At 43.8% G+C, this 57,671-nt stretch carries 48 protein-coding genes (2 of these 48 only partly in view); 39 read left to right on the top strand and 9 right to left on the bottom strand.

All coding sequences use genetic code 11. From position 1 onward, the window contains the following. Both G6R11_RS17230 and cydB read left to right on the top strand, forming a co-directional pair. On the top strand, positions 1-999 hold the 3' portion of the coding sequence (locus G6R11_RS17230) for a cytochrome ubiquinol oxidase subunit I (RefSeq protein ID WP_163134304.1). 393 nt of this gene lie to the left of the window's left edge; only the last 999 of its 1,392 coding nucleotides appear in the window; the start codon falls outside the window, past its left edge; the stop codon is at positions 997-999. Next, positions 996-2,000, top strand: coding sequence for a cytochrome d ubiquinol oxidase subunit II (gene cydB / locus G6R11_RS17225; RefSeq protein WP_163134303.1), 1,005 nt, complete (start codon positions 996-998; stop codon positions 1,998-2,000). The genes G6R11_RS17230 and cydB overlap by 4 nt, the downstream gene beginning before the upstream one ends. Positions 2,001-2,057: 57 nt before the next feature. Here the strand turns inward: cydB and G6R11_RS17220 are convergent, their stop codons facing one another. After that, a complete protein-coding gene (locus G6R11_RS17220; RefSeq protein WP_163134302.1) occupies positions 2,058-2,783 on the bottom strand; it encodes an oligogalacturonate-specific porin KdgM family protein in 726 nt (241 codons plus the stop codon). Positions 2,784-2,938: 155 nt separating this feature from the next. On the opposite strand from G6R11_RS17220, the gene G6R11_RS17215 reads away from it, so the two are divergent. From G6R11_RS17215 to trpB, 19 genes are all read left to right on the top strand, one after another. Beyond that, positions 2,939-3,817 (top strand): LysR family transcriptional regulator, encoded by an 879-nt coding sequence (locus G6R11_RS17215; RefSeq protein ID WP_163134301.1) that lies wholly within the window; start codon positions 2,939-2,941, stop codon positions 3,815-3,817. 196 nt (positions 3,818-4,013) lie between these two features. Beyond that, positions 4,014-4,457, top strand: a complete 444-nt coding sequence (gene mioC / locus G6R11_RS17210) for an FMN-binding protein MioC (protein WP_163134300.1) — start codon at positions 4,014-4,016, stop codon at positions 4,455-4,457. 367 nt (positions 4,458-4,824) lie between these two features. After that, positions 4,825-6,714 carry a tRNA uridine-5-carboxymethylaminomethyl(34) synthesis enzyme MnmG gene (gene mnmG / locus G6R11_RS17205; protein WP_163134299.1) on the top strand — a complete coding sequence of 630 codons (1,890 nt, stop codon included), beginning with the start codon at positions 4,825-4,827 and terminating at the stop codon, positions 6,712-6,714. A gap of 9 nt (positions 6,715-6,723) precedes the next feature. After that, complete coding sequence (gene rsmG / locus G6R11_RS17200; protein ID WP_163134298.1) at positions 6,724-7,350, top strand: 16S rRNA (guanine(527)-N(7))-methyltransferase RsmG; 627 nt, start codon at positions 6,724-6,726, stop codon at positions 7,348-7,350. Between the two features lie 11 nt (positions 7,351-7,361). Further along, complete coding sequence (locus tag G6R11_RS17195) at positions 7,362-8,153, top strand: ParA family protein (protein ID WP_163134297.1); 792 nt, start codon at positions 7,362-7,364, stop codon at positions 8,151-8,153. Between the two features lie 17 nt (positions 8,154-8,170). Further along, positions 8,171-9,091: a ParB/RepB/Spo0J family partition protein gene (locus tag G6R11_RS17190; protein ID WP_163134296.1), complete on the top strand. Its 921-nt coding sequence runs from the start codon at positions 8,171-8,173 to the stop codon at positions 9,089-9,091. 262 nt (positions 9,092-9,353) lie between these two features. Then, on the top strand, positions 9,354-9,758 hold the full coding sequence (locus G6R11_RS17185; protein WP_163134295.1) for an ATP synthase subunit I: 405 nt from the start codon (positions 9,354-9,356) through the stop codon (positions 9,756-9,758). After that, positions 9,748-10,560, top strand: coding sequence for a F0F1 ATP synthase subunit A (gene atpB, locus G6R11_RS17180; RefSeq protein ID WP_163134294.1), 813 nt, complete (start codon positions 9,748-9,750; stop codon positions 10,558-10,560). The genes G6R11_RS17185 and atpB overlap by 11 nt, the downstream gene beginning before the upstream one ends. 51 nt (positions 10,561-10,611) lie before the next feature. Further along, positions 10,612-10,866, top strand: a complete 255-nt coding sequence (gene atpE, locus G6R11_RS17175) for a F0F1 ATP synthase subunit C (protein WP_137673530.1) — start codon at positions 10,612-10,614, stop codon at positions 10,864-10,866. A gap of 34 nt (positions 10,867-10,900) precedes the next feature. Then, positions 10,901-11,374 carry a F0F1 ATP synthase subunit B gene (atpF, locus tag G6R11_RS17170; RefSeq protein WP_163134293.1) on the top strand — a complete coding sequence of 158 codons (474 nt, stop codon included), beginning with the start codon at positions 10,901-10,903 and terminating at the stop codon, positions 11,372-11,374. 19 nt (positions 11,375-11,393) lie between these two features. Then, positions 11,394-11,924: a F0F1 ATP synthase subunit delta gene (gene atpH / locus G6R11_RS17165; protein WP_163134292.1), complete on the top strand. Its 531-nt coding sequence runs from the start codon at positions 11,394-11,396 to the stop codon at positions 11,922-11,924. A 14-nt stretch (positions 11,925-11,938) separates the two neighbouring features. Then, positions 11,939-13,480 (top strand): F0F1 ATP synthase subunit alpha, encoded by a 1,542-nt coding sequence (atpA, locus tag G6R11_RS17160; RefSeq protein WP_163134291.1) that lies wholly within the window; start codon positions 11,939-11,941, stop codon positions 13,478-13,480. A 29-nt stretch (positions 13,481-13,509) separates the two neighbouring features. Then, on the top strand, positions 13,510-14,373 hold the full coding sequence (gene atpG / locus G6R11_RS17155) for a F0F1 ATP synthase subunit gamma (protein ID WP_163134290.1): 864 nt from the start codon (positions 13,510-13,512) through the stop codon (positions 14,371-14,373). Positions 14,374-14,410: 37 nt separating this feature from the next. After that, positions 14,411-15,787, top strand: coding sequence for a F0F1 ATP synthase subunit beta (gene atpD, locus G6R11_RS17150; RefSeq protein WP_163134289.1), 1,377 nt, complete (start codon positions 14,411-14,413; stop codon positions 15,785-15,787). Positions 15,788-15,818: 31 nt separating this feature from the next. After that, entirely contained in the window at positions 15,819-16,244 is a 426-nt protein-coding gene (locus G6R11_RS17145) for a F0F1 ATP synthase subunit epsilon (RefSeq protein ID WP_163134288.1), read from the top strand. A gap of 159 nt (positions 16,245-16,403) precedes the next feature. Beyond that, the gene (locus G6R11_RS17140; protein WP_163134287.1) at positions 16,404-18,053 is read left to right on the top strand and encodes an ATPase RavA domain-containing protein; all 1,650 of its coding nucleotides are present in this window, start codon (positions 16,404-16,406) and stop codon (positions 18,051-18,053) included. Positions 18,054-18,062: 9 nt separating this feature from the next. Further along, positions 18,063-19,502 carry an ATPase RavA stimulator ViaA gene (gene viaA / locus G6R11_RS17135; RefSeq protein ID WP_163134286.1) on the top strand — a complete coding sequence of 480 codons (1,440 nt, stop codon included), beginning with the start codon at positions 18,063-18,065 and terminating at the stop codon, positions 19,500-19,502. 92 nt (positions 19,503-19,594) lie between these two features. Continuing rightward, complete coding sequence (glmU, locus tag G6R11_RS17130; RefSeq protein WP_163134285.1) at positions 19,595-20,956, top strand: bifunctional UDP-N-acetylglucosamine diphosphorylase/glucosamine-1-phosphate N-acetyltransferase GlmU; 1,362 nt, start codon at positions 19,595-19,597, stop codon at positions 20,954-20,956. Between the two features lie 155 nt (positions 20,957-21,111). Continuing rightward, entirely contained in the window at positions 21,112-22,335 is a 1,224-nt protein-coding gene (gene trpB / locus G6R11_RS17125; RefSeq protein WP_163134284.1) for a tryptophan synthase subunit beta, read from the top strand. Between the two features lie 78 nt (positions 22,336-22,413). Here the strand turns inward: trpB and G6R11_RS17120 are convergent, their stop codons facing one another. Then, positions 22,414-23,241 (bottom strand): hypothetical protein, encoded by an 828-nt coding sequence (locus G6R11_RS17120; protein WP_163134283.1) that lies wholly within the window; start codon positions 23,239-23,241, stop codon positions 22,414-22,416. Between the two features lie 216 nt (positions 23,242-23,457). On the opposite strand from G6R11_RS17120, the gene G6R11_RS17115 reads away from it, so the two are divergent. Together G6R11_RS17115 and G6R11_RS17110 are read left to right on the top strand one after the other, a co-directional pair. Next, a complete protein-coding gene (locus G6R11_RS17115; protein WP_163134282.1) occupies positions 23,458-25,149 on the top strand; it encodes a mechanosensitive ion channel family protein in 1,692 nt (563 codons plus the stop codon). Between the two features lie 150 nt (positions 25,150-25,299). Next, positions 25,300-25,980 (top strand): DUF2786 domain-containing protein, encoded by a 681-nt coding sequence (locus G6R11_RS17110; protein ID WP_163134281.1) that lies wholly within the window; start codon positions 25,300-25,302, stop codon positions 25,978-25,980. 39 nt (positions 25,981-26,019) lie between these two features. On the opposite strand, the gene pyk is transcribed toward G6R11_RS17110, so the two are convergent. Beyond that, entirely contained in the window at positions 26,020-27,456 is a 1,437-nt protein-coding gene (gene pyk / locus G6R11_RS17105; RefSeq protein WP_240352498.1) for a pyruvate kinase, read from the bottom strand. A gap of 147 nt (positions 27,457-27,603) precedes the next feature. On the opposite strand from pyk, the gene nadE reads away from it, so the two are divergent. Together nadE and G6R11_RS17095 are read left to right on the top strand one after the other, a co-directional pair. Then, positions 27,604-28,434 carry an ammonia-dependent NAD(+) synthetase gene (nadE, locus tag G6R11_RS17100; protein WP_163134280.1) on the top strand — a complete coding sequence of 277 codons (831 nt, stop codon included), beginning with the start codon at positions 27,604-27,606 and terminating at the stop codon, positions 28,432-28,434. A gap of 119 nt (positions 28,435-28,553) precedes the next feature. Further along, entirely contained in the window at positions 28,554-29,174 is a 621-nt protein-coding gene (locus G6R11_RS17095) for a trimeric intracellular cation channel family protein (protein ID WP_163134279.1), read from the top strand. A gap of 1,881 nt (positions 29,175-31,055) precedes the next feature. Here the strand turns inward: G6R11_RS17095 and G6R11_RS17090 are convergent. Then, positions 31,056-32,417 (bottom strand): MATE family efflux transporter, encoded by a 1,362-nt coding sequence (locus tag G6R11_RS17090; protein ID WP_163134278.1) that lies wholly within the window; start codon positions 32,415-32,417, stop codon positions 31,056-31,058. A gap of 170 nt (positions 32,418-32,587) precedes the next feature. On the opposite strand from G6R11_RS17090, the gene G6R11_RS17085 reads away from it, so the two are divergent. From G6R11_RS17085 to G6R11_RS21945, 4 genes are all read left to right on the top strand, one after another. Continuing rightward, positions 32,588-33,709 (top strand): 1-acyl-sn-glycerol-3-phosphate acyltransferase, encoded by a 1,122-nt coding sequence (locus tag G6R11_RS17085; RefSeq protein WP_163134277.1) that lies wholly within the window; start codon positions 32,588-32,590, stop codon positions 33,707-33,709. 80 nt (positions 33,710-33,789) lie between these two features. Then, positions 33,790-33,972 carry a hypothetical protein gene (locus tag G6R11_RS17080; protein WP_163134276.1) on the top strand — a complete coding sequence of 61 codons (183 nt, stop codon included), beginning with the start codon at positions 33,790-33,792 and terminating at the stop codon, positions 33,970-33,972. A 114-nt stretch (positions 33,973-34,086) separates the two neighbouring features. Next, the gene (glgX, locus tag G6R11_RS17075; RefSeq protein WP_163134275.1) at positions 34,087-36,171 is read left to right on the top strand and encodes a glycogen debranching protein GlgX; all 2,085 of its coding nucleotides are present in this window, start codon (positions 34,087-34,089) and stop codon (positions 36,169-36,171) included. 398 nt (positions 36,172-36,569) lie between these two features. Continuing rightward, positions 36,570-37,049, top strand: coding sequence for a prepilin-type N-terminal cleavage/methylation domain-containing protein (locus G6R11_RS21945; RefSeq protein ID WP_163134274.1), 480 nt, complete (start codon positions 36,570-36,572; stop codon positions 37,047-37,049). A 170-nt stretch (positions 37,050-37,219) separates the two neighbouring features. Here G6R11_RS21945 and G6R11_RS17065 read toward each other — a convergent pair whose 3' ends face one another. Continuing rightward, complete coding sequence (locus G6R11_RS17065; protein WP_163134344.1) at positions 37,220-39,568, bottom strand: DNA polymerase II; 2,349 nt, start codon at positions 39,566-39,568, stop codon at positions 37,220-37,222. Between the two features lie 186 nt (positions 39,569-39,754). On the opposite strand from G6R11_RS17065, the gene G6R11_RS21940 reads away from it, so the two are divergent. Then, positions 39,755-40,375 (top strand): sugar O-acetyltransferase, encoded by a 621-nt coding sequence (locus G6R11_RS21940; protein ID WP_304503130.1) that lies wholly within the window; start codon positions 39,755-39,757, stop codon positions 40,373-40,375. 104 nt (positions 40,376-40,479) lie between these two features. On the opposite strand, the gene G6R11_RS17055 is transcribed toward G6R11_RS21940, so the two are convergent. Continuing rightward, the gene (locus tag G6R11_RS17055) at positions 40,480-45,741 is read right to left on the bottom strand and encodes a response regulator (protein ID WP_163134273.1); all 5,262 of its coding nucleotides are present in this window, start codon (positions 45,739-45,741) and stop codon (positions 40,480-40,482) included. A 618-nt stretch (positions 45,742-46,359) separates the two neighbouring features. On the opposite strand from G6R11_RS17055, the gene alr reads away from it, so the two are divergent. Further along, positions 46,360-47,472 (top strand): alanine racemase, encoded by a 1,113-nt coding sequence (alr, locus tag G6R11_RS17050; RefSeq protein WP_163134272.1) that lies wholly within the window; start codon positions 46,360-46,362, stop codon positions 47,470-47,472. 81 nt (positions 47,473-47,553) lie between these two features. Here alr and pgi read toward each other — a convergent pair whose 3' ends face one another. Then, positions 47,554-49,206: a glucose-6-phosphate isomerase gene (gene pgi, locus G6R11_RS17045; RefSeq protein WP_163134271.1), complete on the bottom strand. Its 1,653-nt coding sequence runs from the start codon at positions 49,204-49,206 to the stop codon at positions 47,554-47,556. A gap of 297 nt (positions 49,207-49,503) precedes the next feature. Here pgi and G6R11_RS17040 point away from each other — a divergent pair, with 297 nt between their 5' ends. The 8 genes from G6R11_RS17040 to G6R11_RS17005 all read left to right on the top strand — a co-directional run bounded on the left by G6R11_RS17040 (position 49,504) and on the right by G6R11_RS17005 (position 56,810). Next, on the top strand, positions 49,504-50,640 hold the full coding sequence (locus G6R11_RS17040; RefSeq protein WP_240352500.1) for a diguanylate cyclase: 1,137 nt from the start codon (positions 49,504-49,506) through the stop codon (positions 50,638-50,640). 5 nt (positions 50,641-50,645) lie between these two features. Continuing rightward, positions 50,646-50,912: a YihD family protein gene (locus G6R11_RS17035; RefSeq protein WP_163134342.1), complete on the top strand. Its 267-nt coding sequence runs from the start codon at positions 50,646-50,648 to the stop codon at positions 50,910-50,912. Positions 50,913-51,002: 90 nt separating this feature from the next. Beyond that, positions 51,003-52,412, top strand: coding sequence for a cytochrome c oxidase accessory protein CcoG (ccoG, locus tag G6R11_RS17030; protein ID WP_205472898.1), 1,410 nt, complete (start codon positions 51,003-51,005; stop codon positions 52,410-52,412). Between the two features lie 6 nt (positions 52,413-52,418). Then, positions 52,419-52,820: an MAPEG family protein gene (locus G6R11_RS17025; RefSeq protein WP_163134268.1), complete on the top strand. Its 402-nt coding sequence runs from the start codon at positions 52,419-52,421 to the stop codon at positions 52,818-52,820. A gap of 59 nt (positions 52,821-52,879) precedes the next feature. Beyond that, positions 52,880-53,851 (top strand): serine/threonine protein kinase, encoded by a 972-nt coding sequence (locus G6R11_RS17020; RefSeq protein WP_163134267.1) that lies wholly within the window; start codon positions 52,880-52,882, stop codon positions 53,849-53,851. 13 nt (positions 53,852-53,864) lie between these two features. Then, entirely contained in the window at positions 53,865-54,335 is a 471-nt protein-coding gene (locus tag G6R11_RS17015) for a CYTH domain-containing protein (RefSeq protein ID WP_163134266.1), read from the top strand. A gap of 113 nt (positions 54,336-54,448) precedes the next feature. Continuing rightward, on the top strand, positions 54,449-56,104 hold the full coding sequence (locus tag G6R11_RS17010) for an AMP-binding protein (protein ID WP_163134265.1): 1,656 nt from the start codon (positions 54,449-54,451) through the stop codon (positions 56,102-56,104). Positions 56,105-56,204: 100 nt separating this feature from the next. Further along, positions 56,205-56,810, top strand: coding sequence for a thiol:disulfide interchange protein DsbA/DsbL (locus G6R11_RS17005; protein ID WP_163134341.1), 606 nt, complete (start codon positions 56,205-56,207; stop codon positions 56,808-56,810). Between the two features lie 61 nt (positions 56,811-56,871). Here G6R11_RS17005 and G6R11_RS17000 read toward each other — a convergent pair whose 3' ends face one another. Then, positions 56,872-57,612 (bottom strand): ABC transporter substrate-binding protein, encoded by a 741-nt coding sequence (locus tag G6R11_RS17000; RefSeq protein ID WP_163134264.1) that lies wholly within the window; start codon positions 57,610-57,612, stop codon positions 56,872-56,874. Beyond that, positions 57,600-57,671: the 3' portion of an ABC transporter substrate-binding protein gene (locus G6R11_RS16995; RefSeq protein WP_163134340.1), read on the bottom strand. Its footprint extends 1,590 nt past the window's final position; only the last 72 of its 1,662 coding nucleotides appear in the window; its start codon lies beyond the right edge, outside the window — the gene reads right to left on this strand; its stop codon occupies positions 57,600-57,602. Before G6R11_RS16995 ends, G6R11_RS17000 begins: the two co-directional genes overlap by 13 nt.

Here is a 57,671-nt window from a genome sequence, read left to right as displayed (position 1 = left end):
TTGGTAGCGATTGGTACGAGCTTGTCGGCGTTTTGGATTTTGGCCTTAGACTCTTGGATGCAAACTCCAACTGGCTTCGAAATGCGAGATGGTGTTGCCTTCCCAACCGATTGGTTTGCCATTGTATTTAATCCTTCATTTCCCTATCGCTTAACTCATATGCTTATCGCATCTGGCTTAACGGCTTCTTTCTTTATTGCAGGTATTTCTGCTTATAGAATTTTGAAAGGCGATAGCAAAAAGGCTCCTCGCCTTACCTTAAAAGTGAGTTTAATTGTGGCGGCAATATTGGCGCCTACTCAAGCTTTAGTCGGTGATTTTCACGGCTTAAATACTTTAGAACACCAGCCAGCTAAAATTGCGGCGATTGAAGGTATTTGGGAAACCGAAAAAGGCGCTCCGCTGCTATTGTTTGCATTGCCTGATGAAGAAACCAAAACCAACAAATTTGCGATTGGTATTCCTAACTTGGCCAGCCTCATTCTTACTCACGATGTGAACGGTGAAATTAAAGGCTTAAACGAATTTGAAAACGAGCATCCGCCTGTAGCCCCAGTATTTTGGAGCTTTAGAGTAATGGTGGGCCTAGGTTTATTAATGCTCGCTTTAAGCTGGTTTGGCAGCTACCACATGGTACGCAAAGGCAAAATGCCAAACTGGATGCTAAAAGTATTAGTAGCCACCACTTTCTCTGGTTGGGTAGCCACACTTGCCGGCTGGTATGTAACCGAAATTGGACGCCAACCTTGGCTAGTTACCGGCGTCCTTAGAACTGAAGATGCGGTAACCAGCTTACCTGCTTCCAACGTGGCGTTTTCTCTAGCCATGTATCTGATTGTGTATGGCTTCTTATTAGTAGCCTACATTCACACGGTATTTTTAATGGCGCGAAAAGCGGTGAAAGAAGAAGAATTTGAAACTAACGAGCCAAAGCCCGACGGCAATTTAACCAATGTAAATCAGCCAAAAGACAACATTGAAGGGAGTGCTAAAGCATGATGGACGCCTACTGGTTACCGGTAATATTCATCGGTTTAATGGGACTTTCTGTTCTTATCTACGCGATATTAGATGGCTACGATTTAGGAGTAGGCATATTACTGCCAATGGGCGAAGCCGACGAAGCCCAGCGCGATACTATGATTGCGTCCATTGGCCCCTTTTGGGATGCCAACGAAACTTGGTTAGTACTGGCCGTTGGCATTATGCTTATTGCCTTTCCAGCTGCGCATAGCATTGTGCTTTACCACCTTTATATTCCGGTAGCTATTATGCTGATCGGACTTATTATGCGTGGCGTGGCCTTTGACTTTAGAGCCAAAGCGGCGGTTGACCATAAACTCGCTTGGGATAGAACCTTTAAAGCCGGTTCAATACTCACCACTTTAGCCCAAGGCTACATGCTTGGCTTGTATGTAATGGGTTTTGAAGGCGGTATAAGCACCCACTTATTTGGTTTACTTAGCGGTTTAGGGGTAACAGCAGCCTATAGTTACATTGGCGCAGCTTGGTTGGTAATGAAAACCGAAGACAGCTTACAGCAGCGAGCGGTTGCCTGGACCAAAACCACCGGACGCTTTTGTTTCATGGGGGTAATAGCGGTGTCTATTGTTAACCCTTTAGTGAACCCAGGAGTATTTGATCGCTGGTTTGATTTCCCATTGGTTATGTTTGTATTGCTTATGCCAGCACTATGCTTTGCGGCATTTTTGTTTAACGACTTTTTGTTGGGCCGTTTACCTAAGGAAAACGATCGCCACTGCTGGGTACCGTTTAGCTTAGTAATGTTGATATTTTTACTGTGCTTTAGCGCTTTGGGCTTTAGCTTCTTCCCGGATGTTGTGCCCGGGCAAATGGATATTTGGGAAGCGGCATCTGCACCAGAATCATTAGTAGTGATTTTAGTCGGTGCGCTGGTGGTAGTGCCGGTTATCTTGGCCTACACAGCCTTCTCTTACTGGGTATTTAGAGGTAAGGCAACTTCGCTTAATTACCACTAAGCATTGTTTACAACTCTCCTCTTTAAAAGAGCGCCATAGGCGCTCTTTTTTGTTCTCTTAAAACTTCATGCTTACGCCAAGTTTAATCTGGCTGTCATCCCTTAGCGGAACGCTGTTGTAACCGGTGCTATCAAAGTTCTTCTGAGTATATTGAACGTAAGGCTGATAGTTTCCTAAGTTAGTTAGGAATATTCTGGTCTCTAGTTCATTAATTTTCAGGTTATTGTTTTTGTTCTCTGCATTGGCGTCTTTATTAATGTAGTTAAAAGACACACCTACAACGTCTCCCGCCCAACCCGCGGTTAAGTCGGTACGGTTAGTTTTAACATCACCTAAGTTGTGATTGTTTAAACTGTTATTGTTTTGGGTGTCTTCATAACGGTAGCGCGCAGCAACAAAAATACCATTATCAAAGTTATATCCGCCTTTTAAGGCAAACTTTCCAGTATTAGCATCGTTAGCCACGTTACGTGTATATTCAACGCGAGGTTGAACATAAGCATTGCCAAACTTGTAAGTATAATCAGCAGCAAAAGTAGCTTCGTGTAAACCAGACTCATGCTGATTTTCCCCGTAAGCTTTTCCACCTAAACGGCTTTTTGCTTCAACATCAAAACCAAATTGGCCGTAGTCAGTATCAAACTCATAGCCACCTTTTAAAATACCTAGGTGAGGACCATTGCGATTACTTTCTGCAGCTACTTCACCACGAATTGCGTTAGCCGATGCAAATTGGCTAAACAAGGCGAGTGAAACGGTTGAAGCGACGATAATTTTTTTCATTTTGGAACCTTTCAGTAGGTGATTACTAAAACATCCGTGCATCATTGAGTACCAGTTACATACTCTTAAAACTGTCCATCGCCGCTATGATGAAGAGATAGCACAAGGCTAACAAATCAGAGTCTGTTAGCTTTAACTAACACAGAGAAACAATTATGAACCTTCAAGCGATTCAAGCATTTGTATTAAGTCACCAGCTGGGCAGCATTTCTGCAGCAGCAAAAAAGATGCAAAAGAACCGCGCCCAGCTGAGTCAATGGATAACCAACCTTGAGATTGATTGGAATGTAGAGCTGTTTACCCGCAACGGTCACAAACCAGTATTAAGCGCCCAAGGCTTAAAAATGCTGCCCTTGTGTGAACAACTGCTAAATGCTGGAAAACACTTAAATGAGCAAGTTGAGCAAATAGCCAACCTAGACTGCTTAAGGTTGAACTTAGGTGTGAGTGCCTATTTGCAAGACAGCGCCATAGCCAAAGTGCTTAGCCAATTTAACCAAGCCTATCCGCAAGTTGATTTACATATTTACCAACGCCGCGACGAACAGTTGCTCAATTGGCAGCAACAACCAAAATTAGATTTAGCTATTTGCTTTTACCGAGATGCCTTTCCCAGTCAATTTACCGTAGAGCCTTTATGTGAAATGCCAGTAGTAGCGGTATGTTCACGAAGTCATCAGCTGGCATCGGCAAGCTCAACAACACTTCAGCAAGTACTTAGCCATACTTGGATAACCGTGCTCTCTTCAACTAATACCCAATTGTGGGATCCAGATACTGTGCAACGGCAAATTGCGGTGGAGCATCACTCACTAGCGATAGAGCTTTGCCTACGCGGGGTTGGGGTATTTGTAGGCCAGCAGCAGCAACTCAGCCCCTATATCCAATCAGGTGATCTGGTGGTAGTGGCTCATAACGATGCAATTGCGAATGAACAGCTAGGACTCATTTATAGTAAGCAGGACAGTATGTCGCCAGCTCAACAAGCCTTAATAAACCTATGTAAAGCAGAGTTTAGAAACAAACCACATTAGCGATAAACACGATTTGTGCACAAGTGTTATTCACAAGCAACAATTGGGATCATTACTATAGCTGGTGGTTTGTTGAAATTTTACTGAGGTTTCACGTGAAACTATCAACAACTAGATCACAGTAAACTCGCAGCTAGTTAAAGCACTCAAGATCACGTTACAATGGCTAAAACAGTCAACATTAAAAGGATCGTAAGTGGATATAGAAATTATTGTTGGATCAACCCTCGGTTCGGCTGAATACGTCGCAGATGAGCTAGAAGCCCTGTTAAAAGAACAGCACCAAGTGAAAATTCACCTAGATGCTAAGTTTAGTGAACTTAAACAACCGGCTTTTTGGCTTATTTGTAGCTCTACCCATGGTGCAGGAGATGTGCCTGATAACTTACAACCGTTTTTCCAATACTTACTTGAGCAACAACCGGATCTTTCGGCGGTTTCTTATAGCGTAGTGGCCATTGGTAGTAGCAGTTACGATACTTTTTGTGGTGCAGGTAAGGATCTCGACCAAACCCTAAATAAATTGGGTGCTAAAAAGCTAAAAGAACGCTTAGAAATTGATGTGGATCTAGAACCAGTGCCTGAAGAACCAGCAGCTAGTTGGTTAGAAAGCTGGAAAAATGAACTAAATGTGAGCTAAACACTGTGGATAACCCTAGGGAATAGCTATTAATTTAACATAGTTATTCCTATGGATAAGCTTATACCTAATTTCACCTGTGGATAAACAGCAAATTAGATCCCAGTTTTTCCCCTGCTTAGATCGCCCTTCATTAACAAGATCTGATCTTAATTAAGTTAATGATCATAAAGCTAAAAATTCACTTATCTACAGATCAGCAGTTTACTAATAGTAGATCTAATAAAAGATCTTAAAAAAAAGATCTTATATATATTTATAAGAGATCTAGTGCTGATCTAATTCTGATCTAAGCATTCCCTTATTGCCGCTTAACCAGTAAAATGTCGCACCCTTTTGGGATTAGGCTGGTTCGAGGTAATAACAAATGTTCTATAAACAACAATATGACGTAATAGTGATCGGTGGTGGTCATGCCGGTACTGAAGCAGCAGCGGCCGCTGCACGCATGGGTCAAAATACCTTGTTGCTTACTCATAACATTGAGACCTTAGGTCAAATGTCTTGTAACCCAGCCATTGGTGGGATTGGTAAAGGTCACTTAGTAAAAGAAATTGATGCCTTAGGTGGCTTAATGGCGCAAGCTGCTGACCTATCGGGGATCCAATTTAGAACCCTAAATTCATCTAAAGGACCAGCCGTTCGCGCAACACGCGCTCAAGCCGATCGAGTACTTTATCGTGCTGCGATCCGTGAACGTTTAGAAAACCAAGCCAACCTAACCATCTTTCAGCAAGCCTGTGACGACTTGATCGTAGAAAACGATCAAGTGGTAGGGGTGGTAACTCAAATGGGCTTACAGTTACGCGCACGTAGCGTAGTGCTTACTGTTGGTACTTTCCTTGGTGGCATGATTCACATTGGCTTAAACAATCATGCTGGTGGTCGTGCAGGCGATCCACCATCAATCGCGCTTGCACAACGCTTACGTGAATTGCCATTACGTGTTGATCGCTTAAAAACCGGTACTCCGCCACGAATTGATGCGCGCAGTATCGATTTTAGCCAAATGCAGCCACAACCAGGTGATACACCAACACCGGTATTTTCGTTTATTGGTAAACAAAGCGATCATCCGCAACAGATCCCTTGCTTTATCACTCATACCAATGAATCTACCCACGACATCATTCGTAATGGTCTAGATCGCAGCCCAATGTTTACCGGTGTAATCGAAGGTATTGGGCCGCGCTATTGCCCATCTATCGAAGACAAAGTGACTCGCTTTGCAGATAAAAATTCACACCAAATCTTTATTGAGCCAGAAGGCCTAACCACCCACGAAGTGTATCCAAATGGTATTTCTACCAGCCTACCGTTTGATGTTCAGGTTGAGCTTGTTCATTCGATGAAAGGTTTAGAGAATGCCCATATCACTCGCCCTGGTTATGCCATTGAATATGATTTCTTTGATCCTCGCGATCTAAAACAAAGTCTTGAAAACAAATACTTAAAAGGTTTGTTCTTTGCTGGGCAAATAAACGGCACAACCGGTTACGAAGAAGCCGGTGCACAAGGTTTAATTGCGGGTTCTAACGCTGCTTTGTATGCGCAAGGCAAAGAAGCCTGGGCGCCACGCCGTGATCAAGCTTACATGGGTGTATTGATTGATGATTTGGCAACCTTAGGCACTAAAGAACCTTACCGCATGTTCACCAGCCGCGCCGAATATCGCTTATTGCTGCGTGAAGATAACGCCGATATGCGTTTAACCGAGCAAGGTCATAAGCTTGGTTTAGTTGATGAGCATCGCTGGCAATTGTTTAACAAAAAAGTTGAAGCGGTTGAGCTAGAGCGCCAGCGTTTGAAAGACACTTGGGTCCACACTAATTCGAGTCAATTAGATCAACTTAACCCATTGTTGAAAAATCCAATTACTCGCGAGCATTCTCTAGAAGAATTGATCCGCAGACCAGAGCTTAATTACCAACAATTAATGGAAATTGAAGGCTTTGGGCCAGGGCTAGATTTGCCAGCCGCCGCTGAGCAAGTTGAAATTCAGATCAAATACGACGGCTATATTAAACGTCAATTAGAAGAAATTAAGAAAACCCAAAAGCATGAAAATACTTTGCTACCTTTAGACTTAGATTTCTCTAAAATTAGCGGCCTATCCAATGAGGTTGTTGCAAAGTTAAGCAATGCTAGGCCAGAAACTATAGGTAAAGCAGCACGTATTTCAGGGGTTACCCCAGCTGCGGTATCATTGCTATTGGTATATTTGAAAAAACACGACTTGGCACGCAAGTCAGCTTAGGATGATCGGGTGTTAAAATCTCGCTTACAGGGCTTATTGGCTCAAACTTCTTTGCAGCTCAGCGAGCTGCAAATCTCTCAACTGGTTAGTTTGGTTGAGCAACTGGATAAATGGAATAAAGCTTATAATCTTACTTCGGTAAGAGATCCTATGGAGATGATGGTAAAACACATTCTCGATAGCTTAGTAGTTAGTCCTCACTTACAGGGCGAGCGTTTTATTGATGTTGGCACTGGCCCTGGTTTACCAGGCTTACCTTTGGCCATTATTAACCCCGATAAACAGTTTGTTTTACTTGATAGCTTAGGCAAGCGAATTACTTTTATTCGCCAAGTTTGTCATTTGCTAAAGCTCGATAATGTTACTGCGGTGCAAAGTCGGGTAGAAAACTACCAACAAAACCTCGATTTTGATGGAGTAATAAGCAGAGCCTTCGCTTCTTTAGAGGATATGCTTAACTGGTGTTCTCACCTACCCGCAAATAATGGTAAATTCTATGCTTTAAAAGGCTTAGTGCCTGAACAAGAGCTAGAAAACCTACCTGATGGCTTAAAACTGCACAGTATCGAGAGTTTAAGTGTTCCCGAACTTGAAGGTCAGCGACATCTAGTTATTATTGATAAAAATAACCCTTAGGCGAAAATATTGTGGGTAGAGTAATTGCGGTTGCCAACCAGAAAGGTGGCGTAGGAAAAACTACAACCAGCGTAAATTTAGCGGCGTCTATGGCGGCCACTAAACGCAAAGTTTTGTTGATTGACCTAGACCCACAAGGTAATGCCACTATGGGCAGTGGTGTTGATAAATACGACGTTCCAAAAACTGCCTATGAATTGCTGATCGATGAAGAACCTATCGATCAAGTGACCGTAAAAGATACCAGCGGATTTTTTGATTTAATTGCAGCGAACTCAGACGTCACTGCCGCTGAGATCAAGTTGATGGAATTTTTTGCCCGCGAAGTGCGTTTACGTAACGCCCTAGCGCCAGTGCGTGACTACTACGATTATATTTTTATCGACTGCCCGCCTTCACTTAACATGCTTACAGTGAATGCAATGGCGGCAGCTGATAGCGTATTAGTGCCAATGCAATGTGAGTATTATGCCCTAGAAGGTTTAACCGCCTTGGTTGATACCATCAGTAAATTGGCTTCGGTAGTCAATCCTGAGCTTCAGGTTGAAGGGATCTTACGCACCATGTTCGATCCGAGAAATCGACTGTCTTCTGATGTGAGTGACCAACTTAAGCAGCACTTTGGCAAAAAAGTCTACCGAACTGTGATCCCAAGAAATGTGCGTTTAGCCGAAGCCCCTAGCTTTGGTAAACCAGCCATGTATTATGATAAAACGTCAAATGGTTCTAAGGCTTACCTCGCTTTAGCGGGTGAAATTATTCGCCGCCATGAAGAAGAAGCGCAAGCAGTGGTCGTAGATTAATGAATACGGATAAAGACATGTCAGCGAGAAAACGTGGATTAGGTAAAGGATTAGATTTATTACTCAGTACCAGTAATAACGCTCGTCAACGTCAAGTTGAAGAGGACACTAAAGCCGATACTAATCAGCAAACCGTTGATGAAAACCGCGGTGATTTACGCAAGTTGCCAATTGAATGGCTACGCCCTGGTAAATACCAACCGCGTAAAGACATGTCAGCAGAAGCGCTGGAAGAACTGGCCCACTCAATTGAAGCACAAGGGGTTATCCAACCTATCGTGGTGCGTGAAGTGGGTGAAAACCAATTCGAAATTATTGCCGGTGAACGTCGCTGGCGCGCCTCTCAACAAATTCATCTGCACGATGTGCCGTGTTTAATTAAGAATGTGAGCGACGAAAACGCCGTTGCCATCGCCTTGATTGAAAACATCCAGCGTGAAGATCTTAACGCCATGGAAGAAGCGGTTGCTCTAGACCGTTTAATGAATGAGTTTGAGCTTACCCATCAACAAGTGGCTGAAGCAGTGGGTAAATCTCGTACTACAGTAACCAACCTACTGCGCCTAAATAGCCTTGATAACGATGTGAAAATCTTATTAGAGCATGGTGATATTGAAATGGGTCATGCCCGTGCGCTGTTAGCACTTAGTGGTGAAACCCAAGCCGAAACTGCACGCAATGTCGCAGCCAAAGGTTTAACGGTTCGTGATACCGAAAAACTAGTTAAGGCAGTTTTAAACCCAAAAGCGCCAAAACAAGCGGCTAAAGTTGATCCAGATATTAACAGACTAGAGCAAAGAATAAGCGAACGATTAGGTGCCGGTGTAAAAATCCAGCAAAACAAAAAAGGTCAGGGTAAATTGGTGATCGACTACGCAAATCTTGATGAATTAGATGCTATTTTGGCACTCTTCATCGATTCTGACGAAACACTGTAGTTTTTGTAAACTAATCTCACCTATATTTCTTTGATCTTGATTACCTAAAATTCACCAAAAGATGACCAAAATCGCTGGTTTGTAACATAAAAATTAACAATAACCGCTATTTGTTTATGTAAGCTGTTACAAATTAGTGACTTCAGCTTTGCTTCTGATTGCAAAAGTGCACTTTCGACGTATAATCATTAGGCTTTTTCGCAAGCCCTTTTTACCTAGTTTTAGGTAATGGGTTAAATGTAAAAACTAGTAGAGGTCGAGAATGTCTGGGTCTTTAACAACAGAAGTACGCCTAAAGGCGTTATATTTTGTTATCTTTCAGACAGGGTTTGTCGCACTGCTAACGCTAAAGAGTGGTTTCTTTTTCGATAAAGATATTGCTCTTTCGGTGTTAATCGGAGGTTTGATCTTCTTACTACCCAATGCCTTGTTTACACTAATGGCATTTATGTTTGTCGGTGCTAGACATCAAAAATACGTAGTATTAAGTTTTTATCTCGGAGAGGTCGTAAAACTATCTCTTACAGCCATCATGTTTATACTGGTATTTGCCTTGTTTAATGTAGAGCCGTTGGCCCTATTACTTGGTTTTATACTTAGTACATTAACGCAATGGACTGCCTCTATTTTTCTTAGTAACAAAAATAGGATGATAAATGGCTGCTGAAGGTAACGTTTCAGGCTATATCCAGCACCACCTGACAAACGCTCAAATGTGTATGGCCGATGGCGGTCTGGCATTTAATTACGCTTGTAAGGATGCAGGGTTCTGGACTTGGCACATTGATTCACTCCTGTTTTCAGTTGGCTTGGGTGCTTTGTTCTTATTTCTTTTTTATAAGGCAGGGCAAAAAGCAACAACTGGCGTACCTGGCAAGTTTCAATGTTTTGTTGAAATGATGGTTGAGTTTGTTGATGGAGCCGTTCGTGACGCTTTCCATCGCACTGACCGTGTTATTGCGCCAATCGGCTTAACCATCTTCGTGTGGATTTTCCTCATGAACTTGATGGATCTAGTCCCTGTTGACTTTATACCCCACGTCGCCGGACTTATGGGCGCTGAGTACTTTAAAATTGTACCGACAACTGATTTAAACATCACATTAGGCATGTCTATTGCCGTGTTTGCTTTAATCATTTTCTACAGTATTAAAGTAAAAGGACTGAAAGGGTTTACAAAAGAGCTTACGCTTAATCCTTTTAATCACTGGTCAATGATACCTTTCAACTTCTTGTTGGAATCGGTCACATTATTGGCTAAGCCTTTCTCACTCGCTTTGCGTCTGTTCGGTAACCTGTATGCAGGTGAATTGATCTTTATTCTTATTGCCGCACTTGTTCCTTTATGGGCTCAATGGACACTTTCTGTTCCATGGGCAATTTTCCATATTTTGGTCATTGTGCTTCAGGCGTTTATTTTCATGATGCTAACGATAGTTTATCTAGCCTTAGCCCATGAAGATCACTAATTAAGTTTAATAAAAACTGTTTTAACCTAATAAATACTTTTGGAGAAATTCATGGAAACTGTTGTTGGTTTTACTATTATCGCTGTTGCAATCATGCTGAGCATGGCCGCTTTGGGTACTGCTATCGGTTTTGCACTTTTAGGTGGTAAATTATTAGAAGCATCAGCCCGTCAACCTGAGCTAGCCCCTGCACTACAAACTAAAATGTTTATTATTGCTGGTCTACTAGATGCGATCTCAATGATTGCTGTGGGTATCGCGTTATTCTTCGTATTCGCTAACCCGTTTGTTGCCTTGTTAGGTTAATCCTTCGATTCCTAACAAATAGGGAGGTGTCGTTGTGAATATCAATGCAACCATGTTTGGACAAGCGATATCGTTCGCGATTTTTTGTTGGTTCTGCGTTAAGTACGTATGGCCACCATTAATTGATGCGATTGAAGCTCGTCAAAAGAAAATTGCGGATGGTTTAGCTGACGCTGAACGTGCCGGTAAAGATCTTCAGTTAGCTCAAGCTAAAGCTTCAGAGCAAATGAAAGATGCTAAATCGGAAGCTGCTGTGATTGTTGAGCAAGCTAATAAGCGCAAAATTCAAATCATCGACGAAGCAAAAGAGCTGGCTAACCAAGAGCGTGAAAAAATTCTTGCTCAAGGTAATGCTGAAGTTGAAGCAGAACGTAATCGTGCTCGTGAAGAGTTACGTGCACAAGTAGCTGCTTTAGCCATCGCTGGCGCTGAGAAAATTCTTGAGCGTTCAATCGACAAAGAAGCCAACAAGCATATTGTTGATAAGCTAGTCGCTGAGCTGAAATAAGGGATAAAAGGTAGAGCTTATGGCTGATTTAACCACCATTGCTCGTCCCTACGCTAAAGCTGCGTTTGATTTTGCCGTTGAGCACAAAGCCTTAGATGAGTGGACTGAAATGTTAGCGTTTGTTGCCGAAGTGGCAGCTAACGAGCACGTTTCTGTGCAACTGAAAAAGGAATCAGCAACTACCTTGGTAAACTTATTTACCACCGTATGTGCTGAGCAGCTTAACGAGCACGGCCTTAACTTAATAAAGTTAATGGCTGAAAATGCACGTTTAGACGCGTTGCCTGCTGTGTTAGCTCTGTTCTTAGAGTACAAAGCCGAATTGGCTAAAGAGATAACAGCTGATGTTGTTTCTGCTTCTGAACTAGATGCCGCGCAGCAAGCGCAAATTAGTGCTTCCTTGGAACAGCGTTTATCACGCAAAGTGAAGCTTAACTGTAGTGTTGATGCCTCATTAATGGCCGGAGTGATTATTCACGCTGGTGATTTAGTGATTGATAGCTCTGTAAAAGGGCAATTGGCAAAACTATCCGACGCACTGCAAGCGTAATTGGGGAATAGAGTATGCAACTGAATTCCACTGAAATAAGTGAACTGATCAAGCAAAGAATTGAACAGTTCGAAGTTGTCAGTGAAGCTCGTAACGAAGGTACAATCGTTTCTGTAAGCGATGGTATTATTCGAATTAATGGTCTTGCCGATGTAATGCAAGGCGAGATGATTGAGCTTCCTGGTAGCCGTTATGCTATCGCACTTAACCTAGAGCGTGACTCTGTTGGTGCTGTAGTAATGGGCCCTTATGCTGATTTAGCAGAGGGCGATAAAGTTAAAAGTTCTGGTCGTATTTTGGAAGTTCCAGTAGGTCGTGGCCTACTAGGACGTGTACTTAATACACTGGGTGAGCCAATTGATGGTAAAGGCGCAGTAGACAACGAAGGCTTCTCGCCGATCGAAGTAATTGCTCCTGGCGTAATGGAACGTAAATCGGTAGACAAACCTGTGCAAACAGGTATTAAAGCGATTGATTCTATGATTCCAATCGGCCGTGGTCAGCGTGAGTTGATTATTGGTGACCGTCAGATTGGTAAAACAGCTATTGCTGTAGATACTATCATTAACCAGAAAAGCTCTGGCATTAAGTGTGTGTATGTTGCTATTGGTCAAAAAGCTTCAACTATCGCGAACGTTGTTCGTAAGTTAGAAGAATATGGCGCAATGGAATACACCACTATTGTTGCAGCATCTGCTTCTGATTCAGCCGCATTACAATACCTAGCGCCTTACGCGGGTTGTACTATGGGTGAATACTTCCGTGACCGCGGTGAAGACGCGTTAATCATCTATGATGATTTATCTAAGCAAGCTGTTGCTTATCGTCAAATTTCATTGCTATTACGTCGACCTCCTGGTCGTGAAGCATACCCTGGTGACGTTTTCTACCTTCACTCTCGCCTACTAGAACGTGCGTCTCAGGTTAATGAGAAATACGTAGAAGAGTTCACTAAAGGTGAAGTTAAAGGCAAATCAGGTTCATTAACGGCATTGCCGATTATTGAAACTCAAGCCGGTGACGTATCTGCATTCGTACCTACCAACGTAATTTCGATTACCGATGGTCAAATCTTCCTAACAGGCCAGTTGTTTAACTCTGGTACTCGTCCGGCGGTTGATCCAGGTATTTCGGTATCTCGTGTTGGTGGTGCTGCGCAAACTAAGATTATTAAGAAACTGTCTGGTGGTATTCGTACCGCACTGGCGCAATACCGCGAACTAGCGGCATTTGCTCAGTTTGCATCTGACTTAGATGATGCAACCCGTAAGCAGTTAGACCACGGTCAAAAAGTAACAGAGTTAATGAAGCAGAAGCAATTCAGCCCATTATCTGTAGCTGAACAAGCGTTAGGTCTATACGCAGCGGAAAAAGGTTTCTTAATGGATATCGAAATTAACAAAATTGTTGATTTTGAAACCGCATTGTTAGCTTACGCTAACAATGAGTATGCCGATCTATTGGCGTCTATTAACGAGAAAGGCGATTACAACGACGAGATTGACGCATCGATTAAAGGCTTATTAGAAAGCTTTAAATCAACGCAATCTTGGTAATCAACCCTGACGAATAGGAGCGAATAGATATGGCCGGCGCTAAAGAAATTAAAGGTAAGATTGGTAGTGTTAAAAACACTCAAAAAATTACCAAAGCGATGGAGATGGTTGCAGCGAGTAAAATGCGTCGTTCTCAGGACAGCATGGAAAGCAGCCGCCCCTACGCAGTAGCTATGCGCAAAGTAATTGGTCATATCGCGCTTGGTAAACTCGAATATAAGCATCCGTATGCTGTAGAACGAGAAGCTAAGCGTGTTGGTTACATCGTGGTATCTACTGACCGCGGTCTATGTGGTGGCTTGAACATTAACTTGTTCAAAAAAGTTGTTACAGACATGCAGCAGTGGAAAGAAAAAGGTGTAGAAGCCGATCTCGCCGTTATTGGCGGAAAAGCGACAGCCTTTTTCAATAATCATGGTGGTAATGTGGTTGCTCAGAATTCTGGTTTGGGTGATAACCCAACCGTTGAAGAGCTAATCGGTACCGTAAAAGTGATGCTTGAAGCCTACGATGAAGGCAAATTGGATCGCATTTATGTGGTGTATAACCAATTTGTTAACACCATGGTACAAGAACCAACTATGGACCAATTATTGCCGCTGCCTAAAGCAGACGACCCAGAAATTGCGTCTCGCAGCTGGGACTATTTATACGAGCCAAGTGCCGAAGAAATACTCGACGGTTTATTGGTGCGTTATATCGAGTCTCAAGTGTATCAAGGTGTGGTGGAAAACCTCGCTTGTGAGCAAGCTGCACGAATGGTTGCAATGAAAGCGGCAACCGACAATGCGGGTAATTTGATTGACGATCTTCAGTTGATTTACAACAAAGAACGTCAAGCAGCAATTACTCAAGAATTGAGCGAAATTTCTGCGGGAGCTGCAGCCGTTTAAGGCGAGGCATTAAGCAAAAATATTTAGAGGAATCAACATGAGTAACGGTAACATCGTCCAAGTAATTGGCGCTGTTGTGGACGTTGAATTTCCACATGACAGTGTACCGAAGGTATACAATGCTCTAGAAGTTCAAGGCGAAGAACTCGTACTTGAAGTTCAACAGCAGATTGGTGGTGGCGTAGTTCGTTGTATCTGTATGGGTGCATCGGAAGGTATTCGTCGTGGCCTAGAAGTGGTTGATACTGGTGACGCGATTAAAGTACCTGTGGGTGAAGCAACCCTAGGTCGCATTATGAACGTACTAGGTCATACCATTGACCACAAAGGTGAAATTGCGACTGAAGAGCGCTACAAAATTCACCGTGCTGCTCCTTCTTACGAAGAGCAAGCCACGTCTAACGAATTGTTAGAAACTGGCGTTAAAGTTATCGACTTGATTTGTCCATTCGCTAAGGGTGGTAAAATTGGTCTGTTTGGTGGTGCCGGTGTAGGTAAAACCGTAAACATGATGGAGTTGATCAACAACATTGCTAAAGCGCACTCAGGTTTATCTGTGTTTGCTGGTGTTGGTGAGCGTACTCGTGAAGGTAACGATTTCTACTACGAGATGGAAGAAGCCGGGGTACTTGATAAAGTAGCCATGGTTTACGGCCAGATGAACGAGCCACCAGGAAACCGTCTACGCGTAGCGTTAACCGGTTTAACTATGGCTGAGAAGTTCCGTGACGAAGGTAAAGACGTATTGTTGTTTATTGACAACATTTACCGTTACACCTTGGCCGGTACCGAAGTATCTGCACTGTTAGGTCGTATGCCATCAGCGGTAGGTTATCAGCCAACATTGGCTGAAGAAATGGGTGTTCTTCAAGAACGTATTACATCTACTAAGACTGGTTCGATTACTTCGATTCAGGCGGTATATGTACCTGCGGATGACTTGACTGACCCATCTCCAGCAACCACTTTCGCTCACTTAGACGCAACCGTTACTCTAAACCGTAACATTGCTGCTATGGGCCTATACCCTGCTATTGACCCATTGGATTCAAACTCTCGTCAGTTAGATCCATTAGTGGTTGGTCAAGAGCACTACGACATTGCTCGTGGCGTGCAAGGTGTACTACAACGTTATAAAGAATTGAAAGATATTATTGCGATTCTAGGTATGGATGAATTGTCTGAAGAAGACAAACAAACCGTAGCTCGTGCGCGTAAGATTGAGAAATTCTTAACTCAAGATTATCACGTAGCTGAAGTTTTCACTGGTAACCCAGGTAAACTTATCCCGCTTAAAGATACTATCCGTAGCTTTAAAGGCCTACTGGCTGGCGATTACGACGATATTCCAGAGCAAGCGTTCTTGTATGCAGGCGATATTGATGACGTGCTTGAGCGCGCCAAAAATATGTAAGCTTCGCCAATTGGCGTAACAGGAGGCTGAAATGGCAGCGATGACAGTTCACTTGGATGTGGTGAGCGCAGAAGAGAAAATTTTCTCTGGCCGCGTTGAGCACTTACGAGTAACCGGTGAAGAGGGTGAGTTAGGGGTGTTGCATGGTCACGCCCCACTACTAACCCCAATTAAGCCTGGTATGGTTCGCATGGTAAAACAGCACGGTCACGAAGAGGTGATTTACATCTCGGGTGGTTTCTTGGAAGTACAACCAGGAAATGTAACCGTTCTAGCTGATACCGCGATTCGAGGCAACGAGCTCGATAAAGCCAAAGCCCAGCAAGCTAAACAGGCAGCTGAGGAAAGCATTAGCAATCCTAACAGCGATGTAGATTTTGCGAGAGCTCAAGTTGAACTAGCGAAAGCAATGGCTCAACTTCAAGTTATCGAAATCCTCGGAAAAAATGTCCGATAAGTTTAGTTTGATAATAAAAGGCGCTCTCAGAGCGCCTTTTTTGTTTGTAAAAAATGATGTTGATATCAACGAAAAGTGGCCACGAAGCCGCTACCATTAAATACTAATAAAAATATGGCCTTAACGCGCGGTTAATTGGCCAACAAGCAAAGGATGATTATGGCTACTATTGCGCCATTAAATCAGGCAAACAAAGCCTTGCTCTCAGAGCGTATTCAAAGCCTGATTAAAGCCTTGTCGGCAGGTATTTATGAACGTGAAGAAAGTTTCAAGCTATGTCTTCTCGCCGCCTTAGCCGGAGAAAGTGTTTTTTTACTTGGCCCGCCAGGTATTGCAAAAAGCATGATTGCCAAACGCTTGGTTAAAGCCTTTAAAAGCCAAAGTTTTTTCGACTACTTAATGACGCGTTTTTCTACGCCCGAAGAAGTATTTGGTCCATTATCGATCCAAGAGCTTAAAGACAATGGTAAATATGTCCGCTTAACCGAAGGCTACTTGCCTACAGCGCATATTGTTTTTCTTGATGAAATTTGGAAAGCCGGTCCGGCTATTCTCAACACCTTACTTACAGTTGTGAACGAGCGTACTTTTCGCAATAGCTACGAAAACTTGCCCGTGCCAATGCGTTTACTTATTTCGGCTTCAAATGAACTGCCGGAAGAAGACGGCGGCTTAGAAGCGCTATATGACCGCATGTTACTGCGGGTATTTGTTAATAGAATTCAGCAGAAAGACAATTTTAAAGCCTTATTGCTAGATAACCAAAGCTTGCAAGATATTCCTGAAAACTTAGTTATTAGTGATGAAGAGTATCAAACATGGCAAGCGCAGCTTGGCCAAGTCACTATGAGTGACAGTGTGTTTGAAAAAATGTACCTAATTAAAAACTTGGTTGAGCAAGGTTTACCCTTAGCGGGTGAAGGCAGCATTGTTAGCGACCTTTATGTGTCGGATCGCCGCTGGAAAAAGTCTGTTCATTTACTGCAAACCAGTGCCTTTTTTAATGGTCGTTCAGAAATTAATCCGCTGGATTTATTGTTGCTACAAGACTGTCTCTGGCACAACCTAGACGATAGGCAGTTTATTCAAACCTGCATGCAAGACTATGCGGTAAACCATGCTTTTGACCAGCTTAAGCTAAAAGAGTTGGCTGAAGGTGCAGAACGTCATTATAGCGCCACCGTAGATGATATTTGTGACCAGCTCACCGTTCAGTTCTCCCATGATTCTGGTCTAAGAAAGGACCAATACAAATATGATTTTGGTAGTGCTAAGCGTTTCCCCAAGAAACATGGTGGCGAGCTGTTTAAACTGGTGGTTTTGCAAAGCAATTTATCGGTGAGCGAAAAAGATAAAGGTGAAACGCGTTGGGTTTATGTGGATGCCAACGAGTTTTCCAAGAAAATCAAAAGCGGTAATTGTGAAATGTTAGGGCGCATTAATGAGGGCTCAGAGCTGTGTCAATTGCGCTTTGACATCGATATTAACCACCAGCTGGTAATTAAAGATTTAGCTAATCGCCCTTTATTACTGGGTATTGCCAAGCAGCAAGGCCTTGATGAAAGTATGGTGGCTAGCTGGCAACAGCAAATTGATGCGGTATTGGCTAATATTAAACAAGCTGATTATGAGCTTAAACGTAGTCGAGCTCAGTTTCACGGAGCGTTGCCCCATAACTTTATTTCTCAGCAACTGCCCGAGGCGATAGAGGCGAGCTTAATGGAGGTTGAGTTAATGGTGTCTGGCGTGGCTACATTATTGGATAAACAAGCTTACAGGATGCGCAATATAAATGACTTTTTTAACTAGGCTATAAGCGTGATAGATAGCCTGCAGTTTGGTGTAATGTTAGCGGAATCGGGATTGCTTGATGAAGCCGTTCGCGAGGTGATGATGCGCCCGCAACTTATGATGATTGCAGAGTCTAGTCCTGGTATTCAAAGTTCCATGAAAAACCAAGTGAGCAAGTGGAAAAACCAAATTCGTGCTCAGCTTGGTCAAATCACCATAGAAGAAAAGTTTGCCGAAGAAATTGCCCTGTATCAGCGTTCGATAGAATTAGACAGTGCAGGGTTTAGCCAACAATTAGATGAATTACTCATCCAGCTAAGTGTTTGTTCCAGCTTTTATGGCAAAGCCAGTGAGTTGGCCGCCCATCCTCATCATCGTTATAGTCCTATGTTTCAAAGCTACTTTTGTAATCAGTGGTTCGAGAGTATTGCTAAAGAATTAAATCAAGCTCAAGTAGATGAAATGAAACAGCATAAACAAGCCTTGCTGGCCGATCTTTATCAACGAGTCGAAACCCTGCAAGCCATGCCTGAAATGACCGAATCAGGCGACTCAAATAAGCTTGGGCGACTGTGGGATATGGCCGCAGCTAAGTTACGCAAAAGTGAAGTTAACTTGCTCAAGCAATTTGCTGTGTTTCTTAAATCACAAAAAGGCCTGCAAAAAATTGCCGAGCAGTTAGGAAGAATGGCTGATCAAGTTAGTGACCCTAACGCTAGCAATGCCCCGGTAGAAGAACCCCAGTTGATTGAAGAGCAATTAGACCAAGTTACCGACGATATAGTAGGTGTACACGAAGGTGACGACCTAGCCAAACTCTTGCCCAATGAAACGATGTTCTTAGCCTACCCAGAATTAGAGGTTATTTTTTATAAGCATTTGGTCGACCACCAGCTAATGAATTATCAAATGCAGGGCAAACAACGCAAACTGCGAAAAGTGAAAACCTATAAAAAAGCCGCCGATGAAACCATGTTAGACAAAGGGCCATTTATTTTGGCTATTGATAGCTCGGGTTCGATGCAAGGTTTCCCTGAAAAGTGCGCCAAAGCCTTAGCTTATGGCTTAATGCAAATTGCGTTAGCTGAAAAGCGTGATTGCTATGTGATTATGTTCTCTACTGAGTTAATCACTTATGAGCTCACCAAAAAAGATGGTTTGCGAGAGGTGCTTAACTTTCTTTCCTATAGCTTTCATGGCGGCACCGATATGGCCTCGGCGCTGCAGCAAGCCATCAAACAAATGTCTGAAGACAAATATCAAAATGCAGATTTAGTGGTGTTGTCAGATTTTATTGCCCCTGCTCCACCTAGCGACTTGCTAGAAACCATTAAGCAACTAAAAGCGCAAAAAAATCGATTCCATGCGCTTAACCTATCTACTTACGGTAATCCAGAATTGATGCAGGTTTTTGATCATCTATGGGATTACACTCGCTCGCCAATGCAGCGCTTATTTAAACGATAATTCCAAAGCTTATCAGTTTCGCTTACACTTGTTTAAGTTGTCGATAATCATCTTGGTTGATTGGGAAAATTAACCTGTAATAAGGAAACAAAATGAACTTCAGTGTTGTTATTTTGGCTGCCGGTAAAGGAACAAGGATGCGTTCAACTTTGCCGAAGGTGTTGCATAAACTAGCGGATAAACCAATGGTGCAGCATGTCATCGATACCGCTAAAAAACTAAAGCCAGAAGCTATTCACCTGATTTACGGCCACGGCGGTGATTTAATCCAACAGCAAATTAAAGACCCAAGCTTAAACTGGGTTGAACAAGCTGAACAATTGGGCACTGGCCATGCAATGCAGCAAGCTGCCCCTCATTTCGCGCCAAACCAAGCAGTAGTGATGTTATACGGTGATACGCCGTTAATCAGTGAACAAACCATACAACGTTTAATTGAAGCCCTGCCAGAAAGCGGTATTGGTTTGCTAACAGTGGACCAAGATGACCCAACAGGCTATGGGCGCATTGTTCGCGAAAACGGCAGCGTAGCTGCCATTGTGGAACATAAAGATGCCACCGCAGAGCAGTTAGCCATTAAAGAAGTGAATACCGGTGTATTGGTTGCTAATAGTAATGACTTTAACCGCTGGTTAGCCAAGATAAGTAATGATAATGCTCAGGGCGAGTATTACGTTACTGATATTATCGAAATGGCCACAAAAGAAGGTAATGTGGTTCAAGCAGTTCAGCCTGACTCTATTGTAGAAGTACAAGGTGTGAATGATCGCGTTCAACTTAATGGTTTAGAGCGCGCCTATCAAAAAGGCCAAGCAGAACAATTATTACGTGATGGTGTAAGCCTCGCCGATGCTAATCGCTTTGATTTACGCGGAGAGTTAAGTATTGGCAGTGATTGCTTCATCGACATCAACGTAATTATCAAAGGTAAAGTTACCATTGGTAACAACGTTACTATCGAAGCCAACGCCATTTTAGTCGACTGTGAGATTGGCGATAACGTCACCATAAAAGCTAATAGCATTGTTGAGCAAGCAAGCTTAGCGGCTGATGCTTCAGCCGGGCCCTTTGCTCGTCTTCGCCCTGGTGCCAAACTTGAGCAAGATGCACATGTAGGCAACTTTGTAGAGATGAAGAAATCTACCTTGGGTAAAGGCTCTAAAGCTGGCCACCTTACTTACTTAGGTGATACCACGGTGGGTGAAAAAGTAAATATTGGTGCTGGTACCATCACTTGTAACTATGATGGAGTGAATAAGTTTCAAACCATCATTGAAGATGGCGCATTTATTGGTAGTGACAGCCAATTAGTTGCTCCAGTTACCGTGGGTAAGAACGCCACTATTGGTGCAGGCTCTACTATTACCAGCAATGTTGAAGCTGAAGTATTGGCCATTTCTCGAACCAAGCAACGCAGTATTAGTGGTTGGCAAAGACCGGTTAAAAAATCTTAACCCCTTTGTTTTTATTGTAAAAAGCGGCCTTAGGTCGCTTTTTTTGTTTTAAAGCTCTTTTCCAGACAATAATTATTTTTCGAAGGTATATGTAGCGCACATAAATCCCTACTTTTATTGGGTATAACTGTTTTTTTGTTAGCTAGAGACAGATTATGACTAAACAGTTTGAGCACCCATTGCCCAATAGCGAAGGTTATTTTGGTGAATATGGCGGCAGCTTTATCCCACCAGAGCTTCAAGCTGTGATGGAAGACATTAATCAAGCTTATCTGGAGATTCGTCAAGATCCGCAATTTGTTGCTGAACTCACTCGTTTATACCAACACTATGTAGGCCGCCCTAGCCCGATATTTCATGCCGAGCATCTATCTCAAACTTACGGCTGTGATATTTACTTAAAACGAGAAGATTTAAACCATACTGGCGCCCACAAAATTAATCACTGCTTAGGTGAAGTACTACTGGCTAAAAAAATGGGTAAAACCAAAGTGATTGCCGAGACTGGAGCGGGGCAACACGGAGTTGCTTTGGCTACAGCTGCGGCTTTGCTAGGTTTAGAGTGTGATATTCATATGGGTGAAGTAGATATTGCCAAAGAGCACCCGAATGTAGTGAGAATGCGTATTCTTGGCGCGAATGTTATTCCTGCTACCCACGGTAGAAAAACTTTAAAAGAAGCGGTAGATGGCGCGTTCCAAGCCTATATGGCTGACCCGCATACCCAGCTCTATGCTATTGGTTCTGTGGTTGGTCCGCACCCTTTTCCTATGATGGTTAGAGACTTTCAATCGATTATTGGTATCGAAGCTCGCGAGCAGTTTCAAGCTATGACTGGGTCGCTACCAGATAACTTAGTGGCATGTGTGGGTGGTGGTTCCAATGCTATGGGGCTATTTAGTGCCTTTTTAGAAGACGAAGCAGTGGCTATGCATGGTTGTGAACCTGCTGGGCGTAGTTTGGAAGAAGAAGGCGAACACGCAGCAACGTTAACTAAGGGCGAGCCTGGCACCATGCACGGTTTCCACTCTTATATGCTTAAAGATGAGCAAGGAGAGCCGCAGCAGGTTTACTCTGTGGCCAGTGGTTTAGATTATCCATCGGTTGGTCCACAACACGCTTACTTAAAAGATTTAGGCCGTGTTCAATATGGAGTGGTGAGTGACCAAGAAGCTATCGATGCTTTCTTTGAATTATCGCGCTTAGAGGGCATTATTCCGGCTATTGAATCCGCCCATGCCGTAGCTCATGCTATTAATTTGGCTAAGCAAGGTAACAAAGGGTCTATCTTGATTAACTTGTCGGGACGAGGCGATAAAGATATCGACTTTGTAGTGGAAAAATACGGCAAGCTTTACGGGATTGAATCATTGCTCTAGAGCGCATTATCTAATCTGTAGTAAAACTAAAGCCACAAGTTAGAGCTTGTGGCTTTGTTAATTTTATCGCTTAAGCGTTTAAAACTTATAGGCTACGTTGAGCATTGGCCCGCGGTAGTTATATTTTAATGTGGTTTCATTCCATTCGGCTTCAACCAGATAGTAATTATAACCTAGCTCAACATCCCAATTTGGGTTGATATGGTAAGAGATTGAAGCGTTTAAATCGGCTAAATAGCCGCTAGTATTATCTATCGATATATAGAAAAATTGAGTATGTGCGCCAATCGTCCAATCTTCAGATAACTGGTAATCGGCCCATAGTCCAATGTCTGGTAACGGAGCAGTGGTTGATTCATCAACTACTTCACCATTGGTACTGGCGCTGTCACAGGTAATACTTCCGTTATTATCAATACAACCAGCTATTTCGCCGCTAAAGCCCATTTCAATGAACATAACATGCAAACCTAAAGAGCCGCCTATTTCAGCACGATCGGTTTTGTAGAAAGAGTAGCCATAGCCAGCACGCAAAATATCAATATCCATGCGGGTGTCGATAGCTGCGCCTACTAACACTCCTTTGTCTGAATCGCCTGGAAGGGTGAAACCAAAGGTAGATTGGGTTTTTGCTGAGCGATGTAAGCGGCGCCAGTCGGCATAAACGTAGTGGCGATCGTTAAATTTATAACCAGCTTCAAAAAAAGGTAAAAACTGTTCTTCTTCTAGATTCAAATGATCTTCAAAATCTAGGTAGCCTTCACTGCCATCAAATAGTTTGGTGGAGACTGAAGAATCGGTTTGAGCCCAAAAGCCGCCTGCTTTAATTACCCATTCACCGGCAAAACTTGTAGAGCTAAAGCTTGCTATAAAGGCAGCTAGAGGCAGCCACTGCTTGGTTTTCATATACTATCCTTGTATCGCAGTATCAAACAGCTTAAATAAGGTGCTGTTTATGTCGAAGTCACTATCTATGTGAGCATATTGTTAGTATAAGCGCTTAAATCTGATAGTAAAATACAAACAAGCCACTATTCTTATGTAGTGGTTTGATTTATTTTAAACAGTACAAGTTAGGCTGAATGCTCAGCGTATTAATTGTTGTGTTGCTTGGAGAAAGAAATGTTAAAGGAATTAACGCGTTATTGTAGCGCTCTGGTGCTGGGGGCTTTGTTAGTTTGTGCTCCGATAACTTCGGCAATGGCCGCTGATTCAGGAAGTGACCAGGCCACCATATTGTTGGATAAATATCAGCGCCAACAAGAACGCATAGAAAAAATAAAAGCCAATATAGACCAAGTATCGAGTATCGAGCAGGCTGCTATTTCCCACCGCTTGTTAGAACGCCATCTACATGCTTTTGAAACCATCAACCAATTGTCTCAGTATTTAATTGAGCAGAAAACCTTGGGTTTAGCAGATGAGCAAGTATTGGCTCAGGTTGAGCAAATTATTGCGCAAAACAATCAAGACCTAGTTGATGGCATAGAAAAACAACAGGCTGAGTTTAATAAGGCATACGCCGAAGAAGAAGCAGACGGCATTAAAGCCTTCCAACTGTATATCGAACACCTAACTAGTTCCGACCTTATTTATACTGCGATGGTGCAGCAAATTGCCAATCAACAAGCTTTAGGTTTTAGTGCTGATGCTGAAAAGCAATATCTCATAGACCGACTTTATACCCGTGCTGAATCTTTCTCTGGCATGGTGGGCTTAGTAGGTAAAAAGCGTGAAGAGTTAGGTAAGCTAATTAAAATCACTCCAGATGACCAAAGTCTTAAAGACCAATTGGCGGTCGTTACCGAGCAATTGGCTGTGGCTGGTGAAAGCTTTAAGTTGACGGTGAGTTTGCTTACTCAAATGGGCTTTGATGCTTCTTTCTATCAACAAACTTTGCTTAAGCTAGGTGGCCAAATCACTACCGATGTTCTCGATGTGGACATACTAGGTGGCATCGCCAAACGTTGGTTGGAACGTCTTACGGAATACTTTGTAGAACATGGCGGCGAGTGGATCTTCAAGCTGTTTTTGCTGGTGGCTATTTACTACATTTTCCGCTCTTTATCGCGTTTAGTGCGCAAGCTAATGACTAAGAGTTTGGACTCTTCCAAACTAAACCTTTCTTCATTAATGAAAGATATGATTATTTCCTCGGTTGCGAGAGTGGTGATCATTATAGGAATCCTATTCGCGCTGGCTCAGGTGGGAATTTCGCTAGCACCTATCCTGGCTGGTTTAGGTGTGGCTGGTTTCATTATTGGTTTTGCTTTGCAAGATACTCTAGGTAACTTTGCTGCTGGTTTGATGATTCTTATCTATCGTCCCTACGATGTTGGAGACATGGTAGAAGTGGGTGGCGGGGTGTTTGGTAAGGTGAAAAGCATGAACCTTGTTTCTACCACCATTCTTACCATTGATAACCAAACCTTGGTTATTCCAAATAGTAAGATTTGGGGTGACGTAATTAAAAACGTTACTGCGCAAAAACTACGTCGTGTTGATTTAGTGTTTGGTATTGGTTACTCCGACGATATCGAAAAAGCCGAAGAGGTACTAAATGAGCTACTAGAAAAACATCCAATGGTATTGCCAGAGCCTGAACCAACAGTGAAGCTGCATGTGCTTAACGAATCTTCGGTTGATTTCATTGTTCGCCCTTGGGTTAAAACCGATGATTACTGGGACGTATATTGGGATATTACCCGTGAAGTGAAGATGCGTTTCGATCGCGATGGTATCTCTATTCCGTTCCCGCAGCGCGATGTACATTTTTATCCTGCCACTAGCGAAGCAGCGCAAATAGAAAAATAGTTAAAGTATTAAGCTATTAAATCAAAGGCTTGGTTTGAAATACCAAGCCTTTGTTATTTCTGCTGCTACTCACCGACGCTGAATAACTGGAAAAATTGGCTAAAATAAGTAAAATAGCGCTTCATTTTTGAGCAGAGGTTGTTGCAATTCGTGAGTCGTCAACGCGCCCTAGAAAAAATAGCCAAGTGTTTAGAGTTGGGTAACTCCTCAAATGTACATGAGGCTGCTCAAGCTATTCGCATGGCCCATCGGCTTATGCTTAAACACGGCCTTGAACAAGCTGATATTGAGCTTATTCAAATGGGTAAAACCTCTACCCAAACCCTACTACCTGCCAACGTAAGTGAAAATATTCTGCGCATAATCCGCGGTATTAATGGCCGCTTTGGGGTTGAGGCAGTACTGGTGAATCACAAAGGTTTAAAACGCGCCGAGTTTGTAGGACACGCCGACCGCGCGGTATTTGCCGCTTTTGCTTTTGACATTGTTTACCGCGAAATGAACCAACAAGTGGGTTCTTTTAGAAATAGCTTTGCTGGCTCTGGTACCGACAATGTCACAGTAGCTCGTCGGGTTACTTCATTTACTGCGGGTTGGTTAGAAGGTGCTTTGGAAAAACTGCCTGATCTTACCACCAATGGTCGTAACGAGCATATGGACGACTACCTTGATGAGATGTTTGAAAAGCTAGATCGCGAAACCTTTAAAGCCAAAATCAAAGCTTCAATGGGACAGTTAACGCCAGACTTTCAAACCGGCATGAAAAAAGGCCGAAAACTGTCAGTTAATCGGCCTGTAGAAGGCGCTCGCGCTGCATCTTTATTGCGTTAGAATGTGAGCTTGCTTAGTTTAAGCAAGCTGCCTAAATATCTAACTTACTTTTAGTATCTTACTCGTGTTGGTATGACCGGTTTGGTCAAATACGTCACCGTGGGTCAGGATGACCAAATCCCCTTTGCTTAAGTAACCTTGCTCTTTTAGCTGCTCAATCGCAATTTTAGATACTTTAATAATGTCTTCGCTGCTTTCATCAAAGTGAATTGGGTAAACCCCGCGGTATAAAGAGCAGCGGCTTAAAGTATTTTCGTGGCGAGATAGGGAGAAAATCGGCAAGCCACTACTTAAACGAGACATTAGCAATGGTGTACTGCCCGATTCGGTAAGCGCAATAATCGCCTTCATGCCTTTCATATGGTTAGCCGCGAACATGGTGCTCATGGCTACGGTTTCAGAAATGCTCTCGAAGGTATCGTTAATTCGGTATTTTGAAACGTTTATACTGCGCTGCTTCTCAGCACCTAAACATACTGACGCCATGGCTTGTACGGTTTCGATAGGATATTGTCCGGCAGCGGTTTCGCCAGAAAGCATCACTGCATCGGTACCATCAAGCACTGCGTTGGCTACGTCCATTACCTCTGCACGGGTTGGCATTGGTGCGCTGATCATCGATTCCATCATTTGAGTGGCGGTAATTACCGCACGGTTATATTTGCGAGTGAGGCGAATAAGGGTTTTTTGCACGCCAACTAATTCGGCGTCGCCTATTTCTACACCCAAGTCACCACGAGCTACCATTACCGCATCAGAGGCTTTAATAATGTCGATCATCGCTTCTTCAGTAGCAACGGTTTCGGCGCGCTCAACTTTGGCAACCAATTTTGTGGCTAAACCTGCTTGTTGGGTTAAACGACGGGCATAGTGCATGTCTTCGCCACTGTTTGGGAAAGACACTGCTAAATAGTCCACTTCAATTTTGGCTGCGGTAACAATATCGGCTTTATCTTTATCGGTAAGGGCTGCTGCAGATAAACCACCACCCAGTTTGTTAATGCCTTTGTTGTTCGACAAAATACCGCCAATCGTTACCTCGGTAGTGACTTGGCTATCTTTTACCGCGGTTACTTTAAGTTGAATGCGGCCGTCATCGAGCAATAAGATATCACCAGGCTCTACATCTTTAGGCAGGTGTTTGTAATCTAGGCCAACTTGTTTTTCATCACCTAAGCCTTTTTCTAACTCGCTGTCTAAAATAAAACTGTCGCCAACAACTAAATTAACTTTGCCATCTTTAAAGGTAGAAACGCGAATTTTAGGGCCTTGTAAGTCACCCAGTATTGCAATGTGTAGCTGATGTTTGGCTGCTAGCTCTCTTACCTTGGCGGCTCGCGCCAAATGATCCTCTGCGCTACCGTGGGAGAAGTTAAGGCGCACCATATTTGCACCACTCAAAATCAGTTGTTCTAGAACATCGTCTCGGTCAGTGGCGGGGCCTAAAGTTGTGACTATTTTAGTTCGTCTTAACATGTTGCTAATCCTTAAAAAAGTTATGAGATGTTTGCTTGAATTTGCTGATGCTGATTTAAGTATATGTAAATCAGCTTGTCCCTTGGTTTTTTTTTGTCTCTCAAGTACATTGCGCTTTAGGGATATTATTTGCTGTGGGGTGACAGAATGAAACAGGCAATCTTGGCAGAAATGAAGGTTTTGCCAGAAATTGATCCAGAGTTTGAAGTTAAACGCCGAATCGACTTTATAAAAGGCCGTTTAAAACAGGCTGGATTAAAAACGCTAGTGCTAGGTATTAGTGGCGGCGTTGATTCAACAACCACTGGTCGCTTAGCGCAATTAGCGGTAGAACAACTTAACAATGCGAGCGGTAGTCAAGATTATCGCTTTATCGCGATGCGTTTACCTTTTGGCGAGCAAAAAGATGAAGCAGACGCACAATTAGCTTTAGGTTTTATCAAGCCTTCGCATATTGTTACCACTAATATCAAAGCGGGCACCGAAGGGCTACATGCTAGCGCTAGTGAAAGCCTAACAGCAGCTGGTTTAGAGTTACCGGCGCAAGCAGCGGTTGATTTTGCTAAAGGCAATGTGAAAGCTCGGATGCGAATGATTGCTCAATATGAGATTGCCGGCTTAACTGGTGGCTTAGTGATTGGTACCGACCACTCTGCTGAAAACCTCACCGGCTTTTACACAAAACATGGTGATGGAGCCTGTGATTTAGTGCCGATCTTTGGTCTAAATAAACGCCAAGTTCGCCAAGTAGCCGATTACTTAGGCGCGCCTGAAAAGCTCATTGGTAAAGCGCCAACGGCCGATCTTGAAGAAGACCGCCCACAGCTGCCCGATGAAGTAGCACTAGGCGTTACTTATGACCAAATTGATGACTTCTTAGAAGGTAAGCGTGTTGCTGACGAAGTTGAGCAAAAGCTGATTGGCATTTACCAACGCACCCAACATAAGCGTCAGGCAATTCCAACCATCTACGATTAAGCTTGTTGTTTGAATACATAAAGCCGAAGCTGCCAGGCTTCGGCTTTGTTTGATCTGCGTCTTGTATTGCTAAGTGCAGATGTTGTCTAATTGCAGCCGAATTTTTAGAGGAACTCGCCTTGGGCAACAGCATCATATTTAGTCTCGATTTATTTGGTACCGCAATCTTTGCTATTTCCGGAGTATTGATAGCTAGTCGTCGCCGAATGGACCTGTTTGGTGCCTTGGTACTTGCCTGTGTTACTGCCATTGGTGGCGGTACTATCCGCGACATGGCCTTAGGTGCTAGCCCCGTATTTTGGGTTGAGAATGGCTTGTACTTGTGGGTGATTCTGGTGGCCAGTTTATCTTCGGTATTATTGCTTAATAACTTTCCCACTCCTCCTCGCTGGTTACTGCCGGTCGCAGATGCGATTGGCATGGCAGTTTTTATGGCAATTGGTGCCGATAAAGCCTATCAATATGGGGCGCCAATGATTGTAGCGGTTACCATGGGAGTTATTACTGCTTGTGGGGGCGGAATGATTCGCGATGTACTAGCCAACCAAGTTCCTTTAGTACTTCAACGAGAGGTATATGCCACTGCTTGTATTGTGGGGGGCTTAGTTTGGGTAGCCGCCTTGTACTTGGAGTTTTCGGTCACTATTGCTACAAGTGCTTGTATTTTGACCGCTTTAGTTATTCGTTTAGTGGCTATTCGCTACCATTTATCATTACCTAAGCTTGCCAAAAATCGTTAGTTAGCGATAAATACCGATAGGTGGTGTGAGATATCTCTTACAAGCTTGTGCGTTAAAAGCAGCTTTGCTTACAGTTGTTAAATGTAAATTTCCTTTTAAATTAGTCTCTTATGGTTTTTGTAAGAATTTGTAAGTAAAAAATTGAAAATTTTTTGCTAATGCGGCTTTTTCTCAAACTTAGATTCCGTATAGTTATCAGTGCACGGAGGCACTGACGTTTATCAGGATGAGAAACGTAGCAGGAGCTAAAAAGGATCAGTTACAGGATGTAACAAAGGACACCTCCTAGGAAGGAGAAGTGCAACTGGTATGGAAGACCGGTTATGCCATAGAAGGCTAAAGGACAGCTCAAAGGATTTGAGAAAAGGATAACTACAGGACGTAGTAACACAGTCAAAAAGGATTGCAGGGAGCAACTACCCGTTCACGGATTTGAGCGATATGACTACTAGGGGCGACACGAAAGTGTCGCCCCGACCTTTTTCTAAACCCAGCCAAGTGCTGGGTTTTTTATTGTTTAAATTTTGCTCGCCTATCTAGCTTTATCATTAAGCTAAAAGCTATTCACTTAGATTTATATTCTTCTTAACAGGGTTTATGTAGATAAATAGCGATTTAAAATCGCTTCGCTTCAGATGCTTGTTTGGTGATCGGCTAAAGGCTGTGTGAGAGATCGACCATTCTAATAGACCGATAAATCTCTTTGTTTGTCAGTGCTAAATAATTATTTTTCATATTATTCAATCGCTTATCTTAAATTACCCCTTAAGTAATAGGTTTGTTTGAATATTTTTGCTTTTGCCCTACTGGGCTTTAGTTGGGATAAGCGTAAAGTATCAACCATCAGGACGAACGAAGATTCAGGAAGAATTAGGCAGGACGCCGAGGTATTTAGGACGCAGCGCTCAGGATGAGCAGGCTTATCAAGGTAGATGAGTTTGGATGTCAGCACAGGATTGCTAGAAAGCAAAATACCAAATAGCTTCAGGACGAAGTATAGGGATACCTCCAGGACGGAGAGAGCAAGTGTTTAGGATGAACGCTTATGCCATAGAAGGCTAAAGGACAGCCCAAAGGAATTGGGAAGAGGAAACGCTAAGGAACAGTGTGAAACAGTCAAAAAGGATTGCAGGGAGCAATTAACGTTCATGGAATAGAGCGATATGACTACCAAGAGGGCGACACGTAAGTGTCGCCCTTTTTCTTTGCCTGCGATTTATTATTAGGTTTAGTTGGCTATTTCTAGTGTTTATACTGGTTAATCTGCAAGTTAGTGGACTTTAATGTTGCAGTTGTAGATATAGCAGATTCTTTATCTGCCACGGCCTGTGTGAGAGATCCGCCCGAGCTGCAGCGGGAAATATCACTTAGTTAATAAGCCTGTTTTAAACTAAGTTATTATATTTCAATTACTTATGGATTCTATCTTGATTTTTAGTGGCTAAAACTGAAATTATTTAGTTTTAGCCACTGGGATTAACAAGTGATCGGCGTAAAGTATCAACCATCAGGACGAGCCAAGGCTTAGGAAGAGTCAGGGCAAGATGCCAAGGTATTAGGAAGCAGCGCTCAGGAAGAGCATGTTTATCAAGGTAGATAAACATTAGGATGTCAGCACAGGAGTGCTAGAAAGCAAAATACCTCAAACTTTCAGGATGAAGTTAAAGGATACCTCCAGGACGGAGAGAGCAAGTGTTTAGGATGAACATTTATGCCATAGAAGGCTAAAGGAAAGCTCAAAGGAACTGGGAAGAGGAAACGCTAAGGATTAGTGTGCAACAGTCAAAAGGATTGCAAGGAGCAATTACTGTTCACGGACAAGAGCAATATGACTACTTAAAAGGCGACACATATGTGTCGCCTTTTTTCATTTTAGCGCTGCTAGCTTTGTGAGTGTTGCCACCAGCTGTTTTTGCTCATCAAACATATCAATATGATTAAGCTCGCCAAGCCTGCCATGGTGTGGGCAATAATAATGGCTAAAAATATTACTTTGCTGCTTCCCCACATCGCGCCGATATAAATAGCCGGCAACATAAAACCAAACAACCTAATTAAGTTTATCGCCATTGCGAGCAGCGGTTTAGCTAAGGCATTTAAGGTTTGCGCCAGTAATAAGGGCACAGCCATCATACCGTAGCAAAAAGGCACTAGCTGTAAGTAATATTTGCTAAGCTCCGCCACCTCTGCATCGTGATTAAAACTATAACTCACTAAAGGGGCAAAGGCGTACGTTGCGATAGCGAGCAATAGTTGCCAAACCACCGCTAGCCTAATGGCGTGATGAACGATTTGCTGAGCGCGTTGTGCTTTACCTGCTCCAACATTTTGCCCAACTAACATCGGAATCACCGAGTTAATTGCCATTACACCAATAAATAATAAGGCTTCTACCCGTGTGGCAAAGCCATAGGCGGCTACTGTTGCGGTGCCGGCACTGGCTAAAATCACCAAGGTTATGGTGGTGGCTATGGGAGTGAGCAACTGAGAAAACACTGCCGGAATGGCAATGCTAAGCAGCTTTTTCCAGGAGGCGAGAAGCTGTTTAATAGAGCAGGCTTCAAAGCGTAGTAGTTTTAATTTAAAACTTAGTAGGTAAACAGCAACACTAAAGGTGAGTGCCCAAGCAACTGCAGTGGCTAAAGCGGCGCCTTGAACTCCCATGGCTGGCACCGGGCCCCAGCCAAAAATAAAAATAGGATCTAATACACCATTTACGATACCAGCAACCAGCATGACCACACTGGGGGTTTTACTGTCGCCACTGGCCCTTATGGCGCTATTACCCACCATAGGTATCACTAATAGCGGAACCGAGAGATACCAAATTTGCATATATTGCTCAATATAAGGCATTACTGGTAATTCGGCGCCTAAGTGGCTGAAAAGAGGATAAATGCTGATATAACCCAGCCCAGCAATCGCGATTATTAGCACTAAGCTAAGCAATAAACTATGGCTAGTGAGTTGGGCGGCCTGTTGATGTTGGCGAGCCCCCAGTATCCGCCCTACATGGGATGACAAGCCAATGCCTAAACCCATAGCTACACTAGTGATGGCAAAGGTAATGGGAAAAGTAAAAGATACCCCAGCCAAAGCATCGGTACCCAGCATGGCAACAAAAAAGGTATCAACCAGGTTAAAAAAGATGATCGCAAAAATGCCAACCAATGTTGGACTGGCCTTATTGATAATTAGCGGCGTGATGGGGGCATCAAGCAGGTACTGGCGTTGTTGTTCCATTAACTTGCGGCTGGGAAATAGAGGCTTCAGTATACGTGGCTCAAAGGCTAAGCGAAAGAATCAGCATAAAGCCTTAAAAACTGCCAATGATTGTTTAAATTTTAATCGTTATTGTTGTTTTTAAGAGCAGAAAACGGTAAATTGCGGCTTCCTTAATAGCGAGAGAAGTTATGTCTCAGTTTGACAGTATTCGCCCTTATCAAGATTCTGAAGTAAAAAGTACACTGCAACGTCTCATTAATGATCCCGAATTTATCACTACTTTAGTTAAGTTTCGTTACCCTAAAGCCAGTGGTGCCTTTCTCTCGCTAACGTCCTTTGCCTTGCGCCAAGTACTTAAATTTAAAGTAAGAAACGTAAAAAGTGTTTATGATTTTCAAGTAATGGTAGAGCGCTACATGGCGCATATGATTAAAACTACCACCTCGCAATTAAGCTCAAGTGGTTTAGACGACCTAGATTTATCTAAGCCGCATCTGTTTATCTCAAATCACCGAGATATTGCTCTCGACCCAGCTTTTGTAAACTACTTGCTGCATATAAATGGCCAAGATACGGTGCAAATTGCCATTGGTGATAACTTATTAACTAAGCCTTGGGTGTCTGACTTAATGCGTCTTAACCGCAGCTTTATTGTTAAGCGCTCGGCTAGCGCTAAACGCGAAAAGTTGGCTAATCTAAAAGAGCTCTCTGCTTACATTCAACATACCTTGGCAAGTACTGGCGACCATATCTGGATTGCCCAGCGTGAGGGCCGTGCTAAAGATGGCTTAGATCTTACTAATTCAGCACTTATTTCTATGCTGGCCTTAAACAAGTCTAAGCAACAAGACTTTGCCGAATACATCAAAGAACTCAATATTGTTCCGGTATCTATTTCTTATGAGTTTGACCCTTGTGACGTGGCTAAAGCTAATGAGCTCGTGTCGCAAAACCAACATGGCGAATACCAAAAAGAAGAGCATGAAGATATTTACAGCATATCGCGCGGTATTGTTGGGCAAAAAGGTCGAGTACATGTGCATTTTGCAGAACCACTAGCGGGTGAATATGAAAATGCTAAAGATGTGGCTGAAGCCTTAGACAAAGCGATTATTGGCAATTATCAGCTAATGCCAACTAACTGGATCGCCATGGGTGATGCCATACCTGAAAATATCTCTGCCAATGACCTTGCTGAAGCTAAGCGCTATTTTGAAGCGAAGACTCGCGATATTAGTGCAGAGGTCCGATCTCAACTGTATGAAATGTACGCAAACCCCATTCGTGCAAGACAGCAACTATCTGAATAACAAGAAAATTAAATACTTCATATAGCCTTGGCACTGTAGCTGCATACCCCTAATTAGGTATCAAAATTTAGGGGTATGATATGTTCCGTTCAAAAACTAGCCAAACCATCGCCAATGTACTGTCTGACCAGGACAAACTTGAACAACTATTGTCGTTAATGCTACCCGATGAAGTCGCCGAGCTGGATCAGCTAGGTGCGCAGCATTGCCGCAGAAAACGCCAAGCAAGTGGCCGTTCACATTCAATTTCGGCGAAGTTTTAGTCATTTACTGTTAATAAACTTACTGTGTAATAAGCTGTTACTGATAAACTATAGGGAAAAGCCAACTAATAGGCTTTTCATCTCAGTTAATAGCAAAATAAGACAGCACAGTATATGGCCACAAAAACTCAAGCGGGTGTTTCTTTTCCACTCGGCGCTACCTATCAAGGTAGTGGCGTTAATTTTAGTATTTTCTCTAAAAATGCTACGGGAGTTACCCTTCTATTATTTAAAGAAGTTAACTCTCGTGAGCCTTTTGCCGAATATCGTTTAGACCCAAATACCAACAAAACAGACCATTATTGGCATATTTTTGTTGAAGACCTAGACGTGGGAACGCTTTATGGTTTCCGGGTAGATGGTCCTTGGCAGCCAGAGCGTGGATTACGCTTTGACTCAAGTAAGGTTCTGCTCGACCCTTACGCCAAAATCACTCACTTCCCAGATAATTATTTACGTCAGGTGGCTGCGCGTCATGGTCATGTAAATACCAACCAGTGCATTAAAGGTGCGGTAGTAGACTTACGAGGTTTTGATTGGCAAGGTACTCAGCCAATTAAACGCTCCTTGCAAGATACCGTTATTTACGAAATGCACGTAGCGGGTTTCACTAAGCACCCGTCTTCTGGTGTCGCTGAGCATAAGCGCGGCACCTATGCAGGTGTTATCGAGAAAATTCCTTACCTTAAAGAGCTGGGCATTACCGCCGTCGAGTTAATGCCTGTTCAGCAATTCGATCTACAAGATGCACCACTGAGTAAGCAAAACTATTGGGGTTATAGCCCAATTAACTTCTTCTCGCCGCATACTGCTTATAGCTCGGATAAGAGTGTGTGTGGCGCCTTTAACGAATTTAGAACCATGGTGCGAGAGCTGCATAAAGCCGGCATTGAGGTGATATTAGATGTGGTGTTTAACCACACTGCAGAAGGCGGACACGACGGCCCAACACTTAGCATGAAGGGTCTGCAAAACGATACCTACTACATGCTGGAAAACGAAAAACGTTGGTACAGTAACTATTCGGGTTGTGGCAATACTTGTAATGCTAACCACTCGGTAATGCGCCGTATGATTCGTGATGCCTTGCGTTTTTGGGTAAACGAAATGCATGTGGATGGTTTCCGTTTCGATTTAGCCTCAGTCTTGGCACGTGACTCTAAAGGTCATGTAATGAAAGAGCCGCCATTGCTATGGTCTATTGATTCAGATCCTTCTTTGGCGGGTACTAAAATTATTGCCGAAGCGTGGGATGCCGCTGGTCTTTACCAAGTGGGTGAGTTTGTTGGTGATCGCTGGAATGAATGGAATGGTAAATTCCGTGATGATGTACGTTCGTTCTTCCGTGGCGATTCAGGCGTTACCGGTAAATTTGCTTCGCGCTTATTGGGTAGCCCAGATATTTATTATAAAGAAAACCACTCGCCACAGCGCTCGGTTAACTTAGTCACAGCACACGATGGATTTACCTTGAACGACTTGGTGAGCTATAACGACAAGCACAACTTAGAAAATGGTGAAAACAACCGTGATGGCGATAACCACAACATCAGCTATAACCACGGTGTAGAAGGGCCAACGCTTAATCCAAAGATTAACGACTTGCGTGAGCAGCAAATGAAGAACTTCTTCGCTACCTTGTTGCTCTCATTAGGCACGCCAATGATTACAATGGGTGATGAAGTAAAACGCACCCAAAACGGTAATAACAACGCCTATTGTCAAGATAACGAGCTATCGTGGTTTGACTGGCGCTTGGTCGATAAAAACCAAAGCTTACTGCGTTTTGTGCAAGAGATGATTAAGCTGCGTCGTTACGATGATGTGCTAGAAGAGAAGATCCACTTGAGCCTGTCGGATGTGATTCACGATGCCAATATTGAATGGCATGGTGTGCATCAAGGTCAGCCCGATTGGTCTGAACATAGCCACTCTATTGCAGTTACTCTATTAGACCCATACTCAAAAGACCGCTTATACATGGTGTTTAACTCCTACTGGGAAGAGTTAGAGTTTGAAGTTCCATGCATTGAAGGACACTGGTTTACTTTGGTAAATACTGCAGCTAAACCGCCGGAAGATGTTTACGACTTTAAAACTGCGCCTATGTTAGAAACCGGCTCAGTTAAAGTATCAGCGCGCTCGGTAATGGTATTTGTGGCAAACCCACAAATTGAAAAACGCAGTGAGAGAGTTTAACTCGCAGCGTTACTAGTTTGTGCAGGGCAATAAAACTTTGCCCATGAAGAATGGGTAGTGTGTGAATAGCTAAACACGCTACCCAACATTAATACCAATAATAGTACTCTTACACCCATCGAAAAAAACGCCATTGTGTTGCCCTCTTTGCCTCCGTCCGTGTGGCTTATTGCCATTATGATTTGCTAGTTTGAGACTAGTATCTAACGAAAGTTTCATTATTTTAATAAGTTATGGACTTTTGTTTGATAAAAGTGAGCTAGGTTGGATTTTAATGCTAAAAATGAAAAAACCGGTATATTCGTAATAAGTCAATTTACATTGTAAATTCTGGGATAATCCAGCCACTTTCTTTAACGCTATTTTCTAAGTAGTGACTGATTTTGGGGCAGCATATTATGAATAAGCAATCTGGTTTTACACTCATTGAGTTAGTCATAGTGATTATTATTTTGGGCATATTATCGGTTGTGGCAGCACCAAAGTTTCTCAATCTACAAACGGATGCAAAAATATCCACTTTAGAAGGTGCGGCTGCGGCAGTAAAAACATCTGCCGGTTTAGTGTATAGCCAAGCGGCTATTGATGGCCTAGAGCAAGAATCTCGTGCAGAGGTAGAAACTAGCTTGGGTATTGTAGAAACAAAAGAAGGTTACCCAGAAGCACATGGAGAAAACTTTCTTGGTATGGAATCGTTAATTGATACCGATTTAGAAATGCAATACATCGCCGGCAGTTCACGCCTTTACATAGGCTACGTGTCTGGAAATGAAGATGTTAATGATAGCGGCTGCTTTGTGACCTATACCGAAGCTGGAGGGACATTTAATCCTAGCGAGTCGGATTATCAAGTAAGCATTGATGACAGCGAGTGTTAAGTGCTAATGACTAACAATCATATACAAAAATTAACTAAAAGCATTAGGTTTCGCAGCTTGATAGTGCGCGCCACGTTTGTCTCTATTGTCTTTTTGATTATCGTAAGTGTCACTTTAGAAGCGAAGCCGCTTTTATTGATTTAGTTAACCTTCGCACTTCTTTCGAGGTTCTAAAACAAGCCTAATTGCGCCGAGGTGATTTGCTCAAAATCTAGATTGATAAAGGGCAATATGGCATCGGCGATCGGTTGTAGCTGTTTGTCCAAGTAATGTTGGTAGTCTATTTGGCTTATTTTGTTGTTTAGTGGTTCAGGCCCAGAAACAGTAATCCAATAAGCAATGCTGCCCTTGTTTTGGTATTGCAGCGGTTTGCCTAGGGCTTGGTTATGTTCATCGGCTAACCTCGCTGCGCGCACTTGTGGTGGCACATTCTTTACGTACTCGGCTAATTTTCGGCGTAAACGCTTACGGTAAATAAGTTGCTGGTCGTATTCACCCGCCATCAGCTTATCTACGGTATCAAGAACAAATTGGCGGGGATCTTGGTCGGAGAAAACCCGCTCCAGCAAACCGGTTTGGAATATCTTTGCCATCTCTGTCCAGTCGGATCGTACCGTCTCTAAACCCTTAATGACGAGTTTATTGTTGTGGGTTAAACCGGCATAACGCTTTTTGCTGCCGGTTTCGGAGCCACGAATGGTGGGCATTAAAAAGCGCGAAAAGTGCGTTTCAAACTCAATTTCTAGATGGCTTTCCAGCTGCATCTCTTTGGCCAACTTTTGTTGCCAATGTAGGTTTATTCCCTCGGCTAATTGTTGGCCTATTTGCTTGGCTTGTTCAAGGCTTAAATCTTGGTTTAACCAAACAAAAGTGGAGTCGGTATCACCGTAAATTACTTCATGGCCTTGTTGGGTGATCCATTCTGCTGTTTCTTGCATTAGCTGGTGGCCACGCATGGTGATTGAGCTGGCTAAGCGTGGATCGTGAAAGCGACAGCCGGTAGATCCCAGCACCCCGTAAAAGCTATTCATTAAAATTTTAATTGCTTGAGAGCGAGCGCTGTCGTGGTCAGCTTTGGCTTGATCGCGTTGTAACCAAAGCTGATTAATTATCTCTGGTAAAAAGTGCTTGTCGCGACTAAATAAGCCACCTCTAAAGCCTTCAATGGCCTTGTCGGGCTCTGCTAAGCCTTCAATCAGCCCTAGTGGGTCAATTTTAAAAGTACGAATGATAGAGGGATACAGGCTCTTAAAATCCAGCACTAGAACATTGTTATACAGACCAGGTTTAGAGCTCATAACATAGCCGCCAGGGCTATCGGCTACAAAGTCTCGCGTAAGGTTTGGCGCTACATAACCAGCGCGGTGTAGCTTGGGCAAATACACATTAGTAAATGCCGCTACTGAGCCACCGCTTCTGTCGAGCATTAAGCCGGTAAGCTGGGCGCGTAAACACAGGTATTCAAGAATGTGTGTATGCTGGAAGATATCCAACACTAGCTTGCAGTCTTCTAAGTTGTAGGCGGCGAGTTGTGGTTTGTTGTGAGCAAAGTTGTGGTTAATCTCTGCCATGCGATCATGTACTTCATCCACCAGTTTGCCACGCTTTAACAGCTGCTGGGCTACATTCTCTAAGCTAAAGCTGTCGAATTGATAGGTGGCCGATTTAAGGGCATCTATGCCGTCTACTACTACTCTTCCGGGAATACTAATGAAGCCAGTTTGGTCATTGTCACTGCGATCGCGCCAGCGGGCTTGTCCTTGCTGGCGACCAAGAGTTAGTTTAAGTCCATGCAAAGCCGCGCGTTTAACCAGCAACCTAAAGTCGAAATTGATGACATTCCAACCAATTATGATGTCCGGGTCGAGCAACTCAATGCTGTGTTCAAGCTGTTTAAGCAAGGCATATTCATTGGCGACCCAAGTAATTGGAGTGTCGGCTGCTTGTTCACTGCCTATCATTATGACTTGCTGGAAATGCTCACTGTATAAACCAATGGAGTAAAGCTGGCCTTTTTCGCTGCACTCTATGTCTAAAGACACTACCGACAATTGCGGCGTATATTGCAGGCTTTTAATTTTGGCTTGCTGCCAAGCAGGGTAAGCGGGATTACTGCCTTGGGTGCCAGCAAAGACCATACTGCCGTAACAAAAGCGCTCGGTAAGAAAACGCTCATGCAGTTTTATGTCGTGCTCAAAGCAGCTTAAACCGGCTTGTTGCAAGCTTTGCGCAGCTTGATAATGGGCGTCGATGCTAGCAAAGTACAAAGCGCTAATAGGCTGATGCTGAAAGGTTTTTAAGCTTAATTGTTGATGTTTAACTAGCTGTTTTCCCACTACCTCAAGGGCTGCATCTAACTCGCTACTGAGAATAAAAAACACTGGCTGTTGGTCGTTAACTTCTAGGCATACGGGTCCCTGCTCACTGGCAAGCCAAAGCTGAATATAAGCCCGACCCTGGCGGTCGTAACTATTGGCGGTGAGTAAAAAACCTTGTCCTTGCCGTTGTTGGCTTGGCACTGTAAATCCCAGAGGCTGTATTCTGCTTGGCAACTTAGCATAAAGCTTAGTGTTGCTGCCAATATCCCCAGTATCTTTATTATGTTTGATTAAGTATTTGTGAATAGTGGTTTCTGCCAAGGCCTTAATAGACTGTCCAGCCAATTAACGGCACAGTGAGCCTATAACCTAACAACGAGACAGCTCATGGCAGAACAATTTGCGAGAATGATGGCTGGCCAAAGCTTTAACCGCTGGGATAAAGACTTAGCCGCACGGCGTTTAGCAACCCGCCAACTTACCTATCAGTTTAATCAAACTCGCCCCGAGCAGTTTGAACAGCGCGAAGCCATAGCCCGGCAGCTGTTTGCTGAAGTGGGGAGCAATATTGAAGTGTGCCCGCCCTTAACCGTGGATTACGGCGATACAGTATTTATTGGTGACGACGTATTTATAAATACTAATTTTACTTTGGTTAACTCCGGCAAAATTACTATTGGTGATCGGGTGATGATTGCGCCCAATGTAAGCCTGTTTTCAATCAATCACGCCTTAGATCCAGAGTTACGCAAAACCACGATTAACCAACAGGGTGAGCGTGAAGTGATTGATTACCCCGCGCCAATTACCATCGGCAATGATGTATGGATCGGTGGTCATGCAGTGATACTGGCGGGCGTAAGCATAGGCGTTGGTTCGGTTGTTGCTGCGGGTGCTGTGGTCACTAAAGATGTACCAGCAGGAGTTGTTGTAGGTGGCAACCCGGCTAAGCTTATCAAGCATATTCAGCCGGGTGAAACGGTAAGAGCAGTAAGTAACGAGTGTTAACTTACTGCTACCATTGTGGCTTTTAAACATACAGCCCTGTCTATTTTCGCTGTGTTCTTGGCAGAAGCACAGCGCATTTAGTTAAGCCACCTTGCCAGCGTTTATTAGCTACTCATGTCATTTAGCAGCTGCTCAATCTTCGACTCAGCTAGGTCAAAATCGTATTGCTCTACTGTCTCAAGTAATGCCTCAACATCTTGTTTTATCTTTGAAGAAAGCGCCAGTGTGAGCAAGTGCTCTACCGCATCAACCGCAGAGGCATCGTAGTTTTCGATGTGCTCTTGAATTACCTGTAGCTGTTTAATAATTTCTTCGTCTGAGGCCACCTCAAGCTCTTGCTCTGGCTGTTCGTTGTCTGCATCTAGCAGTGCCTGCTCAATAGTGCTTACCATTTTTTGTATTTGGCCTTGAGACTCATCCAACAACGATTGCAGCTCGCTGTTAACACTACATTGCCCATCAGCTTGTTGCTGGTTTAGTGCAGTTTCTATTTCTTCGGCTGATGGCACTACAAACATTGCGCCAATATTGGCGGCAACACCTTTAACTGTATGAATGGCAATAATCGCAGCGCCGATATCATTGTCAGCTATGGCTTGAGTCACTCGAGTTATGGTGTCGGCTTGGGAAGCCACTACTTTGGCTAGGGTTTTACGGTAAACTTTGAGGTTTCCGGCCATTCGTTCAAGGGCACTTTCAACATCAAAGTCTGCTAGTACAATGCTTGTCTTGTCATCCTTTGCTGCACTGTTGTTAGGCTTTATTGCTGTTAATCCGGTAGGTTTAATCCATTTCGCCAGTGTTTGATAGACTTCCTGCGGGTTAATAGGTTTAGGGATGTGATCATTCATTCCCGCATCTAGGCATTTTTCACGGTCACCGGCCATGGCGTTTGCGGTCATGGCTATAATGGGCACAGCTTGTTTGCTGGGCTCCAATCTAATCTTACGAGTGGCTTGGTAGCCATCCATGATGGGCATTTGAATGTCCATTAGGATGGCGTGGTAGTCATTGGCTAAGGCTTTTTCAACGGCTTCTTCACCATTTACTGCGGTAGATACTTTTAAGCCTGCCATGCCAAGTAATTCGCAGGCGATTTCTTGGTTTATTTCGTTGTCTTCAACCAGCAGTACGTGGGCCCCAACAATGCCTTGAGCTTCTTCTGTGCTTAGTTTGTCTTTACTTGGAAGGATTTTGCTGGTGGTTTTATCGCCCATCACTGCCATTACTGTATCAAGCAATGTTGAGGCGCTTACTGGTTTAGTGATTACGCTGTCTAAGACTAGGTCACCCGCATTGTTGAGCATTTCATCGCGATCATAGGCGGTAACCATCACCAGCTTAGGTTGCGAGCTTAGCTCACTATCTTGTTGAATGGCCGAACACAGTTCTAAGCCATTCATTAAGGGCATTTTCCAATCAGCAATAATCAGCTGATAAGGCGTCTTTTGTTGGTCTGCATGTTTTATCTTTTCTAAGGCTTCACTGCCAGATGCTGCTAATTCTGGGACAAACCCTAAGCTTTCACATAGGGTAAATAGAATTTCACGGGCAGCTACGCTGTCGTCTACGATAAGCACTGGCAGGTTGAGCAAACTCTCGGAGGAGGCCTTGAGCGGCGCTTTTCCTGCTTCAGCAATGGTAAAGTTAGCGGTAAAGAAGAAGGTACTGCCTTCTCCGTAGTTACTTTCTACCCAAATATCCCCGCCCATCATTTCGGTTAAGGTTTTACTAATGGTTAAACCTAGTCCGGTACCGCCATATTTTCGGGTTGTAGAAGCGTCTGCCTGACTAAATGATTTAAACAGGCGGCTTTGTTGTTCGGGGGTCATGCCAATGCCGCTGTCTTTTACCGAGAACTCAATGCTTATTGATTTCTGTTGCTGTTTTAGGACTTTGGCCTTAACAATGATTTCACCTTCGTCGGTAAACTTCATGGCGTTATTGGTGAGGTTAATCAGTACTTGGCCAAGCCTTAAAGAGTCTCCCATTAGCTCGGTAGGTAAGCTGGGGTCGATATCAATTAACAGCTCTAGGCCTTTTTGTTGCATTTTGTCGGAAATCATTTGCACTAGACTGTCGAAGCTATCGTTTAAGTTAAACGGTGTAATTTCTAGCTCTAGCTTGCCAGCTTCTATCTTAGAAAAATCCAGTATGTCGTTAATAATGCGCAGTAGTAATTCCGCTGAATTTTGAATTTTGGTGACGTAGTCAGATTGTTTGCGGTTTAAGTCGGTTTGTTGAGCTAAGTAACTCATACCAATAATCGCATTCATCGGGGTGCGAATCTCATGGCTCATATTAGCCAAAAAGTCACTTTTAGCGCGAGTGGCCTCATCTGCGGTTTGCACGGCTATTTCTAGCTGTCTGGCGTTTTCTTTTTCACTGCTAATATCAATAAAGTTGCCCACTAATCCACCGGGCTGGTCCTTGCTGTCTTTAAAGCCAGTTACCCAGTAGAGCGTGTCGTGAAGTTCTCCATCGGCAAAGGGAATTTGTATCTCTCGCTTAACAGTTTTTTGGCTCGCAATCACCTCGGTATCTTCGGCATGATACATCTGGCGATCTTCTTCACTTAAGTAGCTTAAGTCGCTTACTTTGAGGCCTATTAAATCCTTAGCGACCACATTAAAGGTTTTTTCATAAGCTTGGTTAAAGCCCAAAAATCGTCCTTCTGCATCTTTATAAAACAAAGGGATAGGCACACTATCCATCAGTAGCTGCTGAAATTTCATTTGGTCGGCTAAGGAAAGAGTGGCATTTTCAGCCCTTTGTTTTGCTGATTTGAAATCTTTGGTTCTTTCTTTAACTTCTTTTTCCAACTCTGTTCGCGAGCGAGAAAGCGCCCGGTTAGCCCTTCTGCCTACTTGTAAGGTAAACAAAGTGCAGCCAGTGAGTAGTGCCAGTGATATAAACAGAATGGACCACGAGGTGTAGTTAAAAATGCGAACTAGGGCGAAAGATTCGTCAACATCCATTTCGGCAGCCAAACCCATGTTGAGCTTGTCGTCCCATAACCAACTGCCTACTACTTTTACGCCTCGGTAGTCGTTGTAGCCCTGCAAATTAGAACCTGATGTTTGATTTGAGATGGCTTCCGCCATGGTGGTTAACGGCCAGTCAGCTTTGGGGGTTGAGGGAATAGGTTTTTTAAGTAGATTAACTTTGGGAGCTGCAATCCTTAGGTTTAATGCGGCATCTTGGTTTTGTTCAATTAAGCCGATGTCGCGTAGCTGGCTCTCAAAGCGTACGTTAGACAGTAATAAGCCTTGTTTATCTATTGCATAGGTTTCGCCACTATGGCCGATAAAGCCGGCTGACAAAATAGATGAAAATACCCCATTAACGTTAATCCGTTTGGTGATAATCGCAATAACCTGGTTGTTGCTGTCAATGACCGGAGAGGCGAAAAACATGGTGGGTGGTTTATCATTAATGCTGCTATTAGAGGCTGTTCCTAAGAAAACATCTGAACGAATTGGAGGGACAAATACGCTTTCACCTTGCAATACTTTGGCTAGCAACTCAGGGCGTTGCTGCTGGATAACGTTAATATCGCCAATATTGGTATCCCGACTTGAAGACAAGCTTATTTTGTCTGGCGCAATAATAAAGAAGCCAAATGAGCCAGGCTCACCTTCGCGAACACTAAAGAATTCACGAATTTCCGATTGGGTGGTTGCTTCTATTAGGGCTTGTTTTTCTCTGGGCAAAACCAGTAGTTGCTCAACTAAGCTGACTAGCTCTTCATTGCGACCCACTTGCTGCAGGTTGTTTAATTCATAACCTACCCAGAAAGACAGTCGTTGGTGAGTAGAGTTTAATAAAGTTTGTAAATTGTAAGCCATTTCTTGATGGGTTTTTTGCTCGGCGAAGCGGGTAACGGCAGCAATGATGATAACTAAGGCTACCGACAACACACCCAATGCAAGGTAGACGGTTCGTTTAAAACTATTGGAGCTAAAACGCTTGGATAATTCTTGGTCACTCACTTTTAAAATGCGAGCGCTAATAACACTAACAATAATGAAAAATACTATAGCAACCGCTAAGCCTATGAGTAGGTAGCGAAGGTAATTGGGCGCGGTATTGCTAGTGCTTTCCTTTATTTCTGCGGCTTCGGTGTTTAGCCAATCACTCTTGGTTAACATGATGTCGCGCAGCTTAAGGGAGTCGAGTCCTTTTTGTAGAATATCGCCCAGTATTGGTTGGCTTTTGGTACTAAGAAGGTGAACCGAGGTAGGCACAAAGACATCCTCGTCAATTACTCTTAATTGATCCTTGTCCTTTAGCTGGCTGGTGGCGTGTTGAATCGCTAATTCTGAGTCTATTAGTGCATCAACTTCTCCCAACAATACCCGTTCAATGGAGTCATAAATATCGGTGGTTTCTACCAAAGTGATGTTGGGATAAAGTCGAAGCAGCTTTTTTTTGCTGGTGTAGCTTTGTGGCAAGGCGATTGTTGCGTTGGCTAAGTCCTTATTGCTGGCGAAATGCTGGTTGTTATGTTTCACATGGAACAGCTCGCGTACTAAGAAAAACGGGGTGCTAAATTGGCCATAGGCTTTGCGCTCTTCTTCAAAATAAGCGTCGGGTAGCAGGTCTATTTCGCCGCGCTTAAACGCTTCAAGGTTGCTGGTCCAATCGCCTTGTTTAATCTCCAATTGCAAACCGGTATTGTTCACAATTTTGTTTATTATAGCGCCGGCCAAGCCACCTATGGTGCCGTCTTCTTTCATAAACAGCATAGGCGGCCAATTATCGATACCAATAATGACTTTGTTTTCTGCTACCCACTTTTTTTCTTGCTCAGTGAGTTTAGTGTTTTCAAGATTAGTTTTATCGCGGTTGCTGGTTCGTTTACTTAGGGTGTCACTAAGTACTTGTAGGTCGTTAAGGTACTGATTTTTTAACTGGTGGTATTCATCCCCGTTTATGATGCTGAGTGCCAGAGCGCGATTATCTGACTGAATGGCGGCTATCATGTCGCTTTCTAATGAAACCAGTTTGAGGTTGGTAGTTTCTAAGGACTTAACTAGATTTTGATCCTCTGGGCTTTGGTTATTCAACAGTTGCTCGATGAGGGCGGCAAGTTTTGGTTCATTTTGTTGATATCGTTTTAGCCATTTGGGGTCGCCAGAAAAACCGTAACTCAGCACCGAAGACGTTAGTATTTCATCGTAGTATTTAAGCTCAATGGTGGTGTTTTTGATCTCTGCTGCACTCATTGGCACCCTGGATTCAAGAGTGTTTTCTTGAGCATGGGCCAAGGACAAGGATGCACCAAGGCAAATTAATACAAAGACAAAAGCAAGCGCCGTAATGGCTGAGCTTGGCTGTCTGTTTAGGTGAACTGAGTACATCATTTACTTCCTTGTGACTCCATATCGGTATCATACGTAGCAACAAAAACAACCAATAAGACAGTACTCTTAGGGTGCTTTGGGCGGCTAACCCTAAAATACTACCATTTTTACTTTAGTTTCATGCCGACAAATATTTAGGCTGTGAATATCAAAATAATAGCAAATCTAAAGGAAACCATATGTTTAGCTTAAGCGGCTATTTTGAGGTGAATGGTATTTTTCTCGTCTCTTTGAACTAGCGCAGCTTTGCCGGTTGGGTTTTTTGAATACGCCATAGTGCAGGGGCGTATTGCTATATTTAGTTAGGCACCATTAATGATTAGAGTTGTAATGTTTATCGCTTTTTTATAAATCAAATTATCTATAACACTTTATTAACAAGGTGCTTAAGTGGCGGCCAGATATATTGGAGCATAATATAAAGCTTTTTCTCAATTTGCTTGATATTTGTACCGTGAAACTTCACTATATGCCTAAGCAAAGGAATGACTTTATTTAGAGTTGAAAGCTTTATTGTGATTTGAGTCGGGCTTAACCTTATTCATCTCGCTCCTTTTAACGCTGTAGTGCATAACCAAACAGGGAGAGGTAAGAGCCAAGCTCTTGTTCGCATAAAGTTTGCAAAATCATGTAGCCGTAAATATATACCCCGAAAGATTCGCGCAAAATATTCGCTTTTTGAAACAGGCTGTCTCTCCAGCCAAACTCTGTGTGGTGATGAAGTCAGATGCTTATGGCCACGGTTTAGCCGAGTTAGCTCCAGTCGCCGCTGCCGCCGGTGCAGATGCCATCGGTATTTGCAGTAATGATGAAGCGCGCACCCTGCGCCAGTTACTTCCCAACATTCCATTAATTAGATTACGCAGTGCCCTTAAACAAGAATACGATGAATCCGCCAGCTTACTAAACCTTGAAGAACAGGTAGGCTCCTTTGAGGTGGCTGAGTATCTACATCAGCTTGGGTTACGCCGGCAGCGACCTATTCCCGTGCATATAAAAATAGATACTGGCATGGGCAGAAGCGGCTTTTTTGTTGAGCAGCAAGAAGCGATAAAACAGGTATGCCAATTGGCAGGGTTAAAAGTCGTGGGACTAATGACTCACTTTGCCAGTGCCGATGACCAAGACTTAGCGCAAACCGAAGCCCAGTTGGCTAAATTTTCTCTTTTAAAACAGCAGCTAAGTCAGTATTTGCCCGCCGATGTTTTATGCCATTCACACAACAGTGCAGCCAGCATAAGATTAAAAGACCAGCGTGCTGATTTAGTGCGTATTGGCGCGGCTTGTTACGGCGCGCAAACTAGCCAATGTTTTGAGCAACCCGCCGAGCTGCAAACTGTAATGGATATGCATACCAGTATTATGGAAGTAAGAGAGGTTCCCGCTGGCACATCTATTGGTTACGGCAGTAAATTTACCACTCGCTGTAACAGTCGCATTGCCAGTATTCCGGTGGGTTTTGGCGAAGGCTATCCGCGAGCGTTATTTAATAAAGGCCAAGTATTGATAAATGGCCAACGTTGTCCGGTGATTGGCCGAGTATCTCTAAACATTACCACCATAGATATCACTCAGCTTAAACAGCCCGTTGCCTGGGGAGATGAAGTAGTGCTACTGGGTCAGCAAGGCGACGAGAGCATCAGCCTCGAAGAATTGGCTGGTGAGTTTGATAGCGTACATACCGAAATAAATCTAATGGCAGGTTTAATGAATCAGCGTAGCTATCTCTAGTAAAAATATACTTCGTTGCAAATAAAAAGAGCTGGCCTAGGCCAGCTCTTTGCGTTTAAAGCGAGGTGTTAAGCCTTAGGCTTAGCTCCACGCTTTAAAGGTATTAATTAAACCATTGGTTGAGCTGTCGTGGCTGCTTACTTCGCTGCTGTCTTTTAGCTCTGGTAAAATTTGGTTAGCTAGCTGCTTACCTAGTTCTACGCCCCATTGGTCGAAGCTGAAGATGTTCCAGATAATGCCTTGTACAAAAATCTTGTGCTCGTACATGGCTACCATGGCACCCAATGAACTCGGAGTGATTTTCTTCACCAAAATAGAGTTGGTAGGCTTGTTACCGGTGAACACTTTAAATGGCGCTAGTTCTGCTACTTCTTCTGCTGATTTACCGGCAGCAACTAATTCTGCTTCTACGGTTTCGCGTGACTTACCAAAAGCTAGAGCTTCGGTTTGAGCGAAGAAGTTAGACATTAGCTTAGCGTGGTGATCCGACAGTGGATTGTGGCTAGTTGCTGGTGCAATAAAGTCACATGGGATCAGCTTAGTGCCTTGGTGAATAAGTTGGTAGAAGGCGTGTTGGCCGTTGGTACCTGGCTCGCCCCAAATAATTGGGCCAGTTTGGTAATCAACTGGATTGCCGTTACGGTCTACATTTTTACCGTTAGACTCCATGTCACCTTGCTGGAAGTAAGCAGCAAAGCGGTGCATGTATTGGTCGTAAGGTAAAATAGATACGCTTTCTGCACCAAAGAAGTTGTTGTACCAAATGCCAAGCAAACCAAGAATAACCGGTAGGTTTTGCTCTAGCTCGGCTTCTGCGAAGTGCTTGTCCATAGCGTGTGCGCCATCTAACAGCTCAATAAAGTTGTCGTAGCCAACAGTTAGAGCAATCGACAAACCAATGGCTGACCAAGAAGAGTAACGACCGCCTACCCAATCCCAAAACTCAAACATGTTGTCGGTATCAATACCAAACTCAGCCACTGATGTAGCGTTGGTAGATAGAGCAGCAAAGTGCTTAGCTACGTGTGCTTGATCGCCCGCTGCTGCTAAGAACCAGTCACGTGCGCTGTGTGCGTTGGTCATGGTTTCTTGAGTAGTGAAGGTTTTAGACGCCACTAAGAACAAAGTAGTTTCTGGATCTACTTGTTTTAGGGTTTCGGCAATGTGAGTGCCATCTACGTTAGATACGAAGTAGGTGTTAATGTGCTCTACTTTGTATGCGCCTAAGGCTTCAGTAATCATTACTGGGCCTAGGTCTGAACCACCAATACCAATGTTTACAATGCTTTCAATGGCTTTACCGGTGTAACCTTTCCATTCGCCAGAATGTACTTTTTCACAGAAGCCTTTCATTTTCTCTAGTACTGCATTAACTGCAGGCATTACGTCTTCGCCGTCTACCATTACTGGTGTATTGCTGCGATTACGTAGCGCGGTGTGGAGTACCGAGCGACCTTCTGTTTGGTTGATTTTCTCACCAGAGAACATGGCTTTAATTGCGCTGTCTAGCTTGGTTTCTTTAGCTAGGGCAACTAATTGCTGCATGGTTTCTTCAGTGATTAAGTTTTTAGAGTAATCCAGTAAGATTTGCTCGTTAAACTCTACCGAGAAGCGATTGAAACGGTCTGCGTCAGCGGCGAATAGCTCGCTAAGTTTAACCTCTTTTTGTGCCTCAAAATGCGCTTGTAACGCTTTCCAAGCCTGTGTAGTTGTTGGATTGATATTGTCCAGCATTGACCTTGTTCCTTAGATGCTTTACTTAGTTGACCGAGTTGCAAGTTTATTGACCAGCACTTGCGGGTAGCACTTTACCCTTTCTGGGAAAAAGGACGCAAGCAATCAGATCAATATTGTTTAAAAGCTTGCAGCTTATTTTAGTTAAGTTTGATGAATTTGTAGTGAAACTGCGCGCGATGTTGCGATTTATCCATCTTTTATCAAAGGGTTTTTCTGTTCTCGCTATTCCACTTGTTGCTACAATGCCCACAAATTACTCGCCTCTCACCAGCAAGGGATCTGTTTTTGCGCAATGTGCAGTTACAAGTAAACACCGAAAACGCCCGTTATTTGCTAAGTAATGGTCGCTTGGTGGCATTAATGACCGCTGCGTATAGCCTTATTTGGTGGTGCTTGTTTACCCCTAGCCTCTCTTCGAATATCCATTTGATATGGTTGGTCTGCATGTTGCTGCTGTCGACCGTATTTTATTTTTTTGCGCGAATTCAAACCGAGCTGGTCGAAGACTTTGTACCGGCCCCGCAGTTAACCCGTTATTTTAGTTTAGCCACCAGCTCCGGGGTATTATGGGCTGTGGGAATATTGTTGTTTATGCCTGAGCTTCCGACATCAGAGCGCTTATTGTTGGTAATGCTGGTGGGGGCTTTGTTGTCTTTAGTTGTGGTGCCCAATTTATTAAGCATTCGCAGTTTTAACGGCTTTAGTATTCCGCTGTTGTTGGCCTTGTTGGTCTCGGTAATAGGCGCTAGTCGCACCGAATGGGTGGCTTGTTTGGTATTGTTACTTAGCTGGGGTGTACTCAACATAGTGTTGCGCCGGGCAGAACATTTGGTGAAAGCGAGCTTCTCCGAAGGCGCGCTTAATAAAGTGAAGGCATTAGAGCTGGCCGACAGCCACGCCCTTATGCGCCACCAAAGTGAGCGCGATGCACTTACCGGCCTGTATAATAGGGCTATATTTGAGCAAACGCTGGCCTTACATTGGCGTTTAAGTAGCAGGGCGAATACTTCTTTAAGTTTATTGCTGATCGATGTTGATTTCTTCAAGCCTTATAACGATCATTACGGTCACGTTGCTGGCGATCAATGCTTAAGCAAAGTCGCGAGTTTGTTTACCCAAGCCCTGCAGCGTGAAGACGACATTGTTGCCCGTTATGGCGGCGAAGAGTTTGTAATGGTATTGCCCAACACCGATACCAAAGGCGCATTGCAAGTTGCCGCGAGAGTTAGAACACTGATGGCTGAGGCTAAGCTACGACATGAGTACTCGTCGGCAGCAGGGTATGTGACCGTGAGCATTGGTATTTCTTGTTTGATTCCAGTGGCTCAGCAAAGCACCAAAGAGATCGTAGATAAAGCCGACAAGGCACTATATAGAGCCAAGCAGTTAGGTAGAAACCAAGCTGTAGTGGCCGCCCGTGGAGAAGTATAATGAGTATGCAGTTGCATCGTATTGAAGAATTAATCGATTTACTCACACCGGTTTGGAAACAACAACCGGAGCTTAACTTAGTAGAAATTATCACTCAAATAGCCGACCAAGCAGGGTTTGATAAACCCATGAGTGAACTGACCGACGACGTGCTTATTTACCAGCTTAAAATGCTAAGCATTGGTAAAGACGACATGATTCCTGGCATTGCCAAAGATTGCGAGGATGATTTTAAAACCGCCTTATTAAAAGCACGTGGCGTAAAAGTTTAATTTCTTAAGTGGCAATTGCAGCCGCAATTGCCTTTTTGCTTAAGCAAAGGCATTAGTCACATCAGTGCCTCCCCTCATAAGGATTGAGTGATGAGTGAACGTATTCCCGTTAAAGACGTCAGCCCCAAACCTCGCGCGGCTAAAAAACGTGCGCCAGTAGATCGTTACAACCCCCAAGAACAAATTTATGTGCGTGAGCAAAAAGGTGTATTTCAACGCTTGCGTAAATACATGGGCTGGTTTTTTATTGCCGCGTTTGTGATTGTGCCGTTTATTCCCTATGGGGATCGCCAAGCGATTTTATTAGATATGGGCGCGCGTCAATATCACTTCTTTAGCTTAACGCTGTGGCCACAAGACTTATTGCTACTAGCCTGGTTCTTCATTATTGCTGCCTTTGCTTTGTTTTTTATTACCACCTTTCTAGGCCGGGTATGGTGCGGGTATTTATGTCCACAAACGGTGTGGACCTTCATTTTTATTTGGTTTGAAGAAAAAATTGAAGGCAGCGCCAATAAGCGTAAAAAGCTAGATAAATCGTCCTGGGACTTTAACAAGATTTGGCGAAAAACCGCTAAGCACGGTGCGTGGATAGCGGTATCGGTGTTTACTGCCTTGTCGTTTGCTGCCTACTTTGTTCCGGTTAAGCAGCTGTGGTGGGACTTTTTCACCCTAAACGCCAGCGGTGCGGTTAACTTCTCGATTATTTTCTTTACCGTGGCTACCTATGCCAACGCCGGTTGGATGCGCACTATTGTATGTACTCATATGTGCCCTTATGCGCGTTTTCAGTCGGCCATGTTTGATAAAGATACCTTTATTGTTGGCTACGATACCGAGCGTGGCGAAAGTCGTGGACCGCGTAAGCGTAACTCAGACCATAAAGCCTTAGGTTTAGGTGACTGCGTTGATTGTGATTTGTGTGTGCAGGTGTGCCCTGCGGGCATCGATATCCGCGAAGGTTTGCAATACGAGTGTATTAACTGTGGCGCCTGTATTGATGCCTGTGACCAAACCATGGAGAAAATGAATTACCCTAAAGGCTTAATTCGTTACACCACCGAGCACAACCTAGCCGGGCAAAAAACCGATGTTCTGCGACCCAAGTTAATTGGCTATGGCCTTGTCTTAAGCGCCATGCTGGTGGCCTTTATTTTCACCTTGCTTAACGTTAAGCCGATGCAGTTAGACGTATTGCGTGACCGAGGAGCATTGTATACCGAAAACTCGGAAGGTTTGGTGGAGAACTCTTATACCCTCAAAGTGATTAATAAATCTTCTGAGGCGCGCGAGTTCCACTTAAGCGTACGTGGTTTTGAAGAGGTAGAGTGGATAGGCCAACAAACGGTAACGGTTAAGGGCGGTGAAGTATTTAATTTGCCAATTACTCTGGCCAGCGACCCTTATCTGTTTAAACGCTCAAACATTGATATAGAGTTTGTATTAGAAAGCGGTGACGACCAGTTTATTCAAGCTAGCCGCTTTATTAGTGGCGGCTAAGCTAGCATGACCTTGGTCTTGGCCTGTTTAGCCACCTTACTGGCGCTGCCTTACATCTTGGCAGCGCTGGGTTCGGTAGTTCGTAAGCGCCAGTTGGGGCGGATTGATAATCACAACCCGCGCCAACAAGCCGCCCAGTTAGATAGTTTTGGACAACGCATTTATGCGGCTCAGCAAAATGCCTGGGAAGCTATCATTCTATTTGCTGGCACCTTGTTGCTTGCCCATTTAGCTGGCCTTAACTTCCAGCTTATTCAAATCCCTGCCTTATTGTTTTTAGCCGCTCGTCTAGTTCATCCGGTAGTTTATGTTTATGGCTTAGCTACCTTGCGCTCGTTGGTGATGGGTTTGGCATGGGCCAGTTGCATTTACATAGTGGTGCAAGCTTTTAGACTGCTAGCTACTTAGTCGCTGGTCAGCCCTTTTACTGCTACACTGCGCCGATAATCTCTCGTTGAAGTTTTGCTATGAGCGCCTTTCTATTTGCTGAATTGCATCCCGATCTCATCCTCGATGCTATTGAATCGCAGGGTATCTACCCAAGCAGCGGTTTACTCGCTTTAAATTCTTATGAAAACCGGGTGTATCAGTTTAAAGCTGAAGATGGCTTGCGCTACGTGGTGAAGTTTTATCGCCCCGAGCGTTGGAGCCAAGCGCAAATATTAGAGGAACACCAGTTTAGCCTATCCATGGCTGAGGTTGATGTGCCGATTGTTGCGCCAATAGTGCGAGACGGTAACACTTTGTTTGAGTATCAGGGCTGGCTGTTTACCATTTTCCCCAGCGTGGGTGGGCGTGGTTTTGAGGTGGATAACCTTGACCAAATAGAGCGTGTTGGCCAATACCTGGGGCGTATGCACCAAAAAGTGGGCACGACCTTATTTGAGCATCGCCGTTCGATAAACACCGAAGAAATGCTCGACCAGCCTTTAGACTTTTTACGTGACTGGCTGCCCGAGGGTTTAAGCCTGCCGTTTTTTACCATTGCCGAGCAGGTGGCCGATGCGGCTAAAGCGGCTTATCAACCTAAAAGCATTATTCGTTTGCATGGTGATTGCCACCCCAGCAACATTTTGTGGCGAGATGGCCCGATGCTGGTGGACTTAGATGACGCGCGCAATGGCCCTGCGGTGCAGGATCTATGGATGATGTTGGCTGGTGATGACAACGAGCGACGCTTGCAGCTTGAAGTGCTGTTAGAAGGCTATGAAGCTTTTTGTGAGTTTGATAACAGCGAGCTGGCTTTGATAGAACCGCTGCGTGCAATGCGTATGATTCACTACATGGGCTGGTTGGCTAGGCGCTGGCAAGATGCTGCCTTTCAACGTGCTTTTCCTTGGTTTAACTCGCAACGCTACTGGGAAGACCAGATCTTGGCACTCAAAGAGCAGTTATCGGCGCTGCAACAGCCGCCACTGTCATTAACGCCAGCCTATTAATGGAGCCTATGTTATGAGTGTAGAGATAGAACGTAAATTCTTAGTGAGCAGCGATGCCTTTATTGGCCAAGCTAGCGAACAAACTCGCATTGTGCAGGCTTACCTCAATAGCGATAAACAACGCACCGTGAGAGTTAGAATTCGTGGAGAGCAAGGCTTTCTTACCATCAAAGGTAAAAGTAATCAGTCAGGCTTAAGCCGTTATGAATGGGAAAAAGAAATTGCCCTCGCTGATGCCGAACAATTGCTAAGCCTATGTGAGCCGGGGGCGATTGATAAAGTGCGCTACCTGGTGCCGATGGCTAAACATGTTTTTGAGGTGGATGTATTTGCGGGCGATAACCAAGGTTTAGTGGTGGCCGAAGTAGAGCTCAGTAGCGAGCAAGAATACTTTGAACAGCCAGACTGGCTTGGTCAAGAAGTTACTGGGCAAGCTGAATACTATAATTCTCAACTGAGTCAAAAGCCTTTCAAAAACTGGTGATAAACAGGGTGTTTGTTCACAATACTTAGGCTTATTCTCGATTTGTACTGGCATCCTGCGGCTAGCCGTATAGGATTGATATAAAAGGTGAATAACTTGTAACGAGGTTGTGAATGACAAACTTTGTCACCCCCGTTGATGCACTTATGCATTGGCAAAAGCAGGATCCGCAGCGCGTTTATCTACGTCAACCTATCGATGGCGTATATCATGAGAAAACTTGGGCAGTGGTGGCGCGAGAAGCTGGCCAAATTGCTCAAGGCTTGGTATCACAAGGCCTAGAGCCTGGTGACAAGGTGGCCATTTTAGCCAAAAATAGTGCTGAATGGTTCATTGCTGATCTAGCCATTATGATGGCTGGCTGTGTAAGCATTCCTATTTATTCCACCGCTAGCGTCGATACTATTTCTTTTGTGCTCCAGCACAGTGAAGCTAAGCTATTGTTTGTCGGTAAGTTGGACGAGTGGGGCAAACAAGCCTCGGCGGTGCCTATTGGCTTAAAAACCGTGGCCATGCCCTATCCCACAATGCCTTGCCACATTCAATGGAGCGATTGGCTGAAAGATATGCCAGTGATTGAGAAAAATCACCTGTGGGATGCCCAAGATATCATGACCATCATTTATACCTCGGGCAGTACCGGTGACCCTAAAGGCGCCGAGGTGAGTTTTGCTGCTTACCGCTATGCCTGTGAAAAGCTCATTGATGTGCTAGAGGCGAGCAGCGAAGATCGAGTTATGTCTTACCTGCCTCTGGCGCATATTACCGAGCGGGTTTACATTCAAGGTACCAGTATCTTTAGTGGCCAGTTTAGCGTCTCGTTTGTAGAATCCTTAGATACCTTCCCCGATAACTTGCGCAGTGTGCAACCTACCTTGTTTATTTCTGTGCCGCGCTTGTGGGCTCGCTTCCAACAAGGGGTATTTGAAAAACTGCCACCGAAGAAACTCAAACTGTTGCTATCTATACCGCTGGTTTCTGGCTTAATTAAACGCAAGATTAAAAAGGCACTGGGCTTAAATAAAGCAAGGATACTTGGTTGCGGCAGTGCGCCAGTAGCGCCTTCACTGCTACGTTGGTACCAAAGCCTTGGGCTGAATATTTCGGAAGCTTGGGGCATGACCGAAAACTTGGCCTATGGCACTTTAAATGTTCCTTTTAGAGCGGATAAAATTGGCACTATTGGCAAAGCTGGTCCCGGTGTAGAGATAAAAATCTCTGAGCAAGGAGAAATTCTTGCCAAGGGTGATGGCATGATGCAAGGCTATTACAAGCACGCCGAGCTTACTGAAGAGTCGATTGTTGATGGTTGGCTGCACACCGGTGATAAAGGCGAGATAGACTCGGAAGGTTACGTAAAAATTATTGGCCGATTAAAAGAAAGTTTTAAAACGGCGAAAGGAAAATATGTAGCCCCCGTTCCTATTGAACAGAGCTTGGCTGAAAATTCGATGGTTGAGCAGGTATGTGTGGTGGGCAGCGCCCTCACGCAGCCTTGTGCTTTGGTGGTGTTAGCGGCTGAAATGAAACAGCACTCGCAAGCGCAAATTGAAGCTAGCTTAAATCGCACCCTTAAAAAGGTGAATGAGCCATTAGAAAGCCATGCGAAGTTGTCACACGTGGTGGTGGTAAACGAGGATTGGAACGTTGATAACGCCTTGCTTACCCCAACTCTAAAAATTAGACGAAACCAAATTGAACAACATTATTCGGTGTTAATTCATCAAGATGCTAACGCCACTGTAATGTTTGAAATGGGATCTTGGTAAACGTAAATTTGTGTCAACAACATAGTCAACGATTGACCGAGCTGATGCTAATCATTATGCTCGGTTTTTTATAAAGTTCACTGGAAGGAAATACCGAGTGATGAAGAAACTACTGATTGGTTTAATGGCAATGCTTACTTTGCCAATGGCAATAGCGGCTGACTTTAAAGAAGGCACCCACTACGATGTGATTAAGCAAACTGCTACCGCTAAACCAGAAGTTATCGAGTTTTTCTCGTACTACTGCCCGCACTGTTTTAAGTTTGAACCAGTAGCAGAGGGTATTAAAAAATCCCTACCAGAAGGCGTAGCGTTCAAAAAGAACCACGTAAGCTTTATTGGCGGCCAAATGGGTGAAGAAATGGTTCGCGCTTTTGCTGCAGCAGAGATGCTAGAAGTAGAGCCTGCTATTAGCAATGCCATCTTTGACTCTATCCATAACAAACGTCAAAACTTCACTAGCCGTGACGATATTCGCAGCATCTTTGTTGCCAACGGTGTAGACGGTAAGAAATTTGATAGCGCAGCCAATAGCTTTGTTGTGAACGGCATGGTTTCGCAAATGGAAAAGAACACCATGAACTACAAGATTCGTGGTGTGCCTGCCTTAGTGGTTAACGGTAAATACCAAGTTAACACTGGTTCGGTAAAATCAATTGAAGAATTAAACGAGTTAGTTAACTACTTGGTTAACTTAAAGGGCTAGTCTCTTATACTCTTTAAAAAGCAGCCTAGGGCTGCTTTTTTTGTTTTTACAAACCTAATTTTTACAAGCCTAAATCAACCTGATATTGCTGCTCGTAAGTGGCTAATATCTCGTTGATTTTGCCACTTTTTTGTAGCTGATTAAGGCTTGTTTGCAGGGTTTGTAAGGCGCCTGCATCAGTGTTTTTATTGCAGGCAATAGCGCGCAACGAGCTATAAAATGGGAAGCCTTGTTTTTGAATGCCCAAGGAGTAATGGTAGTGCACATACGCCGAGGACAAGATATCACTGGCCCAAGCTTGCGTGCGTTGGCGTTGCAGTTTTTTAGCGCTGTTAAGATTGGTTTTAGCCAAATCAACCTCTACTCCCAGAGTTTCTAAATACTCGCCAATACCACTACCTAAGTAACTGCCTATTTTTAGTTGTTTGAGATCTGCAATGCTGCTCAACGGCGTAATGCTTTGTTGAGGCTGGTAAACCGCAAAACGACTGATATACATTGGGCTAATCCAAATAAAAGAGCTCTCTCTGGCTTGGCTACGTTCGATGGCAAAAACACAATTATTCGGAGATTCCAAAGCCATCAAGTAGGCCCGTTTTAAAGGTAATAATCGGGTGCTTATGTTTAAGCGACTATGTTGTTTGAGTAGTTCATAAATCTCAATATTAACTCCCGCCAGCCCCCTTTGTTCTTGGACGACATAAGGCGGGTCGATATAGGTATTAAACACGAGCTCAAGGCCTTGCACTGGCAAGCTTAATGCTAGGCTGGCACTTAGCCAACTGGCTTTTAAGGCTGCCATTGTTTAAGCAACTCATTGTAGTTTAAGGTTTTTCCGGGTGGTTTTTCATTTTCTAGTTT

This window comes from Agarivorans sp. Alg241-V36, assembly GCF_900537085.1.
Taxonomy (GTDB): domain Bacteria; phylum Pseudomonadota; class Gammaproteobacteria; order Enterobacterales; family Celerinatantimonadaceae; genus Agarivorans.
The sequence above is the reverse complement of the archived record's forward strand: the minus strand, read 5'-3'. Positions and strand labels throughout refer to the sequence as shown.

Coding starts and splice junctions, on each gene's coding strand:
- cydB (WP_163134303.1), top strand. CDS start 996: ATGATGGACGCCTACTGGTTACCGGTAATATTCATCGGTTTAATGGGA.
- G6R11_RS17220 (WP_163134302.1), bottom strand. CDS start 2,783: ATGAAAAAAATTATCGTCGCTTCAACCGTTTCACTCGCCTTGTTTAGC.
- G6R11_RS17215 (WP_163134301.1), top strand. CDS start 2,939: ATGAACCTTCAAGCGATTCAAGCATTTGTATTAAGTCACCAGCTGGGC.
- mnmG (WP_163134299.1), top strand. CDS start 4,825: ATGTTCTATAAACAACAATATGACGTAATAGTGATCGGTGGTGGTCAT.
- G6R11_RS17190 (WP_163134296.1), top strand. CDS start 8,171: ATGTCAGCGAGAAAACGTGGATTAGGTAAAGGATTAGATTTATTACTC.
- G6R11_RS17185 (WP_163134295.1), top strand. CDS start 9,354: ATGTCTGGGTCTTTAACAACAGAAGTACGCCTAAAGGCGTTATATTTT.
- atpB (WP_163134294.1), top strand. CDS start 9,748: ATGGCTGCTGAAGGTAACGTTTCAGGCTATATCCAGCACCACCTGACA.
- atpE (WP_137673530.1), top strand. CDS start 10,612: ATGGAAACTGTTGTTGGTTTTACTATTATCGCTGTTGCAATCATGCTG.
- atpH (WP_163134292.1), top strand. CDS start 11,394: ATGGCTGATTTAACCACCATTGCTCGTCCCTACGCTAAAGCTGCGTTT.
- atpA (WP_163134291.1), top strand. CDS start 11,939: ATGCAACTGAATTCCACTGAAATAAGTGAACTGATCAAGCAAAGAATT.
- atpG (WP_163134290.1), top strand. CDS start 13,510: ATGGCCGGCGCTAAAGAAATTAAAGGTAAGATTGGTAGTGTTAAAAAC.
- atpD (WP_163134289.1), top strand. CDS start 14,411: ATGAGTAACGGTAACATCGTCCAAGTAATTGGCGCTGTTGTGGACGTT.
- G6R11_RS17145 (WP_163134288.1), top strand. CDS start 15,819: ATGGCAGCGATGACAGTTCACTTGGATGTGGTGAGCGCAGAAGAGAAA.
- G6R11_RS17140 (WP_163134287.1), top strand. CDS start 16,404: ATGGCTACTATTGCGCCATTAAATCAGGCAAACAAAGCCTTGCTCTCA.
- glmU (WP_163134285.1), top strand. CDS start 19,595: ATGAACTTCAGTGTTGTTATTTTGGCTGCCGGTAAAGGAACAAGGATG.
- trpB (WP_163134284.1), top strand. CDS start 21,112: ATGACTAAACAGTTTGAGCACCCATTGCCCAATAGCGAAGGTTATTTT.
- G6R11_RS17120 (WP_163134283.1), bottom strand. CDS start 23,241: ATGAAAACCAAGCAGTGGCTGCCTCTAGCTGCCTTTATAGCAAGCTTT.
- G6R11_RS17115 (WP_163134282.1), top strand. CDS start 23,458: ATGTTAAAGGAATTAACGCGTTATTGTAGCGCTCTGGTGCTGGGGGCT.
- pyk (WP_240352498.1), bottom strand. CDS start 27,456: ATGTTAAGACGAACTAAAATAGTCACAACTTTAGGCCCCGCCACTGAC.
- nadE (WP_163134280.1), top strand. CDS start 27,604: ATGAAACAGGCAATCTTGGCAGAAATGAAGGTTTTGCCAGAAATTGAT.
- G6R11_RS17090 (WP_163134278.1), bottom strand. CDS start 32,417: ATGGAACAACAACGCCAGTACCTGCTTGATGCCCCCATCACGCCGCTA.
- G6R11_RS17085 (WP_163134277.1), top strand. CDS start 32,588: ATGTCTCAGTTTGACAGTATTCGCCCTTATCAAGATTCTGAAGTAAAA.
- G6R11_RS17080 (WP_163134276.1), top strand. CDS start 33,790: ATGTTCCGTTCAAAAACTAGCCAAACCATCGCCAATGTACTGTCTGAC.
- glgX (WP_163134275.1), top strand. CDS start 34,087: ATGGCCACAAAAACTCAAGCGGGTGTTTCTTTTCCACTCGGCGCTACC.
- G6R11_RS21945 (WP_163134274.1), top strand. CDS start 36,570: ATGAATAAGCAATCTGGTTTTACACTCATTGAGTTAGTCATAGTGATT.
- G6R11_RS21940 (WP_304503130.1), top strand. CDS start 39,755: ATGGCAGAACAATTTGCGAGAATGATGGCTGGCCAAAGCTTTAACCGC.
- G6R11_RS17055 (WP_163134273.1), bottom strand. CDS start 45,741: ATGATGTACTCAGTTCACCTAAACAGACAGCCAAGCTCAGCCATTACG.
- pgi (WP_163134271.1), bottom strand. CDS start 49,206: ATGCTGGACAATATCAATCCAACAACTACACAGGCTTGGAAAGCGTTA.
- G6R11_RS17035 (WP_163134342.1), top strand. CDS start 50,646: ATGCAGTTGCATCGTATTGAAGAATTAATCGATTTACTCACACCGGTT.
- ccoG (WP_205472898.1), top strand. CDS start 51,003: ATGAGTGAACGTATTCCCGTTAAAGACGTCAGCCCCAAACCTCGCGCG.
- G6R11_RS17025 (WP_163134268.1), top strand. CDS start 52,419: ATGACCTTGGTCTTGGCCTGTTTAGCCACCTTACTGGCGCTGCCTTAC.
- G6R11_RS17020 (WP_163134267.1), top strand. CDS start 52,880: ATGAGCGCCTTTCTATTTGCTGAATTGCATCCCGATCTCATCCTCGAT.
- G6R11_RS17015 (WP_163134266.1), top strand. CDS start 53,865: ATGAGTGTAGAGATAGAACGTAAATTCTTAGTGAGCAGCGATGCCTTT.
- G6R11_RS17010 (WP_163134265.1), top strand. CDS start 54,449: ATGACAAACTTTGTCACCCCCGTTGATGCACTTATGCATTGGCAAAAG.
- G6R11_RS17005 (WP_163134341.1), top strand. CDS start 56,205: ATGAAGAAACTACTGATTGGTTTAATGGCAATGCTTACTTTGCCAATG.
- G6R11_RS17000 (WP_163134264.1), bottom strand. CDS start 57,612: ATGGCAGCCTTAAAAGCCAGTTGGCTAAGTGCCAGCCTAGCATTAAGC.